This window comes from Pseudomonas sp. UBA5666 (assembly GCF_002420785.1).
GTDB classification, from domain to species: Bacteria; Pseudomonadota; Gammaproteobacteria; order Pseudomonadales; family Pseudomonadaceae; genus Aquipseudomonas; species Aquipseudomonas fulva.
In genome coordinates this window covers 990-57,273 of sequence record NZ_DIIQ01000051.1, presented here as the reverse complement: position 1 = coordinate 57,273, position 56,284 = coordinate 990, and the positions used below count along the sequence as shown (strand labels likewise).

52 protein-coding genes and 1 other RNA gene (1 of these 53 running past the window's edge) are annotated in these 56,284 nt (G+C 62.5%); 19 read left to right on the top strand and 34 right to left on the bottom strand.

The features are described 5' to 3' along the window. The 8 genes from B2Y33_RS22045 to B2Y33_RS22010 all read left to right on the top strand — a co-directional run. A protein-coding gene (locus B2Y33_RS22045) for a superoxide dismutase (RefSeq protein ID WP_206405656.1) crosses the window boundary here: on the top strand, nucleotides 1-336 show its 3' portion. The gene continues 261 nt to the left of window position 1, outside the view; only the last 336 of its 597 coding nucleotides appear in the window; its start codon lies off the left edge, out of view; the stop codon is at nucleotides 334-336. A gap of 233 nt (nucleotides 337-569) precedes the next feature. Beyond that, a complete protein-coding gene (locus tag B2Y33_RS22040; protein ID WP_059183299.1) occupies nucleotides 570-2,624 on the top strand; it encodes a putative bifunctional diguanylate cyclase/phosphodiesterase in 2,055 nt (684 codons plus the stop codon). Between the two features lie 151 nt (nucleotides 2,625-2,775). Continuing rightward, the gene (locus B2Y33_RS22035) at nucleotides 2,776-4,113 is read left to right on the top strand and encodes an imelysin family protein (protein WP_027914507.1); all 1,338 of its coding nucleotides are present in this window, start codon (nucleotides 2,776-2,778) and stop codon (nucleotides 4,111-4,113) included. A gap of 137 nt (nucleotides 4,114-4,250) precedes the next feature. Next, nucleotides 4,251-4,733: a hypothetical protein gene (locus B2Y33_RS22030; RefSeq protein ID WP_027914506.1), complete on the top strand. Its 483-nt coding sequence runs from the start codon at nucleotides 4,251-4,253 to the stop codon at nucleotides 4,731-4,733. Nucleotides 4,734-4,745: 12 nt separating this feature from the next. Next, nucleotides 4,746-5,132 carry a hypothetical protein gene (locus tag B2Y33_RS22025; protein WP_027914505.1) on the top strand — a complete coding sequence of 129 codons (387 nt, stop codon included), beginning with the start codon at nucleotides 4,746-4,748 and terminating at the stop codon, nucleotides 5,130-5,132. Between the two features lie 108 nt (nucleotides 5,133-5,240). Continuing rightward, complete coding sequence (locus B2Y33_RS22020) at nucleotides 5,241-6,668, top strand: di-heme oxidoredictase family protein (RefSeq protein WP_206405655.1); 1,428 nt, start codon at nucleotides 5,241-5,243, stop codon at nucleotides 6,666-6,668. A 19-nt stretch (nucleotides 6,669-6,687) separates the two neighbouring features. Next, complete coding sequence (locus B2Y33_RS22015) at nucleotides 6,688-7,752, top strand: imelysin family protein (protein WP_027914503.1); 1,065 nt, start codon at nucleotides 6,688-6,690, stop codon at nucleotides 7,750-7,752. A gap of 2 nt (nucleotides 7,753-7,754) precedes the next feature. Beyond that, nucleotides 7,755-8,852, top strand: a complete 1,098-nt coding sequence (locus B2Y33_RS22010; protein ID WP_027914502.1) for a DUF1513 domain-containing protein — start codon at nucleotides 7,755-7,757, stop codon at nucleotides 8,850-8,852. 27 nt (nucleotides 8,853-8,879) lie between these two features. Here B2Y33_RS22010 and B2Y33_RS22005 read toward each other — a convergent pair whose 3' ends face one another. The 4 genes from B2Y33_RS22005 to colR form a co-directional block, all read right to left on the bottom strand. Further along, complete coding sequence (locus tag B2Y33_RS22005; protein WP_023534390.1) at nucleotides 8,880-9,113, bottom strand: hypothetical protein; 234 nt, start codon at nucleotides 9,111-9,113, stop codon at nucleotides 8,880-8,882. A gap of 148 nt (nucleotides 9,114-9,261) precedes the next feature. Next, nucleotides 9,262-9,942, bottom strand: coding sequence for a class I SAM-dependent methyltransferase (locus tag B2Y33_RS22000; RefSeq protein WP_206405654.1), 681 nt, complete (start codon nucleotides 9,940-9,942; stop codon nucleotides 9,262-9,264). Nucleotides 9,943-10,050: 108 nt separating this feature from the next. Beyond that, a complete protein-coding gene (locus B2Y33_RS21995) occupies nucleotides 10,051-11,358 on the bottom strand; it encodes a sensor histidine kinase (RefSeq protein ID WP_206405653.1) in 1,308 nt (435 codons plus the stop codon). Next, on the bottom strand, nucleotides 11,348-12,031 hold the full coding sequence (gene colR, locus B2Y33_RS21990) for a two-component system response regulator ColR (RefSeq protein ID WP_023534349.1): 684 nt from the start codon (nucleotides 12,029-12,031) through the stop codon (nucleotides 11,348-11,350). Before colR ends, B2Y33_RS21995 begins: the two co-directional genes overlap by 11 nt. Nucleotides 12,032-12,213: 182 nt before the next feature. Between colR and B2Y33_RS21985 the strand changes: the two genes are divergently transcribed. Further along, on the top strand, nucleotides 12,214-12,942 hold the full coding sequence (locus tag B2Y33_RS21985; RefSeq protein WP_110607304.1) for a phosphatase PAP2 family protein: 729 nt from the start codon (nucleotides 12,214-12,216) through the stop codon (nucleotides 12,940-12,942). A 91-nt stretch (nucleotides 12,943-13,033) separates the two neighbouring features. Here B2Y33_RS21985 and groL read toward each other — a convergent pair whose 3' ends face one another. From groL to B2Y33_RS21960, 5 genes are all read right to left on the bottom strand, one after another. Further along, nucleotides 13,034-14,677 carry a chaperonin GroEL gene (gene groL, locus B2Y33_RS21980; RefSeq protein ID WP_027914498.1) on the bottom strand — a complete coding sequence of 548 codons (1,644 nt, stop codon included), beginning with the start codon at nucleotides 14,675-14,677 and terminating at the stop codon, nucleotides 13,034-13,036. A gap of 50 nt (nucleotides 14,678-14,727) precedes the next feature. Then, nucleotides 14,728-15,021: a co-chaperone GroES gene (locus B2Y33_RS21975; protein ID WP_003251905.1), complete on the bottom strand. Its 294-nt coding sequence runs from the start codon at nucleotides 15,019-15,021 to the stop codon at nucleotides 14,728-14,730. A 235-nt stretch (nucleotides 15,022-15,256) separates the two neighbouring features. Beyond that, entirely contained in the window at nucleotides 15,257-15,721 is a 465-nt protein-coding gene (locus B2Y33_RS21970) for an FxsA family protein (RefSeq protein ID WP_027914497.1), read from the bottom strand. Between the two features lie 67 nt (nucleotides 15,722-15,788). Further along, nucleotides 15,789-16,520 carry a HugZ family protein gene (locus B2Y33_RS21965; protein WP_027914496.1) on the bottom strand — a complete coding sequence of 244 codons (732 nt, stop codon included), beginning with the start codon at nucleotides 16,518-16,520 and terminating at the stop codon, nucleotides 15,789-15,791. A 104-nt stretch (nucleotides 16,521-16,624) separates the two neighbouring features. Beyond that, entirely contained in the window at nucleotides 16,625-17,635 is a 1,011-nt protein-coding gene (locus tag B2Y33_RS21960; protein WP_288633420.1) for a DUF481 domain-containing protein, read from the bottom strand. Between the two features lie 162 nt (nucleotides 17,636-17,797). Between B2Y33_RS21960 and B2Y33_RS21955 the strand changes: the two genes are divergently transcribed. Further along, nucleotides 17,798-18,139: an MGMT family protein gene (locus B2Y33_RS21955; protein WP_033695031.1), complete on the top strand. Its 342-nt coding sequence runs from the start codon at nucleotides 17,798-17,800 to the stop codon at nucleotides 18,137-18,139. Nucleotides 18,140-18,181: 42 nt separating this feature from the next. Then, nucleotides 18,182-19,729: an AmpG family muropeptide MFS transporter gene (locus tag B2Y33_RS21950; RefSeq protein ID WP_027914493.1), complete on the top strand. Its 1,548-nt coding sequence runs from the start codon at nucleotides 18,182-18,184 to the stop codon at nucleotides 19,727-19,729. Nucleotides 19,730-19,765: 36 nt separating this feature from the next. On the opposite strand, the gene B2Y33_RS21945 is transcribed toward B2Y33_RS21950, so the two are convergent. The 3 genes from B2Y33_RS21945 to B2Y33_RS21935 all read right to left on the bottom strand — a co-directional run bounded on the left by B2Y33_RS21945 (nucleotide 19,766) and on the right by B2Y33_RS21935 (nucleotide 22,641). Then, a complete protein-coding gene (locus tag B2Y33_RS21945) occupies nucleotides 19,766-21,010 on the bottom strand; it encodes an MFS transporter (protein ID WP_049696494.1) in 1,245 nt (414 codons plus the stop codon). A gap of 191 nt (nucleotides 21,011-21,201) precedes the next feature. Continuing rightward, on the bottom strand, nucleotides 21,202-22,044 hold the full coding sequence (locus B2Y33_RS21940) for a mechanosensitive ion channel family protein (protein WP_104925872.1): 843 nt from the start codon (nucleotides 22,042-22,044) through the stop codon (nucleotides 21,202-21,204). A gap of 111 nt (nucleotides 22,045-22,155) precedes the next feature. Further along, nucleotides 22,156-22,641 carry a YajQ family cyclic di-GMP-binding protein gene (locus tag B2Y33_RS21935; RefSeq protein WP_110607306.1) on the bottom strand — a complete coding sequence of 162 codons (486 nt, stop codon included), beginning with the start codon at nucleotides 22,639-22,641 and terminating at the stop codon, nucleotides 22,156-22,158. A gap of 99 nt (nucleotides 22,642-22,740) precedes the next feature. On the opposite strand from B2Y33_RS21935, the gene B2Y33_RS21930 reads away from it, so the two are divergent. From B2Y33_RS21930 to B2Y33_RS21920, 3 genes are read left to right on the top strand one after another with little or no spacing between them, the layout of a single operon-like run. After that, on the top strand, nucleotides 22,741-23,658 hold the full coding sequence (locus B2Y33_RS21930; RefSeq protein ID WP_181073583.1) for a putative 2-dehydropantoate 2-reductase: 918 nt from the start codon (nucleotides 22,741-22,743) through the stop codon (nucleotides 23,656-23,658). Nucleotides 23,659-23,694: 36 nt separating this feature from the next. Then, complete coding sequence (locus tag B2Y33_RS21925; RefSeq protein ID WP_206405650.1) at nucleotides 23,695-25,725, top strand: ATP-binding protein; 2,031 nt, start codon at nucleotides 23,695-23,697, stop codon at nucleotides 25,723-25,725. 1 nt (nucleotide 25,726) lies between these two features. Next, nucleotides 25,727-26,293, top strand: a complete 567-nt coding sequence (locus B2Y33_RS21920; RefSeq protein WP_206405649.1) for a cob(I)yrinic acid a,c-diamide adenosyltransferase — start codon at nucleotides 25,727-25,729, stop codon at nucleotides 26,291-26,293. A gap of 29 nt (nucleotides 26,294-26,322) precedes the next feature. Here the strand turns inward: B2Y33_RS21920 and B2Y33_RS21915 are convergent, their stop codons facing one another. The 3 genes from B2Y33_RS21915 to secA form a co-directional block, all read right to left on the bottom strand. After that, nucleotides 26,323-27,267 carry a Nudix family hydrolase gene (locus B2Y33_RS21915; RefSeq protein ID WP_206405648.1) on the bottom strand — a complete coding sequence of 315 codons (945 nt, stop codon included), beginning with the start codon at nucleotides 27,265-27,267 and terminating at the stop codon, nucleotides 26,323-26,325. Nucleotides 27,268-27,373: 106 nt separating this feature from the next. Beyond that, complete coding sequence (gene argJ / locus B2Y33_RS21910; protein WP_206405647.1) at nucleotides 27,374-28,591, bottom strand: bifunctional glutamate N-acetyltransferase/amino-acid acetyltransferase ArgJ; 1,218 nt, start codon at nucleotides 28,589-28,591, stop codon at nucleotides 27,374-27,376. A 209-nt stretch (nucleotides 28,592-28,800) separates the two neighbouring features. Next, nucleotides 28,801-31,536: a preprotein translocase subunit SecA gene (gene secA, locus B2Y33_RS21905; protein WP_206405646.1), complete on the bottom strand. Its 2,736-nt coding sequence runs from the start codon at nucleotides 31,534-31,536 to the stop codon at nucleotides 28,801-28,803. Between the two features lie 353 nt (nucleotides 31,537-31,889). On the opposite strand from secA, the gene B2Y33_RS21900 reads away from it, so the two are divergent. Further along, on the top strand, nucleotides 31,890-32,345 hold the full coding sequence (locus tag B2Y33_RS21900; RefSeq protein ID WP_028687205.1) for a DUF721 domain-containing protein: 456 nt from the start codon (nucleotides 31,890-31,892) through the stop codon (nucleotides 32,343-32,345). Between the two features lie 391 nt (nucleotides 32,346-32,736). On the opposite strand, the gene lpxC is transcribed toward B2Y33_RS21900, so the two are convergent. The 18 genes from lpxC to rsmI form a co-directional block, all read right to left on the bottom strand. Continuing rightward, the gene (gene lpxC / locus B2Y33_RS21895) at nucleotides 32,737-33,648 is read right to left on the bottom strand and encodes a UDP-3-O-acyl-N-acetylglucosamine deacetylase (protein ID WP_023534425.1); all 912 of its coding nucleotides are present in this window, start codon (nucleotides 33,646-33,648) and stop codon (nucleotides 32,737-32,739) included. 112 nt (nucleotides 33,649-33,760) lie between these two features. Then, a complete protein-coding gene (gene ftsZ / locus B2Y33_RS21890; RefSeq protein WP_012274054.1) occupies nucleotides 33,761-34,957 on the bottom strand; it encodes a cell division protein FtsZ in 1,197 nt (398 codons plus the stop codon). A 55-nt stretch (nucleotides 34,958-35,012) separates the two neighbouring features. Further along, nucleotides 35,013-36,272: a cell division protein FtsA gene (gene ftsA, locus B2Y33_RS21885; protein ID WP_023534383.1), complete on the bottom strand. Its 1,260-nt coding sequence runs from the start codon at nucleotides 36,270-36,272 to the stop codon at nucleotides 35,013-35,015. A gap of 14 nt (nucleotides 36,273-36,286) precedes the next feature. Then, on the bottom strand, nucleotides 36,287-37,156 hold the full coding sequence (locus tag B2Y33_RS21880) for a cell division protein FtsQ/DivIB (protein WP_027914483.1): 870 nt from the start codon (nucleotides 37,154-37,156) through the stop codon (nucleotides 36,287-36,289). A 5-nt stretch (nucleotides 37,157-37,161) separates the two neighbouring features. Continuing rightward, nucleotides 37,162-38,118, bottom strand: coding sequence for a D-alanine--D-alanine ligase (locus B2Y33_RS21875; RefSeq protein ID WP_027914482.1), 957 nt, complete (start codon nucleotides 38,116-38,118; stop codon nucleotides 37,162-37,164). Continuing rightward, a complete protein-coding gene (gene murC, locus B2Y33_RS21870) occupies nucleotides 38,115-39,542 on the bottom strand; it encodes a UDP-N-acetylmuramate--L-alanine ligase (protein ID WP_173645895.1) in 1,428 nt (475 codons plus the stop codon). The genes B2Y33_RS21875 and murC overlap by 4 nt, the downstream gene beginning before the upstream one ends. A 13-nt stretch (nucleotides 39,543-39,555) precedes the next feature. After that, the gene (gene murG / locus B2Y33_RS21865; RefSeq protein ID WP_206405645.1) at nucleotides 39,556-40,635 is read right to left on the bottom strand and encodes an undecaprenyldiphospho-muramoylpentapeptide beta-N-acetylglucosaminyltransferase; all 1,080 of its coding nucleotides are present in this window, start codon (nucleotides 40,633-40,635) and stop codon (nucleotides 39,556-39,558) included. Beyond that, on the bottom strand, nucleotides 40,625-41,839 hold the full coding sequence (gene ftsW, locus B2Y33_RS21860; protein ID WP_023534433.1) for a putative lipid II flippase FtsW: 1,215 nt from the start codon (nucleotides 41,837-41,839) through the stop codon (nucleotides 40,625-40,627). The genes murG and ftsW overlap by 11 nt, the downstream gene beginning before the upstream one ends. Next, nucleotides 41,836-43,182: a UDP-N-acetylmuramoyl-L-alanine--D-glutamate ligase gene (murD, locus tag B2Y33_RS21855; protein ID WP_049696557.1), complete on the bottom strand. Its 1,347-nt coding sequence runs from the start codon at nucleotides 43,180-43,182 to the stop codon at nucleotides 41,836-41,838. The genes ftsW and murD overlap by 4 nt, the downstream gene beginning before the upstream one ends. Before the next feature lie 6 nt (nucleotides 43,183-43,188). Further along, nucleotides 43,189-44,271, bottom strand: coding sequence for a phospho-N-acetylmuramoyl-pentapeptide-transferase (gene mraY, locus B2Y33_RS21850; RefSeq protein ID WP_206405644.1), 1,083 nt, complete (start codon nucleotides 44,269-44,271; stop codon nucleotides 43,189-43,191). Then, entirely contained in the window at nucleotides 44,271-45,638 is a 1,368-nt protein-coding gene (locus B2Y33_RS21845; RefSeq protein WP_206405643.1) for a UDP-N-acetylmuramoyl-tripeptide--D-alanyl-D-alanine ligase, read from the bottom strand. Before B2Y33_RS21845 ends, mraY begins: the two co-directional genes overlap by 1 nt. Next, nucleotides 45,631-47,118, bottom strand: a complete 1,488-nt coding sequence (locus B2Y33_RS21840; protein WP_206405642.1) for a UDP-N-acetylmuramoyl-L-alanyl-D-glutamate--2,6-diaminopimelate ligase — start codon at nucleotides 47,116-47,118, stop codon at nucleotides 45,631-45,633. Before B2Y33_RS21840 ends, B2Y33_RS21845 begins: the two co-directional genes overlap by 8 nt. Next, nucleotides 47,118-48,866, bottom strand: a complete 1,749-nt coding sequence (locus B2Y33_RS21835) for a peptidoglycan D,D-transpeptidase FtsI family protein (RefSeq protein ID WP_161631443.1) — start codon at nucleotides 48,864-48,866, stop codon at nucleotides 47,118-47,120. Before B2Y33_RS21835 ends, B2Y33_RS21840 begins: the two co-directional genes overlap by 1 nt. After that, nucleotides 48,866-49,159 (bottom strand): cell division protein FtsL, encoded by a 294-nt coding sequence (gene ftsL, locus B2Y33_RS21830; RefSeq protein WP_023534348.1) that lies wholly within the window; start codon nucleotides 49,157-49,159, stop codon nucleotides 48,866-48,868. Before ftsL ends, B2Y33_RS21835 begins: the two co-directional genes overlap by 1 nt. Then, entirely contained in the window at nucleotides 49,156-50,103 is a 948-nt protein-coding gene (gene rsmH / locus B2Y33_RS21825; RefSeq protein ID WP_023534295.1) for a 16S rRNA (cytosine(1402)-N(4))-methyltransferase RsmH, read from the bottom strand. The genes ftsL and rsmH overlap by 4 nt, the downstream gene beginning before the upstream one ends. Next, nucleotides 50,100-50,555, bottom strand: coding sequence for a division/cell wall cluster transcriptional repressor MraZ (mraZ, locus tag B2Y33_RS21820; protein ID WP_023534344.1), 456 nt, complete (start codon nucleotides 50,553-50,555; stop codon nucleotides 50,100-50,102). The genes rsmH and mraZ overlap by 4 nt, the downstream gene beginning before the upstream one ends. Before the next feature lie 308 nt (nucleotides 50,556-50,863). Then, nucleotides 50,864-51,237, bottom strand: an RNA gene (gene rnpB, locus B2Y33_RS21815) — RNase P RNA component class A. 67 nt (nucleotides 51,238-51,304) lie between these two features. Next, entirely contained in the window at nucleotides 51,305-52,180 is an 876-nt protein-coding gene (gene rsmI, locus B2Y33_RS21810; RefSeq protein WP_027914477.1) for a 16S rRNA (cytidine(1402)-2'-O)-methyltransferase, read from the bottom strand. Nucleotides 52,181-52,366: 186 nt separating this feature from the next. Between rsmI and B2Y33_RS21805 the strand changes: the two genes are divergently transcribed. The 4 genes from B2Y33_RS21805 (at nucleotide 52,367) to B2Y33_RS21790 (ending at nucleotide 55,810) form a co-directional block, all read left to right on the top strand. Next, nucleotides 52,367-54,184 carry a penicillin-binding protein activator gene (locus tag B2Y33_RS21805; protein ID WP_027914476.1) on the top strand — a complete coding sequence of 606 codons (1,818 nt, stop codon included), beginning with the start codon at nucleotides 52,367-52,369 and terminating at the stop codon, nucleotides 54,182-54,184. Continuing rightward, the gene (locus tag B2Y33_RS21800) at nucleotides 54,184-54,555 is read left to right on the top strand and encodes a YraN family protein (RefSeq protein WP_027914475.1); all 372 of its coding nucleotides are present in this window, start codon (nucleotides 54,184-54,186) and stop codon (nucleotides 54,553-54,555) included. The genes B2Y33_RS21805 and B2Y33_RS21800 overlap by 1 nt, the downstream gene beginning before the upstream one ends. An 86-nt stretch (nucleotides 54,556-54,641) precedes the next feature. Further along, nucleotides 54,642-55,235 (top strand): phosphoheptose isomerase, encoded by a 594-nt coding sequence (locus B2Y33_RS21795; RefSeq protein ID WP_012274070.1) that lies wholly within the window; start codon nucleotides 54,642-54,644, stop codon nucleotides 55,233-55,235. Next, nucleotides 55,232-55,810, top strand: coding sequence for a BON domain-containing protein (locus B2Y33_RS21790; RefSeq protein ID WP_027914474.1), 579 nt, complete (start codon nucleotides 55,232-55,234; stop codon nucleotides 55,808-55,810). The genes B2Y33_RS21795 and B2Y33_RS21790 overlap by 4 nt, the downstream gene beginning before the upstream one ends. 86 nt (nucleotides 55,811-55,896) lie before the next feature. On the opposite strand, the gene B2Y33_RS21785 is transcribed toward B2Y33_RS21790, so the two are convergent. Further along, nucleotides 55,897-56,283, bottom strand: coding sequence for a ClpXP protease specificity-enhancing factor (locus B2Y33_RS21785; protein ID WP_288633418.1), 387 nt, complete (start codon nucleotides 56,281-56,283; stop codon nucleotides 55,897-55,899). Between the last annotated feature and the right edge of the window lies 1 nt (nucleotide 56,284).

The following is a 56,284-nucleotide window of genomic DNA, read 5'->3' as shown; positions in this document are numbered from 1 at the left end:
CAGCCGACCGGCGCCCTGGCAGAAGCCATCAACACCGCTTTCGGTTCCTTCGACAAGTTCAAGGAAGAGTTCACCAAGACGTCCGTCGGCACCTTCGGTTCCGGCTGGGGCTGGCTGGTCAAGAAAACTGATGGTTCCCTGGCGCTGGCCAGCACCATCGGTGCCGGCAACCCGCTGACCAGCGGCGATACCCCGCTGCTGACCTGCGATGTCTGGGAACACGCCTATTACATCGACTACCGCAACCTGCGGCCGAAGTATGTCGAGGCGTTCTGGAACCTCGTCAACTGGGCCTTCGTGGCCGAGCAGTTCGAAGGCAAGACCTTCAAGGCCTGAGCCTCGTAACGCTCTGAGAGCCCGGCACGTGCCGGGCTTTTTTATGCCTGCTGTTCGGCGATGTGGCACTTGCTCAGTGTGCATAGCGCGCTAACATCAAACTTCCGGTTTCTTGACGAGGCCCACTCAAGTTACCCAGGGCTTCAACCGATACACTGCTAATGACCCTCCCGTAGTGAAAGGTCGTGATTGATGGCAAAATAATGTCATTTGCATGGATTAAGGAACCTCCCTTGAAGCTGGAATTGCGTAACAGCTTGTCGGTCAAGTTGCTAAGGGTCGTGCTCCTGGCGGCGCTAGCGGTCGGCGTCGTGCTCAGCTGTGCGCAAATCGTCTATGACACCTACAAGACACGCCAGGCCGTCAACAATGACGCCCAGCGTATTCTCGACATGTTCCGCGATCCTTCCACACAGGCGGTCTACAGCCTGGACCGAGAAATGGGCATGCAGGTCATGGAAGGCCTGTTTCAGGACGAGTCGGTTCGAATGGCCTCCATCGGCCACCCCAACGAGACGATGCTGGCAGAAAAGTCCCGACCCTTGCAGGACATGCCCCTGCGTTGGCTCACCGACCTGATTCTTGGCCAGGAGCGTAGCTACTCCACGCAGCTGGTAGGCCGGGGGCCCTACAGTGAATATTACGGCGACCTCAACATCACCCTCGATACGGCGGCCTATGGCGAAGACTTTCTGATCAATGCCGTGATCATCTTCATATCCGGCGTGCTTCGAGCGCTTGCCATGGGGCTGGTGCTGTACCTGGTCTACCACTGGCTGTTGACCAAGCCACTCTCCAAAATCATCGAACACCTCACCCAGATCAATCCGGATCGCCCCAGCCAGCATCAGATCCCACTGATCAAAGGCCATGAGAAGAACGAGCTCGGCCTTTGGGTGAACACCGCCAACCAGTTGCTGGCATCGATCGAGCGCAATACCCATCTGCGCCATGAGGCCGAGAACAGTCTGCAGCGCATGGCCCAGTACGACTTCCTCACCGGCCTGCCCAATCGCCAGCAACTGCAGCAGCAACTGGACAAGATTCTGGTGGACGGTGGGCGCCTGCAACACCGGGTGGCCGTGCTATGCGTAGGCCTGGATGATTTCAAGGGCATCAACGAGCAGTTCACCTACCAGGTAGGCGACCAGTTGCTGCTGGCCTTGGCCGATCGTCTGAGGGCCCACAGCGGACGACTGGGCGCGCTGGCGCGGCTGGGGGGCGACCAGTTCGCGCTGGTGCAGGCCAACATCGAACAGCCCTACGAAGCGGCAGAGCTTGCGCAAAGCATCCTGGATGACCTGGAAGTGCCCTTCGACCTGGACCACCACCAGCAGATCCGGCTGCGCGCAACCATTGGCATCACCCTGTTCCCGGAAGACGGCGACAGCACCGAAAAACTCCTGCAAAAAGCCGAGCAGACCATGACCCTGGCCAAGGCGCGCTCACGCAATCGCTACCAGTTCTATATCGCGAGCGTGGACACCGAGATGCGTCGGCGCCGTGAGCTGGAAAAGGACCTGCGCGAGGCCCTGCCACGCAACCAGCTGTACCTGGTGTATCAACCCCAGATCAGCTATCGCGATCATCGCGTTGTAGGGGTCGAGGCGCTGTTGCGCTGGCAGCATCCGGAACTGGGCATGGTGCCGCCCGATCAGTTCATACCGCTGGCCGAACAGAACGGCAGCATCATCGGGATCGGCGAGTGGGTGCTCGACCAGGCCTGCCGGCAATTGCGCGAATGGCACGACCTGGGCTTCAGCGAACTGCGCATGGCGGTCAACCTGTCCACCGTCCAACTTCACCACAGCGAACTGCCGCGGGTGGTGAACAATTTGCTCCAGGCCTATCGCCTGCCCCCGCGCAGCCTGGAACTGGAGGTGACCGAGACTGGCCTGATGGAGGACATCAGCACCGCGGCCCAACACCTGCTGAGCCTGCGCCGCTCGGGCGCCCTGATCGCCATCGACGACTTCGGGACCGGGTACTCGTCATTGAGTTACCTCAAGTCCTTGCCCCTGGACAAGATCAAGATCGACAAGAGCTTCGTGCAGGACCTGCTCGATGACGACGATGACGCGACCATCGTGCGCGCCATCATCCAGTTGGGCAAAAGCCTGGGCATGCAGGTCATTGCCGAAGGCGTGGAAACCGCCGAACAGGAAGCCTACATCATTGCCCAAGGCTGTCACGAGGGCCAGGGCTACCACTACAGCAAACCGCTGTCGGCCCGGGAACTGACCAGCTTCCTCAGGCAGGCCCAGCGCAATCAGGTTTCCGTGCTCTGAGTGCACAGATGACACGTCGTGACCTGCTTTTACATGAATCGCAGGCTGGACCCTTTACAGCAAATGCAAATCTTTCGCATGATGTGTCGGTTCAACGTGCCATCGCGCACGGTTCATCCATGGTCCAACCACACGACGCAGGAAACCAACAATGATTCGAACGCCCCTGGCCTCTGCCAGTCTGCTGGCCATTGCCATCGCTCTCGCCGGTTGCGGTGAAGGCAAGGACGACAAGACCGCCGCGCCGCAAGCCCAGGCGCCCGCTGCCGCCAGCACCCCTGCAGCAACGCCGGGGGCTGTCGACGAAGCCGCTGCCAAGGCCGTGGTCAAGCACTACGCCGAGATGGTCCATGCCGTGTACAGCGACTCGCTGAGCACCGCCAAAACCCTGCAGAGCGCCGTGGACGCATTCCTCGCCACGCCCAACGATCAGACGCTCAAGGCCGCCAGGGACGCCTGGGTCGCTGCACGCGTGCCATACCTGCAAAGCGAAGTGTTCCGCTTCGGCAACACCATCATCGACGACTGGGAAGGCCAGGTGAACGCCTGGCCCCTGGACGAAGGCCTGATCGACTACGTCGACACCAGCTATGAGCACGCCCTGGGCAACCCGGCAGCCAGTGCCAATATCATCGCCAACACCGAGATCCAGGTGGGCGAAGAGAAGATCGACGTCAAGGACATCACCCCGGAGAAGCTGGCCAGCCTCAACGAGTTGGGCGGCTCCGAAGCCAACGTCGCCACCGGCTACCACGCCATCGAATTCCTGCTATGGGGCCAGGACCTGAACGGTACCGGCCCAGGTGCGGGTAACCGTCCGGCGTCGGACTACCTCGAAGGCCAGGGTGCCACGGGTGGTCACAACGACCGCCGCCGTGCCTACCTCAAGGCCGTCACCGACCTGCTGGTCGCCGATCTCGACGAGATGGTTGCCAACTGGGCGCCGAACGTGACCGACAACTATCGCGCCAAGCTCGAAGCCGAGCCTGCCACCGACGGCTTGCGCAAGATGCTGTTCGGCATGGGCAGCCTGTCGCTCGGTGAGCTGGCCGGTGAGCGCATGAAGGTGTCCCTGGAGGCGAACTCGCCCGAGGACGAACACGACTGCTTCAGCGACAACACTCACTACTCGCATTTCTACGATGCCAAGGGCATTCGCAACGTCTATCTGGGCGAGTACACCCGCCCCGATGGCACCAAGCTGACCGGGCCTAGCCTGTCGTCACTGGTGGCCAAGGCCGACCCTGCCGCCGATGCGACCTTGCGCGCAGACCTGGAAGCCACCGAAGCGAAGATCCAGGTGATCGTCGATCACGCCCTCAAAGGCGAGCACTACGACCAACTGATCGCTGCCGACAACACCGCCGGCAATCAGATCGTGCGTGATGCGATTGCAGCCCTGGTCAAGCAGACCGGTGCCATCGAACAGGCAGCCGGCAAACTGGGTATCGACAACCTGAACCCTGACACAGCCGACCACGAGTTCTGATCCCACCCTTGTGCAGCACTCGACGCCCGGCCTAGAGCCGGGCGTTTTCATGTCTGCGGCAGCGCTTCCCGCTGCCTGGCAGGCCGATGATCGACCACCCTGTACGCATCATTCAATCGCCAACAGGGAGGCAGCCAATGCTGCAGATTCTCGATGTCTGGGGAGAGGGCCGGATCGTGCAGCGCGCTGAAGGCGCGAACCTGATCACAGGATTTCACAACGCCTATAACCTCAACAAAGCAGGGCAGCGCATCTCCAACGGCCCATTTGCTGGCGGGCCGATTCCCAACTTGATCCTGGTGTATGAGTACGACGCGCCCAAGTTCCCGATCGACGATCACTCCGTCCCGCATGTCACCCTCATGGGCGCGCCGATCACCCACACGGTGGCCGAGGAAATGTGCCGTGTATTGGCAGGGTCAGGCAAGGTCTACCTGTACGACCCCAACGAAAGCGACCGACGACTGTTCGAAGCCGTGGCTCACGAGTATGGCCTGCAACCTTTGGGTCGCTTCGATCCAGCCACCCTCGAACCGCCCTTCAATGAAATCACCTTGCTCGCGGCCTACGTATACCGCGCCCCGAGCGCCCCCTTGCCACGTCCGAGTACTCATCCATAAAGGAGATACACCATGGCCAGCGTCACCTACCTGCGTTCCATTGCCAACAACACGCCTTATACCCTGACTTTGGTTGACGGAGAGAGCCGTAGCCAAAGCCTGGCAATTGGCGCCCAGCACGCCTGGAACGGCTCGCTCGCGGTACCTTGGATCGGTAAATCCAAAGAGAACTACAAGGCGCTGCGCTTGATTCTGGGGCCAGGTGCAGAGACCAACATTTGGGTTTTTCAGGATTACTGGCAGCCCGCCCACAAGGATGTAGTGAAATACCTGACCGCCTCGTCCATGGAATACACCAGCGAAGAAGTGATGGAGGTCCCGGGCGATAATCATGAAGGCGGTAGCAAGAACCTCATCGTCAGCCTGGTCAATCGCCAGTTCAAACTCTTCATGGCATAAGCACCTGCCAAGACGATTTCATCCAGCAAACGCAAATTGCTCTTATTCAATGATCCTGGGCCTGATAAGCTTGCACGCCGGTTTTTAAGTTCAGGCCCAGGATTCTGCATGTCCCTGCCGCTGTCCCGACTTGCCCCTCTGCTGCTGGTCTTTGCCCTCGCTGCCTGTGATGACGCTCCGCGTTTCACCCAGGCCGAGCCGGGCGAAGCGCTGTCAGGTGGCAAGACGACCGTGTTGCGCAGTGACCGCAATGCGTATTCGCAGCCCGCTGCCAATCTCTCCCCTGAGCGGCGCCTGGACTTTGCCGTGGGCAACAGTTTCTTTCGCAACCCGTGGGTCATCGCCCCCTCTACCACAACGGCGCGCGACGGCCTGGGCCCCTTGTTCAATACCAACGCCTGCCAGAACTGCCATGTGCGCGACGGGCGTGGCCACCCCCCCGCAACAGATGCCAGCAATGCAGTTGGCATGCTCGTGCGCCTGTCGATACCTGACCAGCCCTACCTGGCCAAGGTCATCGAACGGCTCGGGGTGGTACCGGAACCTGTGTACGGCACCCAGCTTCAGGACATGGCCATTCCTGGCGTAGTGCCTGAAGGCAAGGTGCGCATGACCTACACCCCGCAGACGGTCTCGTTCAAGGATGGCTATCAGGTCGAGCTGCGCATGCCTGCGTTGCAGATCACTCAGCTGGGCTATGGGGCGATGCACCCGGACACGCGCTTTTCGGCACGCGTGGCGCCACCGATGATCGGCCTGGGCCTGCTCGAGGCGATCCCCGAGGCCGACCTGCTGGCCAACGAAGACCCGGACGACCGCAATCGCGACGGGATTCGTGGGCGCGCCAACCGCGTATGGGACGACGCTCAGGGACGTTCAGTTGTTGGCCGCTTTGGGTGGAAAGCGGGCCAGCCCAACGTGAACCAGCAGAACGCGCATGCGTTCGCCGGCGACATGGGCCTGACGACGGCATTGCAGCCCAACGACGACTGCACCCAGGCGCAGGTCGAATGCCGCGCAGCGCCCAATGGCGACGGCGTGGCAGGCGAAAAGGAAGTCAGTGACAACATCCTGCGCCTGGTCACCTTCTATACACGCAACCTTGCAGTACCGGCCCGGCGGGATGTGTCTGACCCCCAGGTGCTTGCAGGCAAGAACCTGTTCCACGAGGCCGGCTGCCAGAGTTGTCACATTCCTCAGTTCACCACCGCCAGCGATGCCGCCGAGCCGGAGCTCGCCGGTCAGACCATCCGGCCCTATACCGATCTGCTGCTGCATGACATGGGGCCCGGACTTGCCGATGAACGAACCGAATTTGCCGCCAACGGCCAGGACTGGCGCACGGCCCCGCTCTGGGGAATCGGCCTGAGCGAAACGGTCAGCGGTCACTCGCAATTTCTGCATGACGGACGCGCGCGCAACTTGCTCGAAGCGGTGCTGTGGCACGGCGGCGAAGCCCAGGCAGCACGCGATTTCGTCCTTACATTCGATGCCGAGCAGCGCGCTGCGCTGCTGGCTTTTCTGAACTCACTTTAAACATGCACAGGAGCCGGCCATGTTCCGACCCAAACTGTTGTTTACCAGCCTCGCTGCCCTGGCCCTTGGCGCCTGCTCGCCGCAGGATCCGCAGGCCGTCACCTCCGCGGCCATCGCCAAGCAGGTGATCCTGCCCACCTACAGCCGCTGGGTCGAAGCCGACCGCATGCTGGCCGCCAGCGCCCTGGCTTTCTGTGAAGGCAAGGAGACCCTGGAAAAGGCGCGCGCCGATTTCCTCAATGCGCAAAAGGCCTGGGCCGAACTGCAACCCTTGCTGGTGGGTCCACTGGCCGAAGGCAACCGTGCGTGGCAGGTACAGTTCTGGCCTGACAAGAAGAACCTGGTCGGCCGTCAGGTCGAGCAATTGGTCAATGCGGACAAGCCTGTCGATGCGGCCTCCCTGGCCAAGGCCAGCGTTGTCGTCCGCGGCTTGTCGGCCTATGAGTACATCCTATTCGACAGCAAGCCGGACATCGCCACGGCCGAGCAGAAGGCGCGATACTGCCCGATGCTGGTGGCCATCGCCGAGCACCAGAAGGGGCTGGCCGAGGAAATTCTCAAGGGCTGGAACAGCACTGATGGCATGCTCTCGCAGATGACCAAGTTCCCCAATCAGCGCTACGCCGATTCGCACGAGGCCATCGCTGACCTGCTGCGCGCACAGGTGACCGCTTTGGACTCACTGAAGAAGAAGCTGGGTGCGCCCATGGGGCGGCAAAGCAAAGGCATCCCACAGCCGCTGCAGGCTGAAGCCTGGCGTAGCCACAACTCCATGAACAGCCTCCAGGCCAGCCTCAAGGCGGCCCAGGCGGTCTGGGTGGGTGTGGACAATCAAGGGCTGCGCGGGCTGCTGCCTAGCGATCAGAAGGCGCTTGCGCAAAAGATAGACGATGCCTACGCCACATCGTTGAAGTTGCTGGCCGACAATCAGAAAACCCTGGGCGAGCTGCTGGCCGACGATGCAGGCCAGCAGACCCTCAACCAGATCTACGACAGCCTCAACGTCGTGCATCGCCTGCATGAAGGTGAGTTGGCCAAGGCACTTAACATTCAGTTGGGCTTCAACGCCAACGACGGTGACTGATCATGCTGCGACGCCAGGCCCTGAAACTCGGTAGCGTTGTACTCAGTGCCCTCACCTTGGGCGGCTGGACGCTTCTGCGCAACAAAGGTAGCGAGCCCCTGCTGCTTTCGGCACGCGACGACGCCGACGGCAAGCACTACGCCGTGGGCTATCGCCTGGACGGCACCCAGGTGTTCAGCACCCAGGTCGCCCAGCGTTGCCATGCCATCATCGATCACCCCGACCGGCCCGTCGCCCTGTTCGTGGCTCGCCGCCCGGGGACCGAAAGCTACCTGGTCGATCTGCGCGACGGGAAGCTGTTGCAGACGGTGGTATCGCCGCCCGACCGGCATTTCTATGGTCATGCCGTGCTCCACAAGGACGGCCAGTGGCTATACACCACCGAAAACGATACCCGTGACCCTGGCCGTGGCGTGCTGGGGGTCTACCGTTTCGACGACGAGCGCCTGGTGCGCACAGGCGAGCTCAGCACCCACGGCATTGGTCCGCACGAAGTCGCCTGGCTGCCGGACGGCGAAACGCTGGTAGTCGCCAACGGTGGCATCCGTACCGAAGCCGAAAGCCGGGTGGAAATGAACCTTGATGCCATGGAGCCGAGCCTGGTGCTGATGCAGCGCGACGGCACCTTGTTGAGCAAGGAAACCCTGGCCCAGCAGATGAACAGTGTTCGTCACCTGGCGGTAGCACGCGACGGCACCATTGCCGCGTGCCAGCAGTTCATGGGGGATGCCTCGGATACTGCCGAGCTACTGGCGATCAAACGGCCGGGCCAGCCTTTCCAGGCTTTCCCCGTTGCGCAACACCAGCTACAGGCCATGGCCCAGTACACCGCCAGCGTGGCCATTCACGACGAACTGCGTCTGGTGGCCTTGACAGCACCACGGGCTAACCGCCTGTTCGTCTGGGACCTGGACAGCGGCGCCGTTCGTCTGGATGCGCCCATGCCCGACTGTGCCGGGGTTGGTGCGGTGAAGGACGGGTTCGTCGTGACATCTGGCCAAGGCCGTTGCCGGTTCTATGATTGCCGCAAGCATCAGCTCGTCGGCCAGCCCCTGAACCTGCCTTCAGGCTTCTGGGACAATCACCTGCACCTAATCTGAAATGTGCGTCAGGCCATGCCCTGCGGCTTAGCCGAACGGCCGCAGGCCCTGGCGCATGCCGAACAGGAACAGCAGCAGGTCATGATCAGGCTGCACCTTGGCCTGCTGCTGCGGCTTTACCTCTCGCGGCAGTGCACATTGTTCAGCCAGCTCCGATTGGCTGAACACCACTGTTTTTGGTTGTTCCCACGCTGCCACCGCAACGGTAGTGAGCGCCAGGCCCCCAACCAGGAACAAAGTTCGAGCTATTTCTAGTTTCATTGCCCTAACCCTTTGACAGCGCTGCCAAACGCTACCTCATCAACGTAGTGCAACCTACGCCCCTTTGCACGCTTGAACGACGAATGGCGGCACCTGTCACATGGGTGATCACGCAAAGGGCGCTGCCCTCGAGAGCCGTCAATGCGCCTCAACCCTTGCGCAATACATACACACGCCACATGGCATAAAACGGCAGGAAGTCGAGACGCTCCTGGATTCTGAAACCCGCGGCAGCGAATTCCGCCTCGACCGTTTCGGTGGGTAACACAAAACGGTTCTGGTAACTTCCTGGACCCTGCTCGGCGCCGCGACGCTGCTCGAGCTTCCTGCGCCGCCAGGCTTTGAAATTGCCATCCACCCACAACGACACAATCACGCTGTCTCGGCTAACCCGATGAAACTCATTGAGAATCGCTTTTCTGTGCGCCGCTTCGCCAATGTGGTGAAACAGACGCATGCAAAAGATGCTGTCCACCGCGTTGTCCGGCAATTCGATGGCAAAGGCCGAGGTCTGCAAAGGTCGTACCCGGGCCACGATTTCCGGTGGTTGGGCCGCGCATGCCGTCTCGATCATGTCGGCAGAATTGTCTGCTCCGATGATCACGCGGTTGGCTTTTTCCGCCAGCAGTGGCCAGAAGCGACCCGCCCCGCAGGGCAGGTCCAGGACCAGGCCCGGCTCGCCCGCCAGCATCAGGGCCCGTCGAGCCAACTGTTCATCGCGCTTATGGGAAAGGCGCCTGGCCAGGCCAGCCTGGTGCTTCAAAAAATACTGTTGGGCATGGGCCTTGTCGTATTTACGGGAAAACTCGAGGTTGATGGGGCTACGCATCGGGCATCTCCTGATTCCAATGGCGGCCAGACTAAGCAGCCAAGCGTTGGAATCAGGTTATGGCCTTGTGAAAAAAGCGTTCTTCAATAGGATATTTCTTACAGGCTATTACGAAAGTGTGTTCAGCTCGCCTTTGGCTACGGTGCTGCTGAGGTCCACTTGGAAACGGCAGCCATGGGGGTGGGTCGAGGTCAGGGTGACCTGCCAGCCTTGGTCATCGCAAATGCGCTGGACCAACGACAAGCCCAGGCCAAGCCCTTCACCTCGGCGCTCATCCCCCCGCACGAAGGGCTTGAACATGGCTTCGCGCTGCTCCTCCGGGATGCCTACCCCGCTGTCTTCCACGGTGAAATGCGTGGCTTGCAGGGTCAGACGAATGTAACCGCTGTCGGTGTAATGGGCAGCATTACGCAGCAAGTTGCCCATGACCGATTGCAGGAAGGTGGCGTTGTACAAGACCGGACCTGCGTTACCACGGCCTTCGTAATGCAGCGTCAGCCCCTTTTGTTCGATGGTGTCGCGCCATACTCCGATCAATTCGTCCCCCACCTCGCGCAGGGTTGCCCGCGAAGCCACAGCGCCTTCGTCTCTTTGGGCCCGGGCCAGCATGAGGAAGGTTTTTACCAGCTCGCGCATTTCCTCGGTGGCGCGGGCTACCCGTTCGACCTGACTGCGCGAGCGCGCGTCCAGTGCCGGGTTTTCCATGAGCAGCTCGCACGAGGTGGCCAGCACCATCAGCGGCGTACGCAACTCGTGGCTGACGTCGCTTGTGAACAGGCGCTCGCGCGTCAAGGCATCGCGCAGACGGCCCAGGGTGTCGTCGAAGGCCACTGCCAACTGCCCGACCTCGTCGGCGGCGTAATCAGGCGTCAATGGTGGCGCCAACCCCAACAGCTGATCGCGATGGCGCACTTGGCGCGCCAGGCGGATGACCGGCGCCATCACCCGACGCGCCACCAACCAGCCCAGAATCACGGCGAGCACCAGGCTCAATACGAACCCTACGACCACCACCGCGAACAGCAGCCGTTCTCGCTCCTCGAAGTCGCTTTGATCCTGCAACAGCACGTAGCGACGACCGTCCACGATCTCCACCATGGCGTGATACGAAAGCTGATCGCGAAAGACCTCGTGGAAACCCCGGTCCAGATGGCGCAGGTCCTTTGGCAACTCGAAGTCGTCCCGCCCGCCACTGAAGTAGAACAGTTGGTCCGGTCGCGGACGGTGACTCCAGTCGCTGACGCTGTCCATGCGCAACAGACGCTGCAAGTCACCGCCGAGCACCGACGAAATCAGGCGTTCTTCCACCAGGTGCACGGTAGAAACGATACCCACGGCGAAAGCCCCCGCCACCAGCGCGCTCATCAACGCAAAGGCAATGATGATGCGCTGGGCAAGGCTCTGTTTAAACTCCATCGCGGCCCTCGGCGAGGCGATAGCCGACGCCATGGACGGTATGCAGCAGGGGTTTTTCAAAGGGTTTGTCGATCACCTGGCGCAACTGGTGTACATGGCTGCGCAGGCTGTCGCTGTCGGGGCAGTCATCGCCCCACAGGGCTTCTTCGAGCACTTCGCGCCGCAACACGTGCGGGCTCTTCTGCATGAGCACCGCCAGCAGTTTCAGGCCGACCGGGTTGAGCTTGAGCAGGCGGCCTTGCCGGCTGACCTCGAGTGTGTCGAGGTCGTAGCTCAGGTCTGCAACCTGCAGCGTGCGACGTCCACCACCCTGCGCCCTGCGCAGCACGGCTTCGATACGCGCAGACAGCTCGGACAAGGCGAAGGGCTTGAGCAGGTAGTCATCGGCGCCGGAACGGAAGCCTTGCAGCCGATCGTCCAGCTGATCGCGGGCGGTGAGCATGATCACCGGCGTGTCGCGGCGTGCGTCTTCGCGCAGGCGCTTGCACAGCGTATAGCCATCGATGCCCGGCAACATGATGTCGAGCACGATCAGGTCATAGTGCTCGGTCGCTGCCAGGTGCAGGCCCGACAACCCATCCTGGGCACAGTCGACGGTATAGCCCTTCATGCCGAGGTAATCGGCAAGGTTGGCCAGAATATCGCGGTTGTCTTCAACCAAGAGGATGCGCATGAATTTCTCCTGTGCGACGCTGCTCGCGGTGATGCGCGGCAGGCGCAGCTTAAGGCCTAAGCCTGCGGGGTGCCAGCCTTTGGATGAATTCAGGCGGCTTGACGTTTTTTTCACCGAACCTTCACGGACACAGCATAGAAGCGGCCTGACAATGCGCGACCTTCTCGCGCCCTGGAGCCGCCATGCAGCAATCAAATTGCCCTCGCCCCTTGAACCTGTGGCTGTACCTGGGTATTCCAATGGCCATCATGCTTGGGCTGGTGGCGCTCGAATGGACGTCGGTGGACATGGACATAGCCAACCTGTTCTTCGATACCGCCACCGGGCAGTTCATCGGTCGCCACAGCTACCTGCTGGAGAACATCCTGCATGACCGGGTCAAGCAGGGCGTAATCGTGTTGGGCGTACTGGCACTGGCTGTGTTCGCGGCAAGTTTCTTGGTCAAGGGTTTGTACAGCTGGCGCCGCGAACTGGGCTGCCTGGTGCTCGCACTGGGGGTGTCCACCGCCTTCGTCACACCGCTTAAGAAACTGACGCAGGTGCAGTGCCCTTGGAGCCTCACGCAGTTCGGCGGCTCGGAAACCTACAGCAAGCTGCTCGAGCCAAGGCCTGCTACCGACAAGCCGGGGCTGTGCTGGCCGGGCGGTCACGCGACCACGGGGTTCTGCCTGTTCGCGCTGTTTTTCGCGTTGCGTGATCGTAAACCGCGCCTCGCGCGCGTGGCATTTGCGGTCGCCCTGATCGCCGGTACGGTCCTGTCGGTGGGCAGGATGATGCAAGGGGCGCACTTTTTGTCCCACAACGTGTGGACGGCCGTGTTCTGCTGGCTGATCGGCCTGGGTGCCTACTACTTGGTGCTGTACCGCAGACGGGCAGCAGACAGGCCAGCCGCCGAGCCCAACCCTGCCTGAGTCAGTGCCCCCCGCGAGTGCCGAGCCCTGAACGAAAAAGCCCCGGCTCTTGCGAGCCGGGGCTTAGGGGTATAGCGAGGGTAAGGCTGGCTTACATCATGCCGCCCATGCCACCCATGCCGCCCATGTCAGGCATGCCGCCGCCTGCTGGCTTGTCTTCCGGCAGGTCAGCAACCATGGCTTCGGTGGTGATCATCAGACCGCCGATCGAAGCAGCAGCTTGCAGTGCCGAACGGGTAACCTTGGCTGGGTCCAGGATACCCATTTCGATCATGTCGCCGTACTCGCCGGTCGCAGCGTTGTAGCCGTAGTTGCCCGAACCCTGCTTGACCTTGTCAGCCACAACGCTTGGCTCGTCGCCGGCGTTGGCAGTGATCTGACGCAGCGGGGATTCGACCGCACGGCGCAGCAGCGAGATACCGACGTTCTGGTCTTCGTTGTCACCTTTGAGGTCAACGATTGCAGACAGGGCGCGCACCAGGGCAACACCACCGCCAGGCACCACGCCTTCCTCGACCGCTGCACGGGTAGCGTGCAGTGCGTCTTCGACGCGGGCTTTCTTCTCTTTCATTTCGACTTCGGTGCCAGCACCGACCTTGATGACGGCAACACCGCCGGCCAGCTTGGCCAGACGCTCTTGCAGCTTCTCACGGTCGTAGTCCGAAGAGGTTTCTTCGATCTGAGCACGGATCTGCTTGACGCGACCCTGGATATCGTCTTCAGCGCCAGCGCCGTCGATGATGATGGTGTTTTCCTTGGACAGGGTAACGCGCTTGGCGTTGCCCAGGTGTTCCAGGGTAGCGGTTTCCAGGGACAGGCCGATTTCTTCGGAGATGACCTGGCCGCCAGTCAGGACGGCGATGTCCTGCAGCATGGCCTTGCGACGGTCGCCGAAGCCTGGAGCCTTGACTGCTGCAACCTTGACGATGCCGCGCATGTTGTTGACGACCAGGGTAGCCAGGGCTTCGCCTTCGACGTCTTCAGCAACGATCAGCAGCGGGCGGCCGGCCTTGGCAACGGCTTCCAGTACTGGCAGCAGCTCACGGATGTTGGAGATCTTCTTGTCGACCAGCAGCAGCAGCGGGCTGTCCAGCTCGGCAACCATGGTGTCTGGCTTGTTGACGAAGTACGGGGACAGGTAGCCGCGGTCGAACTGCATGCCTTCGACGACCGACAGCTCGTTTTCCAGGCCCGAACCTTCCTCGACGGTGATGACGCCTTCCTTGCCGACCTTCTCCATGGCTTCGGCGATGATTTCACCGATGGAGCTGTCGGAGTTGGCGGAAATGGTACCGACCTGGGCAATGGCCTTGGAATCGGCGCATGGCTTGGACAGGTTCTTCAGCTCGGCAACGATGGCGGAGGTCGCCTTGTCGATGCCGCGCTTGAGGTCCATCGGGTTCATGCCGGCAGCGACGGCCTTCAGGCCTTCGTTGACGATCGACTGAGCCAGCACGGTCGCGGTGGTGGTGCCGTCACCGGCTGCATCGTTGGCCTTGGAAGCGACTTCCTTGACCAGCTGGGCGCCCATGTTCTCGAAGGCGTCCTTGAGCTCGATTTCCTTGGCGACGGAAACGCCGTCCTTGGTGATGGTCGGCGCGCCGAAGCTCTTGGCCAGTACCACGTTACGGCCTTTCGGGCCCAGGGTCGCTTTTACCGCGTCAGCCAGAACGTTGACACCAACCAGCATTTTCTTGCGAGCGGAATCGCCGAATTTTACGTCTTTAGCAGCCATGATCGTTTAATCCTTGATAAATCTTTGGAGTAACGGGAAGTCGGTGGAAATCAGCCTTCAACAACGGCCAGGATTTCGTTTTCGGCCATGACCAGCAGGTCTTCGCCGTCGACTTTCACGGTGTTGCTACCCGAGTACGGGCCGAAAACCACTTTGTCACCCACTTTCACGGCCAGTGCACGTACTTCGCCGTTGTCCAGGACGCGGCCAGTGCCGACGGCGACGACTTCGCCGCGGTTTGGTTTTTCAGCGGCCGAACCTGGCAGGACGATACCGCCAGCGGTTTTCGATTCTTCTTCGCTGCGACGGATGACGACGCGGTCATGCAGAGGACGAAGCTTCATTGTCGATCTCTCCCAAATTGTGGTTTTCATCGGCCGGTGTCGACACCGGCGGGTTGATGCTGTCCGGCGTTGCCGGAAGGCCGCTCGCAACGAGCAAACGGCCTGAGTCATGTCTGGTGTCACCACCAGAAACCTTGCGGTGACCACTACATGAGGCCGTCCGAATCGATTACAAGGCTTGGCAGGGAATTTTTTTTGCCCAGGCATGAAAAAGGGCCGCTTGGCGGCCCTGTTCTCACTGATCGCGGCGCTCGTACTCGCCTTCGATCACATTGGGCCGATGGCCCCCGTCACGCGGGGGCTGGCCCTGCAAAGGGTCATCCTGAAACGCTCGCTGGCGGGTCGCCTGGGCCTGGGCACGCTCGCGCATCTTGCGAGCCGCCAGACGGCGGGTGAAGGGCAACAGGCACAGCAGGCCGAGCACGTCGCTGATGAAACCGGGGATCATCAGCAGCCCGCCGCCGACCGCCAGCATCATGCCATGGAACATGTCCTCGGCAGGCAGCTCACCGCGTTGCAGGCTTTCACGCGCACGCAGGGCCGTGGCCAACCCGGCGACTCGCATGACCAAGACCCCGAGGGCGGAGCCGGCGATAATCAGCAGCAATGCGGGGAAGAACCCGATGGCACCGCTGACTTTCACGAAGACGAACAGCTCCAGCACTGGAAACAGCAGAAGCAGCAGTAGAAAAACACGCATCAAAGCATTCCTCGTCGCAAGACACCCTTGCAGTAAGACCTACAAATGGATGCGTGTGCTCCGCTTTTCAAGCAGGTATTTCGCTCGAAGCCGGCCAGCGGTCGGCGCGGGCCAGAAAAACCAAGGCTTCGCGCACTTGTGTCGGCGTATTGCAATGAGTCGGAAATGCCAACCAGTGGATCGCCTGGCCGATGCGCAGGTGCATCCCTTCGCTGTCGATACCGACCAACTGCGCAGGCATGTGGCTGGGAAGCTGGGCAAGCTGCACATAGTGCGCGATGGCCACGGCATGGTCGCTGTTCATGTGCTCGATCATGCCGCTCTCGACCTTGCCGGCGAACGGATTGGCCAAGGTCACCTTGTCGAGCCAGTGGATGGCACCGAAGCCACCGATGTAGCGATGCCGTACCGGCTCAAGCACCCAGAAATCGAAGTCGTGAGCCTGGTGGTAGTCGGCCGCGTCCGGGAAGTAGCGGTAATAGCGCAGGGCCGCTGCCTCGATGCTGGCCGGGTCCTGCAGCTTGCTCGCCTCGGCCATGACGGTCAGTCGCCCGACCGCCTGCACGTCCTGCGCCTCACGCTCGCCCACCAGCAGCGAACACTTGGCGTCCTTGTGCAGGTTATGCGTGTGCTGGGCGATACGGCTGATCAGGATGAGCGGCCTGCCCTCTGCATCGAGGCAATAGGGCACGACCGAACCGAACGGGAAACCAGGCATGGACTTGGAATGGGTCGACAAGACCCCCCGGTATTCCTTGAGCAACAATTCCCGGGCAGGACGGACGGCGTTCTCACTCACTTCGAAACCCCTCGATGAAACCCTGCAGGCAGCAGGCGGTGATGGCAGGCACAAGACCGACAAGGGCAGGCCTGACTCCAATCGCCCAGCTTAACCCCGATGGCTTACCAGGTAACGCCAAAGCCTGCAGTGTAGCGGGTCTTGTCCAGGTCGCTCTCGCGGGTGCCACTGATGATGTCCTTCTCGGCCTTGAGGTTCAGCGACGCCCAGTCGGTGACCTTGTAGCGCAGGCCCACTTCGGAGTCCAGGGAATAGTCGGCGACATTGCCCAGGGGCTTTGCCAGCTCGCCGTTAGTGAACAGCTGCACCTTCTTGCCGATCAGGTAGCGGGTGTAGTCCCACTTCACGGCGGCGGAATAGAAGTTGTCCTTGTCACCGTCCTGGTACTCGAAGTCGGTACGGTTGATCAGCGAGCCCAGCGAGAAGGCACCCAGCTCGTCGTCCCAGAACTGGTAGCCAGGGCCAGTACCCACCGTGCGCTGGCGGGCGAGGTCTTCGATACGGTCACGCTTGTACTCGGCACGCCCCTGCCAGAACCATTTCTCGGTCAGGAAGCGGTCCAGCGCATACTCGGCGCTCCAGTTGTCGGTGGTGGTGACATCGTCCTTGGTCTCGCGGTTGTACTCGCCTTCGGCGTTATGACGCCAGCGCCCATGGCGTGCAGTGGTCTTGAAACTGACGTCGTAGTCGTCGGTGTCGTTCTCGGCCCGCTTGTAGTCCAGCGCCACATCGACATTGCCTTTCCAGACCAGGTCCTCGACCACCGGCTTGGGCTTCATGATCTGCTCGATGCTCGCCAGGTCCACCGTCTTGGGTGCCTCGCCGTTGGCCAGGGTCACTTTGCCTGCCTCGGCAGCCTGAAGCGACTTGGCCTTCTCGCCGGAGTAGGCATCCTGCTTGACCAGCAGCTCCTGGTCGCTTTCAAGGGTCTTCACCTGTTTCCAGTCCAAGGCGATCGAACCGCCGTAAGGCGTTTCGAGCAGCAGCTTGCCGCCGTCGAAGACCTTGATCTTGCCGCTCAGGCGGTCGCCATTTTTCATCCAGACAGTATCGGCGAACGCCGAGGAGACGCAGCAGGAGGCGGCGAGCAGTGAGAGCAGTAATTTGAAGGACATAAGCGGGCTACAGGTTCGATTTGGCGAGAAAACCGGGCATTATCCAGATGCAACCGGCAAGAGCAAGCAAAGACCTGCCACGCGCCGATGAGTTCCACTCTCATTTGCCGGCCGTTGGTCAGGTTTCATGTAAACCCCAGGGAGGGCCTGGTGTTCGACGCGATGGAGCATACTTTGGAAACTGCAGAGGGCCGACGGACGGCATTGTATTCAGTGCTCGGCCAGGTGCCTGTCGGGCGCGTGGTGAGCTATGGCCAACTGGCAGCGCTTGCCGGGCTTGGCAAGGCCGCCCGGTGGGTGGGCCGCACGCTGTCCCAGTTGCCTGAGGGCACGCGCTTGCCTTGGCATCGGGTGCTGGGCGCAGGCGGTCGCCTGAGCCTGCCTTCAGGTACGCCATCGGGCGATGAGCAACGGGCCCGTTTGCGTGCCGAAGGGGTGCACGTGGCCAACAATCGCGTGGATATGACGCGCCATGGCTGGCGCCCGATGGAGCACAGCGGTTAGAGTGCGCGCTTTGTCCTGGAAACTTGAGGCAGATGTTGGTCCATGCCCCGTAAAACCTGGCGCGCTGCGCTCGCTGCCTATGCCAGCCCGTCAACCCTGGTGCTTTTGCTGCTCGGCTTCGCGGCCGGCCTGCCTTACATGCTGGTGTTCTCGACCCTCTCCGTATGGTTGCGCGAAGCCGGCGTAGCCAGGGAAACCATCGGCTATGCCAGCCTTATCGGCCTGGCCTATGCCTTCAAATGGGTGTGGTCGCCGCTGCTGGACCAATGGCGTTTACCGCTTCTGGGCGGCATGGGGCGTCGCCGTTCCTGGCTGCTGCTGTCCCAGGCACTGGTCGTGGTGGGCCTGGTCGGCATGAGCCTGTGCGACCCGCAACAGCACCTTTCGTGGCTGATCGCCCTGGCCGTCCTGGTGGCCTTTGCCTCGGCCACCCAGGATATCGCCGTGGATGCCTACCGCCTGGAGATCGCCGATGACCAACGCCAGGCGGCCCTGGCCGCCAGCTACATGGCCGGTTATCGCGTCGCTGCCCTGCTCGCCACCGCCGGCGCGCTGTTCTTTGCCGAATGGTTTGGCTCCACCGGGTTCAGCTACCTGCACAAGGCGTGGGCCGGCACCTATGTGATGTTCGCAGTCATGATGCTTCCGGCCCTCTTCACGACCCTGGTCATGCGCGAGCCACCCGTGCCCCTGCGCACCCAGCTTTCGGCAGCCCGCTACGGGTTGGCCCACCAGTTGGCCTCGGTATTCGTGCTCATCATCCTGCTGGTGTCGGTGCCGGCCAGCTTCACGCAGATGTTCAATACAGGCTGGTCGAGCGTGATCTCGGGCGACGCCACGCCCCTGGACCTGCTGCTCGAGGACCGCGCCTTCCTGCGCTTGATCCTGTACGTGCTGCTGTCCTGGGCTTGCCTGTCGAGCCTTGGCCGCCGCGGCCTTGCGCCGGTGCTCACGCCCATCAATGACTTCATCGTGCGCTACCGCTGGCAAGCCCTGCTGCTACTCGGGCTGATCGCCACCTACCGCATGTCCGACACGGTAATGGGCGTCATGGCCAACGTGTTCTACATCGACATGGGCTTTACCAAAGACCAGATCGCCAGTGTCAGCAAGATTTTCGGCCTGATCATGACCTTGGTGGGCGCCGGCGTGGGCGGCCTGCTCATCGTGCGCTTCGGCATCATGCCCATTCTGTTCATCGGTGGCGTGGCGTCAGCCGGCACCAACATTCTGTTCCTGATGCTGGCGGACATGGGCCCGAATCTGGAAATGCTGGTGGTGACCATTTCGCTGGACAACTTCAGCTCCGGCATGGCGACTTCAGCCTTTGTCGCCTACTTGTCGAGCCTGACCAACCTCAAGTTCTCGGCCACCCAGTATGCGCTACTGAGCTCGATCATGTTGCTGCTGCCACGCTTAATCGGTGGCTATTCCGGCGTCATGGTGGAGAAGTTCGGGTACCACGATTTCTTCCTGATCACCGCGCTGCTTGGCGTGCCGACCTTGATCCTGATCGCCTTGCAGTGGCGCCAGGACAGCACGCCCGGCCAGTCGGCGAGCCCACCTGCCCCGGCCTCCGAGCAGCCCTGAACCGCCTGCCTTGCAAGGGCAAGGCATGTGTACCGCCTAAGGCATCACAGCCGCTTGGGCACTGCGCGCCCTTAACAGCGACCACAGCGGCCACAGGGCTAGCCCCCCTGCCACACTGGCCGCCACGGCAAAGTGCAAAAGGCTCGCCCCGGCACCGATCATGGCCAGCAAGGCCCCGCCTAATCCCAGCAGCGCGATGGTGATCATGCCGAGCATGGCCGAGACCAGGCCTTTGCTTTGAGTGCTTGCGAACAATGTCATGCGATAGAGCACGGCATTGGCGATACCCAGGCCCAGTGCGTAGAGCGACAGACCTGCCACCAGGCTGATAACGCTCGGCCATACCCAGGTTGCCACCACCATCAGGCAGAGCCCTGCCACATAAGGCCACAGCGCACCGCGCACCAACGTCGGCAGCGGATGACGGTCGGCAATGTGGTTGATGATCAGGTTGCCCAGAATCAGCCCACCAAACACCGGCAACTGCCACAGGGCATAGGCGAGCGTGCTTAGCCCCTCATCGTGGATGAGCAGCACCGGGGACAGGCCAATCCAGCCGATCAACGGCAGACCAACCAGGCCCAGGGCGGCGCTGCCGGCGACGAAACGCCGGTTCGACAGGAGCTGCCCGTACCCGGCCAGCAACGGCAACAGGTGGATCGGGGTGAAGGCCAGGCGCGAGCCGTCGCGCCGCTCCACACCCAAGGTTTCGGGCATCAACCGATACAGCAGCAACCAGGCAACCACAGCGCCAATGGCAAACGCCACGAACAACCAGCGCCAGTCCAGCCATTGCAGCATCAGCGTCCCCACCAAAGGCCCCAGCAGTGGCGACAGCAAGGCGATATTGGCCAGCAAGGCCATCATGCGCACGGCATCCGCCTCGCTGAATGCCTCGTTGAGTGCGGGATAACTGACCGTGACCACAAAACCCAGTCCGATGCCTTGCAGCAGACGCAGCAGGTTGAACAGGCCAATGTCATGGACCCAGAAGGTGCCCAGGCACGCCAGGCCGAAGAATGCGCAACCGGTGAGCAGCAGCGGTCGGCGGCCGTAGCGATCGGCCAACGGCCCGATCAGCCATTGCAGCAAGACCCCCCCGAGCAGGTAGAGATTGAGCGCGTGGGGAATGTATTCGGGGCCGGCCTTGAGCTCGCCCACCACAACGGGCATCGCCGGCATGACGGCGTCGCTGGCCAGGTAGGTCAGCAGCTCGAACAGCGCGAGTGTCAGGCCAAACAACAAGGCCCGCAGCGGGGTGATGTACAGCAGTGGTTTCATGATGGTTTACGAAGATGACGGTGGGACGAGGCTATATGCCAGAAATCCCGATGACTGACTGTGAGCAAGTGTAAGCGCGCGAATAGATCCCCTTGAGCAACGAAGCCCGCCCTGCGCGCCCAGCAGGCCCTGTGAAGGACGCTGCTGAACCCGGAGGGCGGGCTCGATCGATGCCAGCCTGTGCTGAGGCCTTACTGCGCGGCCGTTTCCTGCACCACGCGAATGACCCGCTGCGGGAACGGAATGTCGATCCCTTCCGCCTTCAAGCGGTCACGTGCCTGCTCGTTGAGCATGAAGATCACGTCCCAGTAGTCCGAGGTCTTGGTCCACAGACGCAGCGAGACGGTGATCGAGCTGTCACCCAGGGTAGACACCACCGCCACAGGGGCAGGGTCGGCCAGCACACGTGGGTCCTGCGCCAGCTCCAGCAGGACGTTGCGCGCCTTCTGCAAGTCAGCCTCGTAGTCCACCCCCACGTCGAACACCACCTTGCGGGTGGGTTGGCGGTTGGTGTTGGTGATGATCCCGTTGGACAGGGAGCCGTTGGGCAGGATCACGGTCTTGTTGTCGCCGGTACGCAGCACCGTGTGGAAAATCTGGATGCTGTCCACGGTACCGCTTACGCCCTGCGCCTCGATCCAGTCACCGATGCGGAACGGGCGGAACAGCAGGATCAGTACGCCGCCTGCGAAGTTCGCCAGGCTGCCTTGCAACGCCAGGCCGATGGCCAGGGTAGCACCACCGATGGCCGCCACGAAGGAGGTCGTCTCGATACCGATCATCGAGGCCACGCTGATGGCCAGCAGGATCTTCAACACGATGTTGGCCAGCGTGCGGATGAAGTTCTGCAGCGCCGGGTCGTGGACTTTCAGGCCCACGAGCCGTGCCAGCCGGTCGCTGACGATGTTGGTCACCCACCAGCCGATGGCGAGGGTCACCAGCGCCAGCAGCAGGCGGCTGCCGTACGCCATGATCATGGGAATCCAGTTTTCGGATTGGCGGACCAGCTGATCGACTTCAGCACTCAAATCCATATTCATCTCCTGATGCCGAACGGCGATTGCACAATACGTCAGGCCGCCTGCATTTCAGCGGCCAGGCCCCCATGGACAGCCGTGAGTGCACGGGGGTTCCGGCGGCCCGGATCAGTCGCGGAAGTTGTTGAACTGCAGCGGCATGTCAAATTCCTTGGTACGGAGCAAGGCGATGGCTTCCTGCAGATCATCGCGCTTCTTGCCAGTGACCCGTACCTGCTCGCCCTGGATGGCGGCCTGGACCTTGAGCTTGCCATCCTTGATGGTGGCGACGATCTTCTTCGCCAGGTCCTTGTCGATGCCCTCGCGGAACTTGGCCTCCTGCTTTTTCTCCTTGCCGGACGGATAGGGGTCCTTGGTTTCCAGGCACTTGACGTCGATTTTGCGCTTGACCAGGGCCAGGCGCAGGATTTCGATCATCGCCTCGAGCTGGAACTCTTCCTCGGCCGTGAGCATGACGGTCTGCTCTTTATCCTTGAACTCGAAGCTGCCCTTGCCCTTGAGGTCGTAGCGGCGGTCAAGCTCCTTGATGGCATTGTCGACCGCGTTCTGCACTTCGTGCTTGTCCAGTTCCGATACCACGTCGAACGAAGGCATGGTTACTCTCCCAAAATAAAAGCGCGCTCGGACTGAAGATGGAGCGCGCTGGGTTTGACGGTTAAAATGCGGGCTCATTATAACGGTTGCGAAACGCATATGAGCAGCACCTGGCACATTCTCGGCGCAGGAAGCCTGGGCAGCCTGTGGGCCTGTCGTCTGGCGCGGGCCGGCAAGGCCGTGCGCCTGATCATGCGTGACAGCACGCGTTTGCAGGCTTACCAGCAAGTGGGCAGCCTTGGCTTGCTGGAACAGGACCTGACCGCCCATTACGCCATACCGGCCGAGACAGCCCAGAGTGATGGGCCGATCCACCGCCTGCTGGTGGCCTGCAAGGCCTATGACGCGGCGCCGGCCGTGGCCAGCGTTGCCAGCCGTCTTGTGCCCGGCGCCGAGGTGCTGTTGTTGCAAAACGGCCTGGGTAGCCAGGACGAGGTGGCCAGGCAGGTGCCGCAGGCCCGCTGCATCTTCGTCTCCAGCACCGAGGGCGCCTACCGGGAACGTGACTGGCAGGTGCGCTTCGCCGGGCAGGGGTACAACTGGCTGGGGGACCCGGGCAATCCTGCTCCACCGCCGTGGCTCGAGGATTTGCAAGCAGCGGGTATCCCTGCCCAATGGAGCCCCGATATCCTCAGCCGGCTCTGGCGCAAGCTGGCCATTAACTGCGCGATCAACCCGCTGACCGTGCTGCACCAATGCCGCAACGGGGGCCTGCTGGGCCATCTCGATCAGGTGCAGGCACTGTGCGTTGAGCTCGAGCGTCTGTTGCGTCAGTGCGGCCAGCCGCACGCCGCTCAGGACCTTGAACAGGACGTGCAACGGGTCCTCCTGGCCACTGCCACCAACTACGCTTCGATGTACCAGGATGTACGGGCTGGCCGGCGTACCGAGGTACAGTACCTGCTTGGCTATGCTTGCCAGGCAGCCCGCCGACATGGGCTGCACCTGCCGCATCTGGAACACCTGCTCCAATGCCTGGTCGATAACTTGCGCGTGCGGGGCTTGCCCTGCGACTGACGCGGCCCTTGAACCCACACGGACATCGCCTTGCCCATGACGCTGCGTCAACGCCTGGAGAACCTCCCCGTCGGGCAGAAGCTGCTGGCAGCTTTGCTGGTCTTGCTGGTGACCATTCTGCTGGTGGCGAACCTGACCTTCATCAGCGCCGCCTACTGGATCACCCAGGAAAGCATGGCACCGCAAGCGCTCCAGACCATCGGCCGGCTGGTCTCCAATCCTGAGCTGTCGACCCGCGCGGCAGACGACCCCACCTCGGCCCAGGCGCTGCTCGATGAACTGGACAGCTATGCGCCGCTGCGCGCCGCCGCCTTGTATGGCAGCGACGGGCGCATGCTCGCCCAATTGCAGCATGGCGCCCCCCTCACACTGCCCAAGCGGTTTCGCAACATAGAAGGCTGGCGATTCATGGAGTTTCGCAGCACGCAGCTGATTCGCCTGCCACGGGCCGGTAGCCCGCCGGGGCATTTGCTACTGGTAGCCAGCAGCGAGCTGCCCACCGCCTTCTACACCGGCACGCTCAGCGCGAGCCTGGCCATTCTGGTGTTCAGCGTGCTGTTGTGGCTCTTCATCGCCCGGCAGATCAAACGCCTGATCACGCAGCCGATCAACCAGCTCGAAGAGCTCAGCCGCCAGGTCACCCGTGAGGAGAGCTACGCGCTGCGGGCCCGACGCGGCAACGACGACGAGATCGGTAGCCTGGTCAATGCCTTCAATACGATGCTCTCGCGCATCGAAGCCCGGGAGCACCAGCTCAAGCGTGCCCGGGACGAGTTCCAGAGTGCCTACGACCAGGCCCAGGGCCTCGCCGAGCAAACGCGTCATACGAACCGCAAGCTCGAGCTCGAAGTGCAGGTGCGCAGCAAGATCGAGAAAAAGCTCACAGGCTTTCAGAACTACCTGAACAGCATCATCGACTCCATGCCGTCGGCCCTGATCGCCTTGGACGAGCAGCTGTACGTGACCCAGTGGAACCAAGAGGCAACGGCGTTATCCGGCACGACCCTCAACGAGGCGCTCAACCAACCGGTGTTCATCGCCTTCGCACCGCTAAAACCCTTCTTGCCACAGTTGAAGGACACGGTGGAGCGGCACCGGGTGGCGAAAATCGAGCGTGTTACCTGGCACAAGGATGATGAGCCGCGGCATTACGCATTGACCTTCTACCCGCTCACCGGCGGTGGAGGCCGGGGCGTGGTGATCCGGATCGATGACATCACCCAACGTCTGTCGCTCGAAGAAATGATGGTGCAGTCGGAAAAGATGCTCTCGGTCGGTGGCCTGGCGGCCGGCATGGCCCACGAAATCAACAACCCGCTCGGGGCCATCCTGCATAACGTGCAGAATATCCGCCGCCGCCTGTCACCTGATCTGCCGCGCAATCTTGAGCAAGCCCACGCGCTGGGCATCGACCTGACCACGGTCAACGCCTACCTGCAAAGCCGCGAAGTGCCTCAGTTGCTCGATGGCATCCAGCAAGCGGGTGCCAGGGCCGCCAAGATCGTCACCCACATGCTCAGTTTCAGCCGTCGCAGCACGCGCGAACTGGCGCCCTGCGACCTCCCTGCCTTGATTGACCAGGCGGTGGACATAGCAGGCAACGACTTCGACCTGGCCATTGGTTTCGACTTCAAAGGCCAGGCCATCGTGCGCCAGTTCGACCCGGCGCTGGGGCCTGTGCCCTGCACCGCCAACGAACTGGAGCAGGTATTGCTCAACCTGCTCAAGAACGCCGCCCAGGCCATTCACCAGCGCCCGGCACCTTGCGAGCCAGGCCGTATCATCTTGCGCACACGGCTTGCGCCGCCCTGGGCAGAAATCCAAGTGGAGGACAATGGCGTGGGCATGCCCGAAGCCGTGCGCAAGCGCACCTTCGAGCCCTTCTTCACGACAAAGGAAATCGGCCAGGGCACCGGTCTTGGGCTTTCGGTGTCGTACTTCATCATCACCAATAACCACAAGGGGCAGATGGAGGTGCATTCCACGCCTGGGCAGGGGACCTGTTTCACCCTGCGCCTGCCCCTCGGCCAGCCGCATCCGCCGCTGCCGGTCACCACGGAGCAATGACATGGGCTACCGCTTGTCCAAAATCTATACCCGCACTGGCGACACAGGTGAAACCGGCCTGGGCGATGGTCGGCGTGTGCCCAAGGATCATCCACGCATCGAAGCCATCGGCGAAGTGGACAGCCTCAACAGCCAGCTTGGCCTGTTGCTGGCCGGCCTGGATGAACAAGGTCTGGACGAAGTCAGCCGCGTTCTGGCGCCCTGCCAGCACCGCCTGTTCGACCTGGGCGGGGAGCTGGCCATGCCCAGTTACCAGGCCCTGACCACGGCAGAGGTGGAGCGGCTGGAGGCGGCCATCGATGAGTGGAATGACGAACTGGGCCCACTGAAGAATTTCATCCTGCCCAGCGGGTCGGCCCTGGTCGCCCAAGCACACGTGTGCCGCAGCCTAGCACGCAGCGCCGAGCGACGCTGCCAGCACCTCAATACCGTAGAGCCGCTGGAGGGTGTCGGCCTGGCGTACATCAACCGCCTATCGGACCTGCTGTTCGTTGCCGCCCGTATCATCGGCAGGCGGCAAGGCATTGCCGAGGTCCTGTGGCAGCCGGCCGATAAACCTCAAGGCTGACGCCAAGCGCTTGCCGCACCGGTCCGGCGTCAGAGGGTCGGCCAGAACGCCCTGATACCCGCAACGCCCTGCGCCCCGGCTAGCCAGGCCTGTTCGCGGTCCGCTGGGCCCACGCCACCGAGCAGGTACACCGGTTGGTCGAACCCGGCAATCAGGTGCTGGGCCTGTTCCCAGCCAAGCGGCGCGGCCTCTGGGTGACTTTCGGTACGCTGGACCGGCGACAGGGTGACGAAGTCGACCCCCATCTGCTGGGCCAGGGCAAGCTCCTCGGCAGTGTGGCAGGAGGCGGCAAGCCAGCGCTGGACCGGGAACGGCCTGCCCTTGTCGGCATACTTGCGCAACTGCGCTGCCGTCAGGTGCCAGCCTGCCGACGGGAAGTCGCCTAACCACTCCAGAGGCCCCTTGAGCATGAGCTGGGCCTTGCCCGCGCATAACCCCACCGCATCAACCGCCACATCGCGGTACTTGGGGTCGTACATGTCCGGTGCACGCAACTGGATCAGCCGGATGCCACTGGCCACGGCCTTCTGGATACCCTTGAGCATGTCAGGCACGTCCAGGCCGTCGGGTGTGATCAGGTATTGATCCGGCAGCCGGGCAGCGTTGACGATGGGCTTGTTGGCCTCGGGAAACGCATGGTCCGGCAGCTCACGGGGCACGACCCAGGCCAGCGGTTGCCCCTCGGCGCCATGGGGTTCACCGTTGAAGGCCTCGACCTCGCGCACCTCGAGCAGTACGTGTTTGTCGGGGTAGTCGTGACTGACCTTGATCAAGGGCCGCGAGCGCGTTACCTGGATGCCCAGCTCCTCGTCGAGCTCACGCGCCAGCGCGGCCTCGACGCTTTCACCGGGCTCCACCTTGCCTCCCGGAAACTCCCAGAGGCCGCCCTGGTGTTGGGTGTCGGCGCGGCGGGCGATGAGTATCCGCCCGTCCATGCCCCGAATCACGGCTGCAACGACGTGAACCCGTTTCATCGGTCACACTCCGTCACGCCAGCCGTGGGCAATGGGGTTGGCATAAAGCTCATGGTTCTGCTCCCTTGGCATTGAAACATCGGGACCGCGAGCGGCCCCGGCTGCATCAGGTGCGGTACTCGGCGTTGATTTTCACGTATTCGTGAGAGAGGTCGGTGGTCCAGATGGTTTCACTGCACTGGCCACGGCCAAGGTCGATACGGATGGTGATTTCTTCCTGGGCCATCACCCGGGCGCCCTGGTCTTCGGTATAGCTCGGACTACGACCGCCCTGGCTGGCAATGCACACCTCATCCAGGTAGACATCGATCAGGCTCACATCCAGCGCGGGCACGCCGGCACGCCCAACCGCTGCGAGGATGCGGCCCCAGTTGGGATCGGAGGCGAACAGTGCGGTCTTGATCAGCGGCGAATGCGCCACGGCGTAGCCGACGTCCAGGCATTCCTGAGGGTTGCCACCGCCGTTGACCTGCACGGTCACGAACTTGGTCGCCCCCTCACCGTCACGGACAATGGCCTGTGCCACCTCCATGCAGACCTCGAACACAGCCTTTTTCAAAGCTTCGAACAGGGCTCCGCTGGCTTGGGTGACTTCCGGCAGGTCGGCCTGGCCGGTGGCGATCAGCATGCAGCAGTCGTTGGTCGAGGTATCACCGTCGATGGTGATGCGGTTGAACGATTTGTTGGCCCCGTCCAGCATCAGGTCCTTGAGCACGCCTGGCGCGACCTTGGCGTCGGTGGCGATGTAGCCCAGCATGGTCGCCATGTTCGGGCGGATCATGCCCGCGCCCTTGCTGATACCGGTCACGGTCACGGTCACGCCGTCGTGCTGGAACTGACGGCTCGCGCCCTTGGGCAAGGTGTCGGTGGTCATGATGCCGGTGGCCGCTTCAGCCCAGTTGTTTTCCGACAGGTTGTCCAGGGCAGCTTGCAAGGCACCTTCGATCTTTTCCACCGGCAGTGGCTCACCGATCACGCCGGTGGAGAACGGTAAAACCGACTCGGCGGACACACCGGCAAGCTCGGCGAGTTTCGCGCAGGTCCGCTGCGCCGCTTCCAAGCCGGGGGCGCCCGTGCCGGCGTTGGCATTGTCCGTGTTGGTCAGCAGGTAGCGTACGGTACCCTGCACCCGCTGCTTGGCCAGAATCACGGGGGCGGCGCAGAAGGCATTGAGGGTGAACACACCGGCCACACTCGAACCCTCGGCGCAGCGCATGACCACCACATCCTTGCGCCCCGGGCGCTTGATGCCGGCGGAGGCAATACCGAGTTCGAAACCCGGGACGGGGTGCAGCGTAGGCAAAGGACCAAGACCAACAGCCATTGGAGCGCTCCTAGAAAATACGTGTGGTGAAAAAAAGGGCCGCTGTGCGGCCCATCTTTGGCAAGCCCGGGCGAACCGGGCATACCGCATGGCTTGAATCGACGCAGCTCAGGGCGGCGCTGGCGTGTCGGCGATGGGCTGCGCAGTAGCCCCTTGGCAGTGAGCAGCCAGCACGGCGCCGTGCGCCCTGTGACGGCCTTGCGGTCAGATCACTCGATCTGGCCGTGGCAGTGCTTGAATTTCTTGCCCGAACCACACCAGCACGGCTCGTTGCGACCCAGTTTCTGCTCGTTGCGCACAGGCTCGGCAGCCACGGCTACCTCAGCGCCCTCCTCGGCCAACTGCTCGCTTTCAAGACCAGGTGCGGGCGCGTGTTCGAACTGCATGCGGCTGGCCAACTCTTCGGCGTCGCGGCGCAGGCGTGCTTCTTCCTCGGCAGGGTCTTCGCGACGAACCTGAACGTGCGAGAGCACACGGATGGCATCGCGCTTGATCGACTCGAGCAGTTCCTGGAACAGGGTGAACGACTCGCGCTTGTACTCCTGCTTCGGGTTCTTCTGGGCGTAGCCGCGCAGGTGGATACCATGACGCAGGTGGTCCATGGTCGACAGGTGGTCCTTCCACAGGTCGTCCAGCACACGCAGCAGGATCTGCTTCTCGAAGGTGCGCAGTGCTTCCATCCCGGCCTGGTCTTCTTTCTCGGTGTAGGCCGTGGTGATTTCGTGCAGCAGCTTCTCGCGCAGGGTCTCTTCGTAGAGGTGGTCGTCTTCGTCGAGCCACTGCTGGATCGGCAACTTCATGGCGAAGTCACTGGACAGCGAGGCTTCCAGGCCGGCCACGTCCCACTGCTCAGGCAGCGATTGCGGCGGGATGTGCTGGCTGATGGTGGCGTCGAGTACTTCCTTGCGGAATTCGGCGATGGTGTCGCCCACGTTCTCTGCGGCCAGCAGGCTGTTGCGCATGTGGTAGATGACCTTGCGCTGCTCGTTGGCCACGTCGTCGTATTCGAGCAACTGCTTGCGGATATCGAAGTTGCGGCCTTCGACCTTGCGCTGGGCCTTTTCGATGGCGTTGGTGACCATGCGGTGTTCGATGGCTTCGCCCGACTGCATGCCCAGCGCCTTCATGAAGTTCTTCACCCGGTCAGAGGCGAAGATGCGCATCAGGCTGTCTTCGAGCGAGAGGTAGAAGCGGCTGGAACCCGGGTCACCCTGGCGACCGGAACGACCGCGCAGCTGGTTGTCGATACGACGCGATTCGTGACGCTCGGAGGCGATGACGTGCAGGCCACCGGACTCGATCACCTGCTGGTGACGCTTCTGCCAGTCGGCCTTGATGTGCGCGATCTGCTCGGCCGTTGGGTTTTCCAGTGCGGCCACTTCAGCTTCCCAGTTGCCGCCCAACAGGATGTCGGTACCGCGACCGGCCATGTTGGTGGCAATGGTCAACGCGCCTGGCGCACCGGCCTGGGCAATGATCTCGGCTTCCTTCTCGTGGTACTTGGCGTTCAGTACCTTGTGCTCGATGCCTTCCATGTGCAGCAGGTTGGACATGTGCTCGGAGGTTTCGATGGTGGCCGTACCCACCAGCACCGGCCGGCCTTGCTTCAAGGTTTCCTTGATGTCGGCGATGATCGCGGCGTACTTCTCTTCGGCGGTCAGGTACACCAGGTCGTTGTGGTCCTTGCGCGCCAGGGGCTTGTTCGGCGGAATGACCATCACGTTCAGGGCGTAGATCTGGGCGAACTCGAAGGCCTCGGTATCGGCGGTGCCGGTCATGCCCGACAGTTTCGAGTACAGACGGAAGTAGTTCTGGAACGTGGTGGAGGCCAGGGTCTGGCTCTCGGCCTGAATGTTGAGGTTTTCCTTGGCCTCGATGGCCTGGTGCAGGCCTTCGGACAGACGACGACCCGGCATGGTACGCCCGGTGTGCTCGTCGATCAGCAGCACCTGGCCGTCCTGCACGATGTACTCGACGTTGCGGTGGAACAGCTTGTGCGCGCGCAGACCGGCATAGACGTGGGTCAGCAGGCCCAGGTTGTGCGCCGAGTACAAGCTCTCGCCCTCGGCCAGCAGGCCGACCTGGGTCAGCATTTCTTCGATGAACTGGTGACCGGCTTCGTTGAGCTCGACCTGGCGGGTCTTCTCGTCGATGGTGAAGTGGCCTTCCTGGGTGACCTGGCCTTCGACTTCCTCGATGTGCTGGGTCAGGCGCGGGATCAGGCGGTTGATCTCGATGTACAGCTTGGAGCTGTCCTCGGCCTGGCCGGAAATGATCAACGGCGTACGGGCTTCGTCGATGAGGATCGAGTCCACTTCGTCGATCACTGCGAAGTTCAGCTCACGCTGGAACTTCTCGTCCTGGCTGAACGCCATGTTGTCGCGCAGGTAGTCGAAACCGAATTCGTTGTTGGTACCGTAAGTGATGTCGGCAGCGTAGGCTGCGCGCTTTTCTTCCGGCGGCTGGAAGGCCGAGACGATACCGACCGACAGGCCGAGGAACTCGTACAGCGGGCGCATCCAGTTGGCGTCACGACGGGCGAGGTAGTCGTTGACGGTGACCACGTGCACGCCCTTGCCGGACAATGCATTGAGGTAGACGGCCAAGGTACCGACCAGGGTCTTGCCTTCACCGGTGCGCATTTCCGCGATCATGCCCTCGTGCAGGGTCATGCCGCCAATGAGCTGAACGTCGAAGTGACGCATGCCCATTACGCGCTTGCCAGCCTCACGGGCGACGGCAAAGGCTTCGGGCAGCAGTTGGTCCAGTGTTTCGCCTTTGGCCAAACGCTCCTTGAACTCGGCAGTCTTGCCACGCAGCTGCTCGTCGGAGAGGGCCACCATCTTCTCTTCGAAGGCATTGACGATACTCACCGTCTTGAGCATGCGTTTGACTTCACGCTCGTTCTTGCTTCCAAAAAGTTTCTTTAACAAAGGCGCAAACATATTGGCAGGATCTTCCACACGTAGGGATGGAGGGCGGCCCCATGAGTCGCCCGTGCAGCCCTAAGGCCGCATGCGAACGAGCATTCTACCCGGAAACGATGGTGATGAAAGTGGTGGATTCCACGATGCTGGCACAGCGCTTTTACAGGGGCGTGTCTTAGATAGGGGCATTTCCCCTGAGTTCAAGACCTGGAAAGATGAAAGCGTTCAAGACTCGCCTGTGCGCGCTGCCTTGCAGGGCCTGGCCCCGGTAGCGTCAGGCGCAGCGCTTGGCCAGTGGGCTCAACCGCTGGGTGATCGGGACAGACGCTGAAGTGTTAGACTGCCCTACTTGTAACCTCATGCGTATACCCATGGCCTACAAACCCTCCCCCGCCCAGCCGCCCTCGGCGTTGCTGCGCCAGGTTCGCCCGCTGCGCCTGTTGCTCAACCAGGCCGAGCGCCTGGAGCACCTGCAACGCCTGGTCGAAGGCCAGTTGCAGCCGGCTGCACGCGAGCACTGCCACGTGGCGTCATGGCGCGACGGTACCTTGCTGCTTGTGGTAACCGATGGGCACTGGGCCACGCGCCTGCGTTACCAGCAAAAGCGCCTGATGGCGGCGTTGCAGGCAACCGATGCGTTCGGCAACCTCAGGCGTATTCTTTTCAAGGTGCAACCACCCTTGGTACCCGCCAAACGCGGCGGGCATGCGGCCGAGTTGTCCAACAGCGCGGCCGAGAGCCTGCTGCAGACGGCCGAAGGCATCACTGACGCGAAATTGCGGGCAGCACTGGAGCGCCTGGCGGCGCATGCGCAGGCCAAGGACTGAGCGATTTGCCAGGGGGCTTCGGGCGGCAGCAACCAAGATTTTGAAGGCGTTACAGACTGCGCTGTTCAGCCTGATGGTGCTAGCCATCCTCGGCGGCGCCGCGCTTGGGGGGCCGCCATTACTCACAGGTGCATGCGCGCCTGGATCATATCGAGGATGAAAGAGCCGCGCGCAAGGGCAGCCCCAGGGCCAAGCCGATGGATCGCATCCACCATCGAAGCCTGAGTCGATGCCTTTGCCGCCTCGGCGCCGCAGGATACAGTCCGACGCTGCCCCGACTTACACGGTCGGCTCGGGCCATCTGGATGGATTGATGGGTGTCTCTGCCCATAAGCAAGCCATAAAAAAGGCCACCCGAAGGTGGCCTCAATGAACTAGAGAGTGTTCGAGCTTACACAGCCGCGACAGGACGCATATACGAGATCGGCGCCGTGCTGGCATCTTCGAAAGTGACCACTTCCCAGGCATCGGTTTCGGCAATCAGCTTGCGCAACAGCTGGTTGTTCAGCGCGTGACCGGACTTGAAGCCCTTGAACTCGCCTATCAGGCTGTTGCCCAGCAAGTACAGGTCGCCAATGGCGTCGAGAATCTTGTGTTTGACGAACTCGTCTTCGTAGCGAAGACCGTCTTCGTTCAACACGCCTTCCTCATCGACCACGATGGCGTTTTCTACACTGCCGCCCAGCGCAAGGTTGTGCTTGCGCAGGTATTCGATGTCACGCATGAAGCCAAAGGTGCGGGCGCGGCTGACTTCCTTCACGAACGAGGTGCTGGAGAAGTCGACGCTTGCGCTCTGGGTCCGGTTGCGAAGCACCGGGTGATCGAAGTCGATCTCGAAGCTCACCTTGAACCCCTCGAAAGGCAGGAAGGTGGCGCGCTTGTCGCCCTCTTGCACCGTTACCTCACGCAGGATGCGGATGAACTTCTTGGCTGCGTCCTGTTCTTCCAGGCCGGCAGACTGTATCAGGAATACGAAAGGTCCGGCGCTGCCATCCATGATCGGTACTTCCGAGGCGGAGAGCTCGACGTAGGCGTTATCGATGCCCAGGCCCGCCATGGCGGAGAGCAGATGCTCGACCGTATCGACCTTGACGTCACCGTTGACCAGCGTCGTGGACATGGTTGTCTCGCCGACATTGGCCGCACGCGCCGGGATCTCGACCACAGGGTCGAGGTCGGCGCGGCGGAAGACGATGCCGGTGTCAACAGGTGCAGGCTTGAGGGTCAGGTAGACCTTCTCCCCAGAGTGCAGACCGACACCTGTGGCACGGATGGTATTCTTCAGGGTGCGTTGTTTAATCATGGCATTGGCCGCTTCAGCGCAAATTGCGAACAGTTATCAACAAAGGCTGGCGATAATACCAGACCCAACCTTTGATGAATACCAATCACCTTCATAGCCCTGATAAATTTCATTAATCAGCCTGACGACGCAGGAAGGCCGGAATATCCAGATAATCCAGGTCATCCTGAGGGTTCAGCTTGGCCGCCGCTGCCGCACCCGCGTGCGCCTGATTGCGCATGACGGTCGGGCGCTCCAGATCACGGTAGTTGACGGCTGGCTGCTCCTGACGCGCAGGGGCAGGGTTGGACGCCTCGTAGGCCTGCTGGGCAGTCTGCAGGGTGTTGTCCACCACCTTGACCGGCTTCTCGATACGCGCACCCAAGCCGGTGGCCACGACGGTGACATGCAGTTCGTCGCGCATGTCTGGGTCGATCACGGTACCGACCTTGACCATGGCATGGTCGGAGGCGAACGCTTCGATGATGCTACCCACGTCGGAGTATTCACCCAGGGACAGGTCCGGACCTGCGGTGATGTTGACCAGGATGCCACGGGCGCCCTGCAGGTTGACGTCCTCGAGCAGCGGGTTGCGGATCGCAGCCTCGGTCGCCTCGCGAGCACGGTTCGGGCCACTGGCGCAGCCGGTGCCCATCATGGCCATGCCCATCTCACCCATCACGGTGCGCACGTCGGCGAAGTCGACGTTGATCATGCCCGGGCGCTTGATGATGTCGGAGATACCGCGAACGGCACCGGCCAACACGTCATCGGCCTTGGCGAACGCGGACAACAGGCTTGCGTCCTTGCCCAGGATGGTCAGCAGTTTCTCGTTGGGGATGGTGATCAGCGAGTCGACGCTTTCGGCCAGCATGCGGATGCCTTCATCGGCGATCTGCATGCGCTTGCGGCCCTCGAACGGGAACGGACGGGTCACCACTGCCACGGTGAGGATGCCCATTTCCTTGGCCACTTCGGCGATGATCGGCGCTGCACCGGTACCGGTACCGCCGCCCATGCCGGTGGTGATGAACACCATGTTGGTGCCTTGCAGCACTTCGGCGATGCGCTCACGGTCTTCCAGCGCGGCCTGACGACCGACTTCCGGATTGGCGCCAGCACCCAGGCCCTTGGTCACGCCAGTGCCCAATTGCAGGATGGTGCGCGCACCAATGTTCTTGAGCGCCTGAGCATCGGTGTTGGCGCAGATGAACTCCACGCCTTCGATGCTGCTCTTGACCATGTGATTGACGGCGTTACCACCACCACCACCTACGCCGATCACCTTGATGACCGGGCTTTGCGGGACGTTGTCTACGAGCTCGAACATTTTCCCTCTCCTTACAGTTCTCTAGTTGTCGCGCCTACCACTACTGCTTTGAAACTTAGAAGTTGCCTTGTACCCACCGCTTGAAGCGCTCAAGCACCGGGGCCTTCGGTTCATCGCCATAGCTGTTGTTGCTGCTGCTGTTGCCGGTCAAGGGCAGGTCTTCGGTCTGCTTGTGCAGCCCGTAGGTAAGCAAGCCCACACCGGTGGAATAAATCGGGTTGCGTACCACGTCGCTCAGGCCGCGCACGCTGTGCGGCACGCCCAGGCGTACCGGCATGTGGAAAATTTCCTCGGCCAGCTCGACCGCGCCTTCCATCTTGGCGGTGCCACCGGTCAGGACGATGCCAGCAGGCACCAGGTCCTCGTAGCCGCTGCGGCGAAGTTCAGCCTGGATCAGGGTGAAGAGTTCGTCGTAGCGCGGCTCGACCACTTCGGCCAATGCCTGGCGCGACAGTTCGCGCGGAGGACGGTCGCCAACGCTTGGCACCTTGATGGTTTCACCTGCACCTGCCAGCTTGGCCAAGGCGCAGGCATAACGGATCTTGATTTCCTCGGCATACTGTGTGGGCGTACGCAGGGCCATGGCAATGTCATTGGTCACCTGGTCGCCGGCAATCGGAATGACGGCGGTGTGGCGAATGGCGCCTTCGGTGAAAATCGCGATGTCGGTGGTGCCGCCGCCGATGTCGACCAGGCACACGCCCAGCTCTTTCTCGTCGTCGGTCAGTACCGAATAGGCCGATGCCAGTTGCTCGAGAATGATGTCGTCGATTTCGAGGCCGCAGCGGCGCACGCATTTCTCGATGTTCTGGGCGGCATTGACGGCGCAGGTCACCACGTGAACCTTGGCCTCCAGGCGCACGCCCGACATGCCGAGCGGTTCGCGCACGCCTTCCTGGTTATCGATCACGTAGTCCTGCGGCAGGGTGTGAAGCACCCGCTGGTCCGCCGGAATGGCCACCGCCTGGGCGGCATCGAGCACACGCTCAAGGTCGGCCAGGCTGACTTCGCGATCGCGAATGGCGACGATGCCATGGGAGTTCAGGCTGCGGATGTGATTGCCTGCAACGCCCACGAAGGCCGAGTGGATGCGGCAGCCCGCCATCAGCTGAGCTTCTTCAACGGCGCGCTGGATCGATTGGACGGTGGACTCGATGTTCACCACCACGCCTTTTTTCAGGCCGCGGGACGGGTGTGTGCCGATCCCGACGATTTCCAGCGTGCCGTCTTCGCCCACCTCACCTACCAAGGCCACTACCTTGGAAGTGCCGATGTCCAGCCCGACGATCATTTTGCCGCTATGCGCGTTTGCCATGGTCCTGCCTCTCTCTAATTCTTCGCAACGGCGGGTTGGGCCGTCGTCGGTGCAATCGGTTCCCGCCAGCCAACGGCAAGCCCGTTGGCATATCGCAGATCGATGCGGGCGATGTTGGCGATCTGCTCTTTAAGCGTCTTGTCGTAAATGGCAATGAAACGGCGCATCTTCTCGACCAGATGGTCGCGCCCCAGCAGCAGCTCGATACCAGGCCCTGCGCTGCTCGCGCCCGTGGTCAGGAACCAGCTGCCTCGCTCGCGCAACTCCAGGCGCGCAATGGAGAAGCCCAGGGGGCGCAGCATCTGGCTCAATATCTGATACTGCTGCATGACCTGCTGCTGGGCCCGCTGGGGGCCGGCCAATTGTGGCAGGTGCTCGTAGTTGGCCAGTTCGCGCGGTGTGAAGGCCTGGCCCTGGTTATTGAGCAAGGCCGCGTCACCCCAGCGTGCCACCGGCAGTTGTTCCTCGAGGCGAATCACCACTTCGTCCGGCCATACCCGGCGCACTTCGGCATGGGCGATCCAGGGCATCTGCTCAAGCTCCTTGCGCATCGCCGGCAGGTCGACGGTGAAGAAGCTTGCGGCCACATAGGGGGCGATACGCTGCTGCACCGACTGCTGGCTGATGTAGGTCAGGTCGCCCTGCACGTCGATCTTGGTGATCGGCCGGTCGGCATACGGCATGAGCCGTATGGCCCCCTCGTAGGCGCCGAAGCCTGCGGCTACCAGCAACACCGGCCACAGCAGGCGCTTGAGGCCGCCCAGGCTTGGACGCGGCAGGCGCGCCGATACGGGCTCGTCGGCCACCAGCCGGCTGGCACCACGCGGCACCGGCTTGCTGCGGCCGGTAACGGGTTGCTGCTGACGTACCATTGCGCCCTGCATGATGATTAACCTCGCGTCGCCACGCTTTCGGCCAGGATCGCCAGCACCAGTTGCTGGAAGTCCAAGCCGGCCGCGCGGGCCGCCATGGGCACCAGGCTATGATCAGTCATGCCTGGTGCGGTGTTGACTTCGAGCAGCCAGAACCGGCCCTGCTCGTCCTGCATCACGTCCAGCCGCCCCCAGCCTTCGATGCCGATGGCATCGCAAGCGCGGGCGGTCAGATCGATCAGTTCCTGCTCCTTGGCGCTATCGAGCCCACAGGGAATGCGGTACTGGGTATCGTTGGCGATGTATTTGGCGTCGTAGTCGTAGAACACGTGGGGGGTTCCCAGGGCAATCGGCGGCAGTACCTGCCCGCGCAACACCGCAATGGTGAACTCCGGGCCGTGAATCCACTGTTCCACGAGTACCTGAGAATCGTAGTTGGCGGCATCTCGCCAGGCGGCAACCAGTTCTTGCTCGCTGTTCACCTTGGCCATGCCGATGCTGGAGCCTTCATGGGCAGGTTTGACGATAAGCGGGAAGCCCAGTTCCGTACTGGCACGCAAACAATCGCTTTCGCTGGCCAATACCGCATGCCGCGGGGTAGGAATGCCCAGGCTCTGCCACACCTGCTTGGTGCGCAGCTTGTCCATCGCCAAGGCCGAAGCCAGGATGCCGCTACCGGTGTAGGGAATGCCCAGGCACTCGAGCAACCCCTGCATGCTGCCGTCTTCGCCGCCGCGGCCGTGCAGGATGATGAAGGCACGGTCGATTTTTTCGCTTTGCAGACGCGCAAGCAGGTCATCGCCCACGTCGATGGCGACGACGTCCACGCCGGCTTCGGTGAGCGCACCTATCACGGCGGCGCCGGACTTGAGCGAGACTTCCCGCTCGGCGCTCTTGCCCCCATAGAGCACGGCGACGCGGCCGAACGCCTTGACGTCCAAGGTGCTGGGCAATAGGTCGTAGGCGCTGGTCATTTAGACGTCTCCTGCACGGCGCCGGCAAACAGCGGGCTTTTCATCAATTGCGGAGCCAGGCCACCGACATCGCCGGCACCTTGGCAGATCAGGATGTCGCCGGCACGCAGCAACGGCTGAACCAACGGCGCCAGCTCGGCGCCGCGCTCGATGTAGATCGGGTCCAGCTTGCCGCGCTGGCGAATGCTGTGGCACAGCTGGCGGCTATCGGCCCCGGGGATCGGCTCTTCGCCAGCCGGGTAGACTTCCATCAGCAGCAGCACGTTGGCGTCACCGAGCACCTGGACGAAGTCGTCGTACAGGTCGCGGGTGCGGCTGTAGCGGTGCGGCTGGTAGACGATCACCAGGCGGCGGCTTGGCCAGCCGCCACGCACGGCCTTGATCACCGCGGCCACTTCAGTGGGGTGATGACCGTAATCATCCACCAGCATCACGCTGCCGCCTTCCACGGGCAGCTCACCGTACACCTGGAACCGACGGCCGACGCCCTGAAACCCGGAGAGCCCCTGGAGAATGGCTTCGTCGGGAATGCCTTCGTCAGTGGCGATGGCAATGGTCGCCAGTGCATTGAGCACGTTGTGGTTGCCGGGCATGTTCACCGAGACTTCCAGCGGCTCGCAGTCGCGGCGCAAGACGGTGAAATGCGTCTGCATGCCTTGCTGGCGGACGTTGATGGCGCGGATATCGGCTTCTTCGCTGAAGCCGTAGGTGACCGTCGGGCGCTTGACCTGGGGCAGGATCTCGCGCACCACCGGGTCATCCAGGCACATCACCGCCAGGCCGTAGAACGGCAGGTTGTGCAGGAACTCGACGAAGGTCTTCTTCAGTTTGTTGAAGTCCCCTTCGTAGGTGGCCATGTGGTCGGCGTCGATGTTGGTGACCACGGCGACCATCGGTTGCAAGTGCAGGAAGCTGGCGTCGCTTTCATCGGCTTCGGCGATCAGGTAACGGCTGGTGCCCAGCTGGGCGTTGGTGCCCGCTGCGGTCAAACGGCCACCGATGACGAACGTGGGGTCCAGCCCACCGGCGGCGAATACCGAGGCCAGCAGGCTGGTGGTGGTGGTCTTGCCGTGGGTGCCGGCCACGGCCACGCCATGGCGGTAGCGCATGAGTTCGGCCAGCATCTCGGCACGTGGCACCACGGGGATGCGACGTTCCAGGGCGGTGGCCACTTCAGGGTTGGCCGGGTTGATGGCGCTCGACACCACGAGCACGTCAGCGGTCGCAGCGTTCTCTGCACGATGGCCGACGAAGATCTGCGCGCCGAACGACTCCAGGCGCTCGGTCACAGGCGAGACCTTGAGGTCCGAACCGGAAACCTCGTAGCCCAGGTTCAGCAGTACCTCGGCGATACCGCACATGCCGACACCGCCGATACCCACGAAGTGGATACGGCGAATACGGCCCATCTTGGGCTGGGGCATGGCTTTCTGGCTCTCAACCACGGGCCACCTCCAGGCAGATATCGACGACGGTGCTGGTTGCAGCAGGTTTGGCCAGGCGTCTTGCGGTACCGGCCATGACAGTCAGTTTCTCGGGTTGCATCAGCACCTCGCTCAGGCGTTCAGCGAGCTGCGCTGCGCCAGTTGTCGCTTGTGGCATCAGGAAGGCAGCGCCTTCGCGGGCCAGATAATGGGCGTTATGGGTCTGGTGGTCGTCGATCGCATGGGGCAAGGGCACCAGTATCGAGGGCAGGCCCGCTGCCGCCAGCTCGCTGACGGTGAGGGCCCCGGCACGGCAGACCACCAGGTCGGCCCAGCCATAGGCTTGGGCCATGTCCTTGATGAAGGGCTCGACCTGCGCCTGGACACCCGCTTCGCGGTATCGCTCGGCGGTGATCGACGCATGTTGCTTGCCCGCCTGGTGGAACACCTTGGGGCGCACGGCTTCGGGCACTTCGGACAGCGCCTTAGGCAACAAAGTATTCAAGGGTTCCGCGCCCAGGCTACCGCCGAGTACCAGCAGGTGCGGTTGGCGCTGGCCAAGCGCAGGGCGCTCGGCATCCATGAACAGTTCCGCACGCACCGGATTGCCTGTGGTGCGGCGCTTTTCACTGGCCTGGAAGGTGTCGGGGAAGGCTTCGCACACCCGTGCAGCCAGAGGCACCAGCAAACGGTTGGCGGTGCCAGCGCGGGCATTTTGCTCATGAATGATCAGCGGCACCCCGCAAAGGCGCGCTGCCACGCCGCCGGGGCCCGTGACATACCCGCCGAAGCCCAGCACACAGGCAGGCTTGAGCGCGCGGATGATGCGCCGGGCCTGCAGCACGGCCTTGACCAGGGTCAATGGGGCCTTGAGCAGCGACAGCTTGCCCTTGCCACGCAGGCCGGTGACCTGAATCTGATGCAGGGCAAGGCCGGCCTGGGGCACCAATTCATTCTCGATACCTCGCGGGGTACCCAGCCAGTGCACGGTATAGCCACGCGCCTGGAACTCGCGCGCGCAGGCCAGCGCCGGGAACACGTGACCGCCGGTTCCGCCAGCCATGATCAATACGTTCTTGCCTTCAGCGGCCATGGGCAGGCTCCTCGGCAAAATCGCTTTCGCTGAATTCGTGCTCCTCGCTGCCCAGGTGGGTACGGCTTTCCCATTCGATGCGCAGCAGCAGCCCCACACACGCGCAACAGATGACCAGCGAGCTGCCGCCATAGCTGAGGAACGGCAGGGTCAGGCCTTTGGTCGGCAGCAAACCGACGTTCACGCCAATGTTGATCAGGAACTGACCAATCCACAGGAAGGCCAGCCCGAAGGCCATGTACGCGGCGAAGAACTGTTTGGCTTTTTCGGCCCAGAGCCCGATGTACAGCGCACGGACGGTGACGAAGACGAACAGCGCGATGGTGACCAGCGAGCCCACCACTCCCAGCTCTTCGGCCAGCACCGAGAACACGAAGTCGGTGTGCGCTTCAGGCAGGTAGAACTGCTTCTGCACGCTGTTGCCCAGGCCCACGCCAAGCCACTCGCCACGCCCGAATGCGATCAGGGCCTGAGTCAACTGGTAGCCGGAGCCGAACTGATCGGACCAGGGGTCGGTGAAGGTGATCAGTCGCGCCATTCGATAGGGCTGCGCCTGCACCAGCACGAACACCGCGACAACCGCCAGCACCACCATCAGGCTGAATCGGAACAGCCCCACCCCACCCAGGAACAGCATGGCAGCCGCCGCCCCCATCATCACCACGGTAGCGCCGAAGTCCGGCTCCATCAGCAGCAGGCCAGCCATGGGCAGCAGCACGATGAACGGCTTGAAAAAGCCCATCCAGCTTTCCCGCACCTCGGTCTGACGGCGTACCAGGTAGCCGGCAAGGTAGATGACCACGAATACCTTGGCGATTTCAGACGGCTGGACGTTGAAGAAGCTGAAGCCGATCCAGCGCATCGAGCCGTTGACCTCGCGCCCGATCCCGGGCACCAGCACCATGACCAACAGGCCGAAGGCCCCCAGGAGCATCATGAAGCCCATGCGCTGCCAGGTGGCAATTGGCACCATCATGGTCGCGCCACAGGCGACCAGCCCGAGGAAAACGTAAACCAGGTGCCGGTACATGTGGTAAAGCGGGTTGCCGGACTGAACGGCGGCCACTTCCGAGGAGGCGGACGTGATCATCACCAGGCCCAGGCCCAGCAGCGCCAGGCAACCGGCCAGCAGGGGGAAGTCCAGGTCGATGCCACGGCCGCTGATCAGCGGCGACGGATAGGGCTTGAGGATGCCGAAGATCATGCCAGTGCTCCCGCTGCCTGGGCAAACAGGCGCCCGCGTTCTTCGAAGTTCTTGAACATGTCGAGGCTGGCGCAGGCTGGCGACAGCAGAACGGCATCACCGGGCTGTGCCAGCTCGGCGCAGCGCTGAACGGCGTCGTCCAGGGAGGCCACCCGCACCAGCGGCGCAGCATCACCCAGGGCCTGGCCCAGGCGTTCGGCATCACGGCCCAGCAACACCACGGCGCGGCAGTAGCGCCGGACCGGTTCGCGCAACGCAGCAAAATCGGCGCCCTTGCCGTCGCCTCCGGCAATCAGCACCAGCTTGCCTGCTGTATCGGCACCCAGGCCTTCGATGGCTGCCAGTGCGGCGCCAACGTTGGTGGCCTTGGAGTCGTCATACCAGTTCACGCCGTTGCGCTCACGTACCCACTGGCAGCGGTGAGCGAGCCCCGTGAATTCACGCAGCGCCTGCAGCATCGGCTCGAAGGGCAGGCCCGCAGCATGGCCCAGGGCCAGTGCGGCCAGCGCATTGCTTTGGTTATGGGCACCGCGCACCTTGAGGTCGCGAACCGGCATCAGGGTTTGGAACGCGAAGGCCAGGTATTTCTCGCCGTCCACCTCGCGCAGGCCGAACGCCTTGAAGTCGGGCTCGCCCAGACCAAAGGTCCAGCAGGGACGGCCTTCGACCGGCAGGGGACGGCTGAGCGCGTCCTGGCGATTGACCACCACCTGCCGCGCACCACGGAAGATGCGGTGCTTGGCCAGGTGGTAGGCCGGCAGGCCACTGTAGCGGTCCATGTGGTCTTCGCTGATGTTCAGCACCGTGGCGACTTCGGCATTGAGCTGGTCGGTGGTTTCCAGCTGGAAGCTGGACAGCTCCATCACGTACAGCTCCACGTCATCGGCCAACAGGTCGAGGGCCGGTGTGCCAAGGTTGCCGCCGACCGCCACGCGCTTGCCCGCCCTGGCGGCCATTTCGCCGACCAGGGTGGTGACGGTGCTTTTGGCATTCGATCCACTGATGGCGATGATGGGTGCCTTGGCGTTGCGCGCGAACAGCTCGATGTCGCCGGACAGCTTGACCCCACGGGCAGCGGCTTGTTGCAGCGCCGGCGTAGCCAAGGCCAGGCCTGGGCTGACGTACAGCTCGCTGGCGCGGCACAGGAAGTCCACGTCAAGCTCGCCACAGCGTACTTCCACCTGCGGGTAGTCACGGCGCAGGGTTTCCAGTTCCGGCGGTTGCTCGCGGGTATCGGCGACCGCAAAGGCGATGCCCCGGCTCGCCAGGAAGCGAACCAGGGACATGCCGCTCTTGCCGAGGCCGACAACGATGCGGAATTGGTCGGAAGCGATCAGTGACACGCGCATCTACCTCAGTTTCAGGGTGGCAAGGCCAATCAGCACCAGGATCACGGTGATGATCCAGAATCGGACGATCACGCGTGGCTCTGGCCAGCCCTTGAGTTCAAAGTGGTGGTGAATCGGCGCCATGCGGAACACGCGCTTGCCGGTCAGCTTGAACGAAGCGACCTGGATGACCACGGACAGGGTTTCCATCACGAACACGCCGCCCATGATGAACAGCACGATCTCCTGGCGCACGATCACGGCGATGGTGCCCAGCGCCGCGCCCAGCGCCAATGCCCCCACATCGCCCATGAACACTTGTGCCGGGTAGGTGTTGAACCACAGAAAGCCGAGGCCAGCACCGATCAGTGCGCCGCAGAACACGATCAGCTCACCGGAGCCGGGCACGTACGGGATCAACAGGTACTCGGCGAACTTCACGTTGCCCGACAGGTAGCAGAAGATGCCCAGCGCCCCGCCGACCATCACGGTCGGCATGATGGCCAGGCCATCCAGGCCATCGGTCAGGTTCACGGCGTTGCTGGAGCCAACGATGACGAAATAGGTCAGCACCACGAAACCGATGCCCAGGGGAATGGTGACGTCCTTGATGAACGGCAGTATCAGGGTGGTTTCGACACTGGTCGGGGCGGTCTTGTAGAGGAACACCGCCGCAGCCAGGCCGAACACCGACTGCCAGAAGTACTTCCAGCGACTTGGCAGGCCACGGGAGTTCTTCTCGATGACCTTGCGGTAGTCGTCGACCCAGCCGATGGCACCGAAGGCCAGGGTGACGATCAGCACCACCCAGACATATCGGTTGGTCAGGTCGGCCCACAGCAAGGTACTGACGGCGATGCCAGACAGGATCAACGCCCCGCCCATGGTCGGCGTACCGGACTTGGACAGGTGCGACTGCGGCCCGTCATTGCGCACGGCCTGGCCGATCTGGCGAATTTGCAGCGTACGGATCATCCACGGCCCCAGCCACAGCGCCAGCGACAACGCGGTAAGCACCCCGAGAATCCCGCGCAGGGAGAGGTACTGGAAGACCGCGAAGCCTTTGTGGAACTGTTGCAGATACTCGGCCAACAGCAGCAGCATTAATGTTTCTCCCCGCTGGCACCGCACAGTGCAGCCACGACGTTTTCCATCGCAGCGCTGCGCGAGCCCTTGATCAAGATAGTGGTATCGCTGGCATTTTCGGCACTGACTGCTTCGATCAGCGCGGCCTGCGTAGCGTAATGGTGGCCATGGGTCCCGAACGCCTCGACGGCGTGCGCCATGTTGGCACCCACCGCATACAAGGCGTCGACCTTGCCGCGTGCGTAGTCACCCACCTGACGGTGACCTTCCTGCGCCCACTGACCCAGCTCGCCGATTTCTCCAAGCACCAGGACGGTGCGTCCGGAAAAGCCGGCGAGTATATCAATGGCGGCACACATGGAGGTGGGATTTGCGTTGTAACTGTCATCGATCACACGAGCACCGCGCGGGGTGACCTGCGCCACGGTGCGGCCCTTGACCGGCTGAACCGCAGCCAGGCCTGCGGCAATACCCTGCAGGCTGATACCCACGGCATGGGCAGCGGCGGCGGCGGCCAGGGCGTTGCTGACGTTGTGCACGCCCAGCACGTTGAGTTGCACCTGCACCTGCTCGCCGGCCCCGTGCAGGGTGAAGGACGGGCAACCGCGGGGATCACGGCCAATGCCACTGGCATGGTAATCGGCACGGGGATCGTCGAGCGCAAAGCTCACGACCCGGTGATCGCCAGCACGCGTGCGCCAGGTGTCGAAGGCCTTGTCGGCCAGGTTGAGAATGGCTGTACCGCCCTCACCCAGCCCTTCGAGGATTTCGCCCTTGGCCTCGACGATCTTGTCCGGGCCGCCGAATTCACCCACGTGCGCGGTGCCGGCATTATTGATGATCACCACCTGAGGCTGGGTCAGGCCCACGGTGTAGCGAATCTCGCCGATGCGCGAGGCGCCCAGCTCGATGACGGCGGCGCTATGCTCGGGGGCAATTTCCAACAAGGTCAGGGGCGCGCCCAGGTCATTGTTCAGGTTGCCTCGTGTGGCATGCACCAGGCCGCGCGTGCGCAAAATGCTGGCGAGCATTTCCTTGACCGTGGTCTTGCCGCTGGACCCGGTAATGGCCACCACGGGCTTGTCGAAGGCGGCCCGGTTGAGTGCTCCAAGCTGGCCAAGGGCCAGGCGGCAATCGGCGACCACCAATTGCGGCAGGTCGACGCCTTGCACTTCGCGCTCTACCAGCGCCGCCACGGCGCCCTTGGCCTTGACGTCTGCCAGGTAGTCATGGCCGTCGAAGCGCGGGCCGGTCAGGGCAACGAAGAGCTGCCCCGGTACGACGCTACGGCTGTCGATGCTGACGCCATCGAAGCGAGCATCGGCGCCGGTCAGGCGGCCGTGCAAGGTGGAGCTCACCTGGCTGAGCGTCATCGCCTCAAGCATTGGGGGCCTCCCAGGCTGCGAGTGCCTTTTCGGCCTCGGTCAAATCGGAAAACGCATGCCGCTGCGCGTTGATTTCCTGATAATCCTCATGTCCCTTGCCGGCCAGCACGATGACGTCGGCGGCGCCGGCACCGGCGATCAGCTGGGCGATGGCCTCGCCGCGACCGGGCACGAACGCCACCTCGGTCGGCGCCGTAAAGCCGGGACGAATATCGTCGAATATGCGCATCGGGTCTTCGGTCCTCGGGTTGTCGTCGGTCACCAGCACCCGGTCGGCCAGGCGCTCGGCCACTTCTGCCATCAGCGGGCGCTTGCCCCGGTCACGGTCGCCGCCACAGCCGAACAGGCACAGCAGTTGTCCGTGGGCATGAGGGCGCAGGGCCTGGAGCACTTTTTCCAGGGCATCGGGCGTGTGCGCGTAATCGACCACCACCAGGGGCTTTTCACCGCCGCCCAGGCGTTGCATGCGGCCAACAGGGCCGTGCAGCTGCGGCATGACCTTGAGGATCTCGTCCAGCGCGTAGTCCAATGCCAGCAAGGTCGCCACGGCCGCCAATACGTTGCTCAGGTTGAAGCGACCCAGCAGCTGCGTGCGCAACGTGCGCTCGCCCTGGGCGGTGACGAGGGTGGCGCAGACGCCATCGTCGTCGAACGTGGCCTCGCGGCAATACAGCGAGGCGTCGGGGTGCTCCAGGCTGTAGCTGATCAGCCGGGTATCGATGCGATCGGCCATCGGCTTGCGAGCGTAGGCGTCAGCAAGGCGGCGACCGAAGTCGTCGTCCAGATTGACCACCTGGCAGCGCAGGCTTGGCCAGGCAAACAGCTTGGCCTTGGCCGCTTCGTAGGCCTGCATGCTGCCGTGGTAGTCGAGGTGGTCACGGGACAGGTTGGTCATCACCGCGATGTCGAACGCCAGGGCCGCTACACGGCCCTGTTCCAGGGCATGGGAGGACACTTCCATGGCCACGGCCTTGGCGCCTTGTTTTTTCAAGTCATACAGGGTCGACTGCACGGCGATCGGGTCAGGCGTGGTCAGGCGGCCGCTTTTCAGCTCGCCGTAGAAACCCGTCCCCAGGGTACCCACCAGGCCGCAACGCTGGCCCAACAGGTCGAGCGCCTGTGCCACCAGTTGGGTAACGCTGGTCTTGCCGTTGGTGCCGGTCACGCCCACCAGGTTCAATTGGCGGCTGGGCTCGCCATAGAAGCGCCCGGCGATGTCCGACAGCTGGGCGATCAGGCCTTTGACTGGAATCAGCGGTACATCGGTCAGCGGCAGCACCGTGGCGCCCTGTTCCTCGTAAGCCACGGCGGCAGCGCCACGGGCCAGCGCGTCGGCGATATGCTCGCGGCCGTCGACCTTGGCCCCAGGCACCGCCAGGAACAGGTCGCCTGGGCGCACGTTGCGGCTGTCGAGGGTCAGTTCACGAATCAGCGGATCGCGGCTGGCATGGGCGAAGAGCTTGCTCAATGGCATTGTCATTATCCACGCCCTCCGTTGGCAGCTGCTGCATTGACTTGCGATTGGCTTGCCGGCGCTGCCGGCGCAGGGGGCGGCAGGTTGTCTGGCGGCACGTTCATCAACCGAAGGGTGCCGGACATGACCTTGCTGAACACAGGTGCCGATACCAGACCGCCGAAGTACCCGCCTTTGCCGGGCTCGTCGATCACCACGACGATCGCATAACGCGGATCGCTCATCGGACCGAAACCTGCGAACAGCGAGCGATAGGCATTTTCGGTGTAGCCCTTGGAGCCCACCGTGGCTTTACGCGCGGTACCGGACTTGCCGGCCACGTGATAGAACGGCACCTGGGCACGGAATACGCCGCGCGGCGCCTCGATCACTTGCTGGAGCATGCCCTGCACGGTCTCTGCGGTGTCCTTGGGAATCGCCTGGACGGCCTCGGGCGCCTTGTCCACCTTGAGGATCGACAGCGGCACCATCTTGCCGTCGTTGGCCAAGGCTGCATAAGCGTGCACCAGCTGCAGGGCGGTGACCGAAACGCCGTAGCCGTACGACAGCGTGGCTGTTTCGGCCTTGCGCCATTCCCGGTGGTTGGGCAGGTTGCCGACGCGCTCACCCGGGAAACCCAGGCCGGTGTACTGACCCAGCCCGACCTGAGACATGACCCGGTAGATGGCTTCGCCGCCGATATCGAAGGCGATCTTGCTCATGCCCACGTTACTGGAGTTGATCAGAATGCCGGTCAGGTCGAGGATCGGACCTTCGCTTCGGGACACGTCCTTGATGGTGTAGCGACCGATCTGCAAGCTGCCCGGGTAAACCTCGACCTTGTCGGTGGGCTTCCAGCGGCCACTTTCCAGTGCGGCACTCATCGAGATGGGCTTGACCGTGGAACCAGGCTCGAATACGTCGATGATGGCCCGGTTGCGCATGGCCGCCGGGAACATGCTGCGGCGGTTGTTGGGGTTGTAGGTAGGCTGGTTGACCATCGCCAGAACCTCACCGGTCTTGACGTCCATGATCACCAGGCTACCGGCCTTGGCGTCCTGCTCGGCGATGGCGTTACGCAGTTCGCGGGTAGCCAGGTACTGAAGGCGCAGGTCAATCGACAACGCCAAGGTCTTCCCTGCCTTGGCGTTCTTGGTGACCTGGATGTCCTTGATCAGGCGACCGCGCCGGTCCTTGATCACCTGCCGCTTGCCCGGCACACCGGCCAGCCACTCGTCATAGGCCAGCTCGACACCTTCGCGACCGTGATCATCCAGGTCGGTAAAACCGACCATGTGGGCGGTCACGTCACCGGCAGGGTAGAAGCGGCGGAACTCTTCCAGCCCGTAGACGCCCGGTACCTTCAGGTCCAGCACGTGCTGCCCCTGCTCGGGCGTCAGGCCACGGACCAGGTAGATGAATTCCTTGTTGGCCTGCTGAGTCAGGCGCTCGGTGAGCTGCTGTGGATTCTGCCCAAGGGCGGTTGCCAACTGCGGCCAGCGATCGCGCGAAGCCTGCATTTCCTTGGGGTTGGCCCACAGGGTGGTGACCGGCGTACTGACCGCCAGTGGCTCGCCATTGCGGTCTGTGATCAAGCCACGGTGCGCAGGGATAGGAATGTGACGCAGGCTGCGCGCATCGCCCTGCCCCTTGAGGAAATCGCGGTCGACGACCTGCAGGTCGATGATGCGCCAGCAAATGGCGCCGACCATCAGCGCCAGCAGGCCAACGACTACGCGGAACCGCCAGGGGTAGAGTGCGCCTTCGAGCTTCATCATGGCGCCACCATCCGCACTTCGTCAGCGGCTGGCACACGCATCTTTAGCTGCTCGGTGGCCAGGTTTTCGATGCGGCTGGCCGCCGTCCAGGTGCTTTGTTCCAGAATCAACCGGCCCCATTCGGCCTGGGCCTTGTCCCGCTCATTCAGCTCCCCGTACAGGGTATTGAGCAATTGCCGGTTCCAGTGCGCGCTATACGACACGGCAATGGCCGAGCCCAGCACGCCGACGAACAGCATGAGCATGAGGAAGCTGCCGCCCGGCAGAGGTTTGGCGAACAACTTGCTCACCGCAATTTCTCCGCAACACGCATCACCGCACTGCGTGAGCGGGGGTTGGCCTTGAGCTCTGCATCGGAGGCGAACTGGGCTTTACCGATCAGCTTGATCTTGGGCTCGAACACCTTGTGCTGCACGGGCAGGTTGCGCGGCAGGTTGTCAGCTTCGCCCTTGGCCAGTTTGCGCATGAACAGCTTGACGATCCGGTCTTCGAGCGAGTGGAAGCTGATCACGGCCAGGCGACCGCCAACCTCCAGCGCGTCGATAGCCGCTTGTAGCCCGGTTTCCAGGTCACCGAGTTCGTTGTTGACATGGATACGCAGGCCCTGGAACGCGCGGGTGGCAGGGTTCTTGCCCTTCTCCCACGCAGGGTTGGCTACCTTGAGAACCTCGGCAAGGTCACCGGTGCGGGTGAACGGCTGCTTTTCACGGCGCTCGACGACGGCACGGGCCATACGGCCGGCAAAGCGCTCCTCGCCATACTCCTTGAACACGCGGGCGATTTCCTCGACCGGCGCGGTGGCAATGAATTCGGCGGCGCTGATGCCCTGATCGGGATTCATGCGCATGTCCAGCGGCCCGTCGTTGAGAAAGCTGAAGCCACGTTCCGGGTCGTCGAGCTGAGGTGAGGACACACCCAGGTCCATCAGTATCCCGCTCACCTTGCCGTGCAGGCCGCGTTCGGCCACTTCTGCACCCAGCTCGGCAAAGCTGCGCTGCACAATGACAAAGCGGCCGTCTTCGGCCGCCAGCGCTTGCCCTGTGGCAATCGCTTGTGGATCTTTATCAAAGCCCAGTAGCTGCCCTTGTGGGCCGAGCCTGCTGAGAATCAACCGACTGTGTCCGCCACGGCCAAAGGTGCCGTCCAGATAGCAACCGTCGGCGCGCAAGGCCAGTGCCTCGACAGCTTCGTCGAGCAGGACGGTAATGTGGTTGAAGCCGCTATCTATGGTCACAGGATCAGGTCACGCAATTCGTCGGGCATGGCGCCCGGTTGTTGGATAGCTGCGAGGTCGGCTGCCGAAACCGTGTTCCAGGCTTCCTCATCCCACAGCTGGAATTTGTTCAGTTGCCCCACCAGCATCGCCTTCTTGTCCAGCCGGGCGTACTCACGCAAGCGGGGCGGCACCAGGAAGCGACCACTGCCATCAAGCTCAAGGTCGACCGCGTTACCGATCAGCAATCGCTGCAGGCGGCGGTTTTCCTCACGAAGCGACGGCAAGGCTCGCAACTTGGCTTCAATTTGCTCCCACTCATCGAGCGGGTAGACGCACAAACAGGGATCGACAGCATCGATGGTCACGATCAGCTGCCCGTTGCAACGCGAATCGAGCTCGTCACGATACCGGCTCGGCATGGCGAGACGGCCCTTGGCATCGAGACTGACGGCATTGGCTCCGCGAAACACGGCTGCGATTCCCCACAATATTAGCTTTTTTGTGTCAGAAAACCCACTTCATCCCACTTTCTGCCACTTGCGCACACTATAGGAATCCGCCCGCAGCACCGTCAAGGCACGTTCGGAAGGAAAAGCCTTACATGACCGAGATTTAGCGCGTTAAAGGAATGTGGAAAGACTATCTGGGGAATAAAAAGACTTGAGAAATCAAACGCGCACAACCCGATGCGGGCCGAACTTAAAGTGATTTATCAAGAGTAAGATTTTTTCGGCATTACCAGATGAGATCTGCTATCGATTCAAGCAGGAAGGAAAAGGTGGAGAGTCGATCTGTAAGCCGGGTTTTGTCGAGGACAGTCATTCCTCTACGACGGCCATCACTGGACGCCTCTAGCAACCTACCCGGTTCCGACGCGGGCCACGCCTGATGGAACCCTATTTGGTCTTGCTCCGAGTGGGGTTTACCTAGCCACGGACTGTTGCCAGCCGTGCGGTGCGCTCTTACCGCACCTTTTCACCCTTACCGGCACCGAAGTGCTTGGGCGGTTGTTTTCTGTGGCACTTTCCGTAGGCTCGCGCCTCCCAGGCGTTATCTGGCACTCTGCCCTGCGGAGCCCGGACTTTCCTCCCCCCGCCAGCGACACCGCAATGCGGTGGAACTTAAACGGGCAGCGACTGTCCGATCGACTCTCCGGCGCAAAGAGTACCGGCAGATGCTGCCAAGAACAAGCGTTACCGCCACATATATCAATTAGCCACTACTGCTCTTTCTGTTTTTCCAGCGCAACTTGATACAGCAGGTTCTTGCGTACGCCCGTTATTTCCGACGCCAGCGCCGCGGCCCGCTTGAGCGGAAGCTCGGCCAGCAGCAGGTCAAGTACCCGCTGCGCCTCGGTGCCAATCCCCTGCTCGCCTTCCGGGGCGCTCCAGCCGCCTACCAATACCACGCATTCACCCCGCTGCTGATTGCTGTCGCCGGCCACGAACGCATGCAACTCGGACAAAGGCAGGCCCTTGAGGGTTTCAAACGTTTTGGTGATTTCACGCGCCAGCACCGCTGGGCGATCTGCGCCAAACACTGCCTGCATGTCGTCCAGGCACTCCAGGATGCGATGCGGCGCCTCATAGAAGATCAAGGTACGCGGCTCCTCCTTGACCTGCTCCAGACGGGCGCGGCGCCCCGCTGCCTTGGCCGGCAGGAAACCTTCGAAGATGAAACGATCCGAAGGCAAGCCTGCCGCCGACAGTGCGGCGATCAAGGCACAGGCGCCAGGTACCGGCACCACGGGTACGCCTGCACTGCGAGCCTGCCGGACCAGGTGATAACCCGGATCCGAAATCAACGGGGTGCCTGCGTCAGACACCAGCGCCACATCGTCGCCGGCCAATAGCCGGGTCAGAAAGCGCCCCCCCTCGTCCCGCTCGTTATGTTCGTGACAGGCGGCCAGCGGAGTGTCGATGCCGAAGTGTTGAAGCAGGCGGATCGAATGGCGCGTGTCCTCGGCAGCAATCAAGGACACGCCTGCCAGCACCTTCAGCGCCCTGGCACTCATGTCGTCAAGATTGCCGATAGGTGTTGCCACCACATAAAGCGTTCCCACGGGGGCGGTCGAAGCCCCGGCCACATCAGTCACTGCACGCACCTGCGATTGAAATCAAAGCGGGCATTGTAGCCCGAGCACCCGCAACAGCGCGCAAAGAAGTTGAACGCCGCTGCGCGGCAGCAGGCCTATAGTGATGCTTTCACACGGCGACATCGCGCCCCAGCCAGCGCTTGGGTACAATCGCCAGCCAACTTGATCGAGTAACAGGACAATTACATGATCGCCTGCCTGCGGCTGCTCACAGCCTTCTGTCTCGCTGCCCTGCTGGCAGCTTGCGCCAGTTCGCCCTCATCCAGCCTTGGCGAGCTCCCCCGTACGCCGGATGCCAGCATCGAGCAGTTGCTCGAAAGGGCGACCTCCAGCAAGTCTGCCGAAGATGCCGCACTGCTGCGCCTGAGCGCCGCAGACATGGCCTACCAGCAAAAGGACTTCCCGCGCGCCGCACGCATTCTCGAACAAGTCCAGGTAGAGACGCTCAAGCCAGCCCAGCAGGTATTCGCCGTTACGCTGGCGGCCGAACTTGCCATGAGCCGCAATCAACCCAAGGCGGCCCTGAGCGCATTGCAGCACCCCAGCCTGCAGCACGTGCCCGAATTGCCTGCGCAACAGCAAGTGCGTACCTATTCGGTACACGCCGCCGCCCTGGAAGCCGACGGGCAGGCCATGGCCGCCGCCCAGCAGCGCGTGCTGTTGGCACCGCTGCTCAGCGGGCAAGCTGCCAGCGCCAACCACGATGCCATCTGGTCACTGGTCGCCTCGCTGTCGAACGAGCAACTGCAACAGCCCACCAGCGATCCTGTCCTGGCAGGCTGGTCCAGCTTGGCCCTGACCGTCAAGGGCGCTGGTACCTTGGAACAGCAACAGGCAGCGATCGACGACTGGGTCAAACAGCACCCGGATCATCCTGCCGCGAAACAGTTGCCAACCGCTCTGACCAAGCTCAAGGAGCTGGCTAGCCAGCCTCTGACGCGCATCGCCCTGCTACTTCCCCAAGAAGGCCCATTGGCTGGCGTGGCGCGTGCGCTGCGTGACGGCTTCATGGCTGCCCACTTCCAGGCCCAGCAATCCGGGCAGCCTGCCCCGTCCGTGCAGATGGTCGACAGCTCCCGCCTAGGGTCGCTGGACGACTTTTACCGCCAGGCCCAGGCCGATGGCGTGCAGCTTGTCATTGGCCCGCTGGAAAAACCGCTGGTCAAGCAACTGGCTGCCAAACCGCAGCTTCCGATCACAACCTTGGCACTGAACTACGCCGACGCCGGTCAGAAAGCGCCGCCTCAACTGTTCCAATTTGGCCTTGCCGCCGAGGACGAAGCCCGCGAGGTGTCCCGCAGGGCGCGCGCAGACGGCATGGTCCGTGCCGTTGCCATGGTGCCGAGCGGGGAATGGGGCGACCGTGTACTGGCCGCGTTCCGTCAGGACTGGGAGAGCAACGGCGGCACATTGCTGGCTGCAGAGCGTATTGCCCAGCCCGTGGCACTGGCCCAGCAGATTGCCGACCTGTTCCAGCTGCGCCAAAGCGAAGGTCGCGCCAAGAGCGTGCAAAGCACCGTGGGCGGCAGCATCGCTGCCCAGCCCGCGCGTCGCCAGGACATCGACTTCCTGTTCCTCGCCGCCACCCCACAGCAGGCACAGCAAATCAAGCCGACCCTGAACTTCCAGTACGCAGGTGATGTGCCGGTCTATGCCACCTCCAACCTGTACAGCGCCAGCGGCGATGTGAACCAGTACAACGACATGAACGGCATCCGTTTCTGTGAAACCCCATGGTTGCTCGACAGCAGCAACAGCCTCCGCCAGCAGGTGGTACAGCAATGGCCGCAAGCTGCCGGCAGCCTGGGTCGCCTGTATGCCATGGGGGTGGACGCCTACAGCCTGGCCCCGCGCCTGGGGCAGCTCAAGGCCCTGCCTGACAGCCGTATCCAGGGCCTGTCTGGCAACCTGGGCATCAATGCCAGCCAACGCGTTGAGCGTCAGCTGCCGTGGGCAGAGTTTGCCGGTGGCCAGGTCAAGCGCCTCCCCGACACGCCCCGTTGATGCCCCCTGCCTCGCCAAGCCATGCCGGGCAAGCGGCGGAAAACCAGGCCCTTGAGTACCTTCAAGGGCATGGCCTCAAGCTGATTGCCCGCAACTGGCGATGCAAAGGAGGCGAGCTTGATCTGGTCATGCTCGACGCCGATACAGTAGTATTCGTCGAAGTCCGCTATCGGTTGCACGCACGCTTCGGTGGCGCCCTCGGCAGTATCGATCAGCGCAAGCAGAAGCGGCTGGTGCTTGCCGCCAGCCTGTTCCTGCATCAGAAGCCTCAATGGGGCAACTGTCCTTGCCGCTTCGACGTGGTTGCCCTGCAAGGCAGCCATCATGCTGGCAAGCCGCTCGAATGGTTGAAAAACGCCTTCGAATGCTGAACCCACTCCGTTCTTTTTGCTCTATGTTTCGCGGGCTGATTACCGTCGCGTGCCGCGCCGGCCTCCGCCCCATTTAAGGTCACCAGATGGACATGCAATCCCGAATCCGCCGGCTGTTCCAGGCCAGCATCGATACCAAGCAACAGGCAATGGACATCCTGGCACCGCACATCGAGCAGGCCAGCCTGGTCATGGTCAACGCACTGCTCAACGAGGGCAAGATGCTCGCGTGTGGCAATGGCGGCTCGGCCGGCGATGCGCAGCATTTCTCCTCGGAGCTGCTCAACCGCTTCGAGCGCGAACGCCCCAGCCTGCCAGCGATCGCGCTGACCACCGACAGCTCGACCCTGACCTCGATTGCCAACGACTACAGTTACAACGAGGTATTTTCCAAGCAGATCCGCGCCCTGGGCCAACCTGGGGATGTTCTGCTGGCCATCTCTACCAGCGGCAATTCCGCCAACGTCATCCAGGCCATCCAGGCCGCACATGACCGCGAAATGATTGTCGTAGCATTGACCGGCCGCGACGGCGGGGGCATGGCCTCGCTCTTGCTGCCAGAGGACGTCGAGATTCGGGTACCCTCGACGGTGACCGCTCGCATCCAGGAAGTGCACCTGCTGGCGATCCATTGCCTGTGCGATCTGATCGACAGCCAACTGTTCGGGAGTGAAGAATGACCCCTATGCGCATTGGCCTTGTGGCCTTGACCTTGTGCCTGAGCGTCACCGGCTGCAGTTCGGTACTCAACTCTGCTCGTAATTCGCCCATCGAGGATGACCGAGGCACTCGTACCATTGGCAGCAAGATCGACGACTCACTGATCGAGACCAAGGCCTCGGTGAATATCGCCAAGGCCAGCCCAGACCTGGACAAGGGCTCGCACATCGTCGTCAGCAGCTACAACGGCATCGTGCTCTTGGCTGGCCAGACACCACGCGCCGAACTCAAGAGCCTTGCCGAACAGACGGCCAGCCAGGTCCAGCGCGTCAAGAAGGTGCATAACGAACTGCAGGTCATGCAGCCCTCCTCCATCCTGGCACGCAACAACGACGCGTGGTTGACCACCAAGATCAAGACCCAGATGCTGACCGATACAGCAGTACCCAGCTCGCGGATCAAAGTGATCACCGAGAATGGCATCGTGTACTTGTTGGGCCTCGTCACCCAGCAGGAGGCCAATGCCGCCACTGCTGTCGTGCAGAGCGTGTCTGGCGTGCAGAAGATCGTGAAACTGTTCGAGTACATCGACTGAACATGTGAGCCCGCAAGCAGCGCGGACCAGCGCGCACCTCGTCTATTGCCCATGCTAAAAAGGCGATCCTTGCGGATCGCCTTTTTTTATTTCACCACTTTCAAACTTGGCCGCCCGCTTGGGCGCGGAGGCTGCCCGCCGCCTTCTGGCGGCCCATCATCATCAGGCTGCTCCTGATCGTCCTCGATCTCGTCGTCCTCCATCATCGAAGACTCCAACTCGAAGACCATGCCCTGTCCATTCTCGCGGGCATAGATACCCAGCACCGCGCCAATGGGCACGAACAATGAATGGGGCACACCGCCAAAACGGCCTTCGAAGCTGACGGCGTCATTGTCCATGTGCAAACTGCGCACAGCGCTTGGCGACACATTCAGGACGATCTGGCCATCACTGGCGAAACCGTCCGGCACCTGTACTTTCGGGTACTCGGCATTGACCAACATATGGGGTGTGCAATCGTTGTCGACGATC

Excerpts from the sequence above, each read along its gene's own strand:
- B2Y33_RS22035 (WP_027914507.1), top strand. The coding sequence starts at position 2,776 with ATGATTCGAACGCCCCTGGCCTCTGCCAGTCTGCTGGCCATTGCCATC.
- B2Y33_RS22030 (WP_027914506.1), top strand. The coding sequence starts at position 4,251 with ATGCTGCAGATTCTCGATGTCTGGGGAGAGGGCCGGATCGTGCAGCGC.
- B2Y33_RS22025 (WP_027914505.1), top strand. The coding sequence starts at position 4,746 with ATGGCCAGCGTCACCTACCTGCGTTCCATTGCCAACAACACGCCTTAT.
- B2Y33_RS22020 (WP_206405655.1), top strand. The coding sequence starts at position 5,241 with ATGTCCCTGCCGCTGTCCCGACTTGCCCCTCTGCTGCTGGTCTTTGCC.
- B2Y33_RS22015 (WP_027914503.1), top strand. The coding sequence starts at position 6,688 with ATGTTCCGACCCAAACTGTTGTTTACCAGCCTCGCTGCCCTGGCCCTT.
- B2Y33_RS22010 (WP_027914502.1), top strand. The coding sequence starts at position 7,755 with ATGCTGCGACGCCAGGCCCTGAAACTCGGTAGCGTTGTACTCAGTGCC.
- B2Y33_RS22005 (WP_023534390.1), bottom strand. The coding sequence starts at position 9,113 with ATGAAACTAGAAATAGCTCGAACTTTGTTCCTGGTTGGGGGCCTGGCG.
- B2Y33_RS22000 (WP_206405654.1), bottom strand. The coding sequence starts at position 9,942 with ATGCGTAGCCCCATCAACCTCGAGTTTTCCCGTAAATACGACAAGGCC.
- B2Y33_RS21995 (WP_206405653.1), bottom strand. The coding sequence starts at position 11,358 with ATGGAGTTTAAACAGAGCCTTGCCCAGCGCATCATCATTGCCTTTGCG.
- colR (WP_023534349.1), bottom strand. The coding sequence starts at position 12,031 with ATGCGCATCCTCTTGGTTGAAGACAACCGCGATATTCTGGCCAACCTT.
- B2Y33_RS21985 (WP_110607304.1), top strand. The coding sequence starts at position 12,214 with ATGCAGCAATCAAATTGCCCTCGCCCCTTGAACCTGTGGCTGTACCTG.
- groL (WP_027914498.1), bottom strand. The coding sequence starts at position 14,677 with ATGGCTGCTAAAGACGTAAAATTCGGCGATTCCGCTCGCAAGAAAATG.
- B2Y33_RS21975 (WP_003251905.1), bottom strand. The coding sequence starts at position 15,021 with ATGAAGCTTCGTCCTCTGCATGACCGCGTCGTCATCCGTCGCAGCGAA.
- B2Y33_RS21970 (WP_027914497.1), bottom strand. The coding sequence starts at position 15,721 with ATGCGTGTTTTTCTACTGCTGCTTCTGCTGTTTCCAGTGCTGGAGCTG.
- B2Y33_RS21960 (WP_288633420.1), bottom strand. The coding sequence starts at position 17,635 with ATGTCCTTCAAATTACTGCTCTCACTGCTCGCCGCCTCCTGCTGCGTC.
- B2Y33_RS21955 (WP_033695031.1), top strand. The coding sequence starts at position 17,798 with ATGGAGCATACTTTGGAAACTGCAGAGGGCCGACGGACGGCATTGTAT.
- B2Y33_RS21950 (WP_027914493.1), top strand. The coding sequence starts at position 18,182 with ATGCCCCGTAAAACCTGGCGCGCTGCGCTCGCTGCCTATGCCAGCCCG.
- B2Y33_RS21945 (WP_049696494.1), bottom strand. The coding sequence starts at position 21,010 with ATGAAACCACTGCTGTACATCACCCCGCTGCGGGCCTTGTTGTTTGGC.
- B2Y33_RS21940 (WP_104925872.1), bottom strand. The coding sequence starts at position 22,044 with ATGGATTTGAGTGCTGAAGTCGATCAGCTGGTCCGCCAATCCGAAAAC.
- B2Y33_RS21935 (WP_110607306.1), bottom strand. The coding sequence starts at position 22,641 with ATGCCTTCGTTCGACGTGGTATCGGAACTGGACAAGCACGAAGTGCAG.
- B2Y33_RS21930 (WP_181073583.1), top strand. The coding sequence starts at position 22,741 with ATGAGCAGCACCTGGCACATTCTCGGCGCAGGAAGCCTGGGCAGCCTG.
- B2Y33_RS21925 (WP_206405650.1), top strand. The coding sequence starts at position 23,695 with ATGACGCTGCGTCAACGCCTGGAGAACCTCCCCGTCGGGCAGAAGCTG.
- B2Y33_RS21920 (WP_206405649.1), top strand. The coding sequence starts at position 25,727 with ATGGGCTACCGCTTGTCCAAAATCTATACCCGCACTGGCGACACAGGT.
- B2Y33_RS21915 (WP_206405648.1), bottom strand. The coding sequence starts at position 27,267 with ATGAAACGGGTTCACGTCGTTGCAGCCGTGATTCGGGGCATGGACGGG.
- argJ (WP_206405647.1), bottom strand. The coding sequence starts at position 28,591 with ATGGCTGTTGGTCTTGGTCCTTTGCCTACGCTGCACCCCGTCCCGGGT.
- secA (WP_206405646.1), bottom strand. The coding sequence starts at position 31,536 with ATGTTTGCGCCTTTGTTAAAGAAACTTTTTGGAAGCAAGAACGAGCGT.
- B2Y33_RS21900 (WP_028687205.1), top strand. The coding sequence starts at position 31,890 with ATGGCCTACAAACCCTCCCCCGCCCAGCCGCCCTCGGCGTTGCTGCGC.
- lpxC (WP_023534425.1), bottom strand. The coding sequence starts at position 33,648 with ATGATTAAACAACGCACCCTGAAGAATACCATCCGTGCCACAGGTGTC.
- ftsZ (WP_012274054.1), bottom strand. The coding sequence starts at position 34,957 with ATGTTCGAGCTCGTAGACAACGTCCCGCAAAGCCCGGTCATCAAGGTG.
- ftsA (WP_023534383.1), bottom strand. The coding sequence starts at position 36,272 with ATGGCAAACGCGCATAGCGGCAAAATGATCGTCGGGCTGGACATCGGC.
- B2Y33_RS21880 (WP_027914483.1), bottom strand. The coding sequence starts at position 37,156 with ATGCAGGGCGCAATGGTACGTCAGCAGCAACCCGTTACCGGCCGCAGC.
- B2Y33_RS21875 (WP_027914482.1), bottom strand. The coding sequence starts at position 38,118 with ATGACCAGCGCCTACGACCTATTGCCCAGCACCTTGGACGTCAAGGCG.
- murC (WP_173645895.1), bottom strand. The coding sequence starts at position 39,542 with ATGCCCCAGCCCAAGATGGGCCGTATTCGCCGTATCCACTTCGTGGGT.
- murG (WP_206405645.1), bottom strand. The coding sequence starts at position 40,635 with ATGGCCGCTGAAGGCAAGAACGTATTGATCATGGCTGGCGGAACCGGC.
- ftsW (WP_023534433.1), bottom strand. The coding sequence starts at position 41,839 with ATGATCTTCGGCATCCTCAAGCCCTATCCGTCGCCGCTGATCAGCGGC.
- mraY (WP_206405644.1), bottom strand. The coding sequence starts at position 44,271 with ATGCTGCTGCTGTTGGCCGAGTATCTGCAACAGTTCCACAAAGGCTTC.
- B2Y33_RS21845 (WP_206405643.1), bottom strand. The coding sequence starts at position 45,638 with ATGCTTGAGGCGATGACGCTCAGCCAGGTGAGCTCCACCTTGCACGGC.
- B2Y33_RS21840 (WP_206405642.1), bottom strand. The coding sequence starts at position 47,118 with ATGACAATGCCATTGAGCAAGCTCTTCGCCCATGCCAGCCGCGATCCG.
- B2Y33_RS21835 (WP_161631443.1), bottom strand. The coding sequence starts at position 48,866 with ATGAAGCTCGAAGGCGCACTCTACCCCTGGCGGTTCCGCGTAGTCGTT.
- B2Y33_RS21805 (WP_027914476.1), top strand. The coding sequence starts at position 52,367 with ATGATCGCCTGCCTGCGGCTGCTCACAGCCTTCTGTCTCGCTGCCCTG.
- B2Y33_RS21800 (WP_027914475.1), top strand. The coding sequence starts at position 54,184 with ATGCCCCCTGCCTCGCCAAGCCATGCCGGGCAAGCGGCGGAAAACCAG.
- B2Y33_RS21795 (WP_012274070.1), top strand. The coding sequence starts at position 54,642 with ATGGACATGCAATCCCGAATCCGCCGGCTGTTCCAGGCCAGCATCGAT.
- B2Y33_RS21790 (WP_027914474.1), top strand. The coding sequence starts at position 55,232 with ATGACCCCTATGCGCATTGGCCTTGTGGCCTTGACCTTGTGCCTGAGC.